This is a genomic window from Stenomitos frigidus ULC18, assembly GCF_003003795.1.
Classification (GTDB): domain Bacteria; phylum Cyanobacteriota; class Cyanobacteriia; order Leptolyngbyales; family Leptolyngbyaceae; genus Stenomitos; species Stenomitos frigidus_A.
On the sequence record NZ_PVWK01000124.1, the window covers coordinates 1 to 57,671 of the forward strand.

General features: G+C 50.8%; 46 protein-coding genes, 1 pseudogene and 1 riboswitch (1 of these 48 running past the window's edge). Of the genes and pseudogenes, 15 read left to right on the forward strand and 32 right to left on the reverse strand.

The window, feature by feature from the left end:
* Window positions 1-474: 474 nt before the first annotated feature.
* The 4 genes from C7B82_RS22865 to rpsF form a co-directional block, all read right to left on the reverse strand.
* Window positions 475-1,158, reverse strand: coding sequence for a hypothetical protein (locus C7B82_RS22865; RefSeq protein WP_106258885.1), 684 nt, complete (start codon window positions 1,156-1,158; stop codon window positions 475-477).
* A gap of 6 nt (window positions 1,159-1,164) precedes the next feature.
* Window positions 1,165-1,713: an Npun_F5560 family protein gene (locus C7B82_RS22870; protein ID WP_106258887.1), complete on the reverse strand. Its 549-nt coding sequence runs from the start codon at window positions 1,711-1,713 to the stop codon at window positions 1,165-1,167.
* On the reverse strand, window positions 1,710-2,732 hold the full coding sequence (locus C7B82_RS22875) for an NAD(P)/FAD-dependent oxidoreductase (RefSeq protein WP_106258889.1): 1,023 nt from the start codon (window positions 2,730-2,732) through the stop codon (window positions 1,710-1,712). The genes C7B82_RS22870 and C7B82_RS22875 overlap by 4 nt, the downstream gene beginning before the upstream one ends.
* A 99-nt stretch (window positions 2,733-2,831) precedes the next feature.
* The gene (rpsF, locus tag C7B82_RS22880) at window positions 2,832-3,152 is read right to left on the reverse strand and encodes a 30S ribosomal protein S6 (RefSeq protein WP_106258890.1); all 321 of its coding nucleotides are present in this window, start codon (window positions 3,150-3,152) and stop codon (window positions 2,832-2,834) included.
* A 326-nt stretch (window positions 3,153-3,478) separates the two neighbouring features.
* On the opposite strand from rpsF, the gene C7B82_RS22885 reads away from it, so the two are divergent.
* Window positions 3,479-4,267 (forward strand): fumarylacetoacetate hydrolase family protein, encoded by a 789-nt coding sequence (locus tag C7B82_RS22885; protein WP_106258892.1) that lies wholly within the window; start codon window positions 3,479-3,481, stop codon window positions 4,265-4,267.
* Window positions 4,268-4,329: 62 nt separating this feature from the next.
* Here C7B82_RS22885 and C7B82_RS22890 read toward each other — a convergent pair whose 3' ends face one another.
* The 3 genes from C7B82_RS22890 to C7B82_RS22900 form a co-directional block, all read right to left on the reverse strand.
* Complete coding sequence (locus tag C7B82_RS22890; RefSeq protein ID WP_106258894.1) at window positions 4,330-4,824, reverse strand: Tic20 family protein; 495 nt, start codon at window positions 4,822-4,824, stop codon at window positions 4,330-4,332.
* 116 nt (window positions 4,825-4,940) lie between these two features.
* Complete coding sequence (locus C7B82_RS22895) at window positions 4,941-5,294, reverse strand: hypothetical protein (protein WP_106258896.1); 354 nt, start codon at window positions 5,292-5,294, stop codon at window positions 4,941-4,943.
* Window positions 5,295-5,510: 216 nt separating this feature from the next.
* A complete protein-coding gene (locus C7B82_RS22900) occupies window positions 5,511-6,161 on the reverse strand; it encodes a chorismate lyase (RefSeq protein ID WP_219904652.1) in 651 nt (216 codons plus the stop codon).
* Window positions 6,162-6,560: 399 nt separating this feature from the next.
* On the opposite strand from C7B82_RS22900, the pseudogene C7B82_RS34795 reads away from it, so the two are divergent.
* Window positions 6,561-6,755 (forward strand): annotated as a pseudogene (locus C7B82_RS34795) (GNAT family N-acetyltransferase); the annotation flags it as partial.
* A gap of 113 nt (window positions 6,756-6,868) precedes the next feature.
* Here the strand turns inward: C7B82_RS34795 and C7B82_RS22910 are convergent.
* The 6 genes from C7B82_RS22910 to C7B82_RS22935 form a co-directional block, all read right to left on the reverse strand.
* The gene (locus C7B82_RS22910; RefSeq protein WP_106258897.1) at window positions 6,869-8,236 is read right to left on the reverse strand and encodes an FAD-binding oxidoreductase; all 1,368 of its coding nucleotides are present in this window, start codon (window positions 8,234-8,236) and stop codon (window positions 6,869-6,871) included.
* Between the two features lie 121 nt (window positions 8,237-8,357).
* Entirely contained in the window at window positions 8,358-9,746 is a 1,389-nt protein-coding gene (locus C7B82_RS22915; protein ID WP_106258899.1) for a DUF3370 domain-containing protein, read from the reverse strand.
* A gap of 271 nt (window positions 9,747-10,017) precedes the next feature.
* A complete protein-coding gene (locus C7B82_RS22920) occupies window positions 10,018-10,539 on the reverse strand; it encodes a pyroglutamyl-peptidase I family protein (RefSeq protein ID WP_106258901.1) in 522 nt (173 codons plus the stop codon).
* A 335-nt stretch (window positions 10,540-10,874) separates the two neighbouring features.
* A complete protein-coding gene (locus C7B82_RS22925; protein WP_106258902.1) occupies window positions 10,875-11,309 on the reverse strand; it encodes a ketosteroid isomerase family protein in 435 nt (144 codons plus the stop codon).
* A 189-nt stretch (window positions 11,310-11,498) separates the two neighbouring features.
* Window positions 11,499-12,929 carry a DUF3747 domain-containing protein gene (locus C7B82_RS22930; RefSeq protein WP_219904653.1) on the reverse strand — a complete coding sequence of 477 codons (1,431 nt, stop codon included), beginning with the start codon at window positions 12,927-12,929 and terminating at the stop codon, window positions 11,499-11,501.
* A gap of 158 nt (window positions 12,930-13,087) precedes the next feature.
* Window positions 13,088-14,452: a hemolysin family protein gene (locus tag C7B82_RS22935; protein ID WP_106258904.1), complete on the reverse strand. Its 1,365-nt coding sequence runs from the start codon at window positions 14,450-14,452 to the stop codon at window positions 13,088-13,090.
* Between the two features lie 169 nt (window positions 14,453-14,621).
* Here C7B82_RS22935 and C7B82_RS32615 point away from each other — a divergent pair, with 169 nt between their 5' ends.
* From C7B82_RS32615 to C7B82_RS22950, 4 genes are all read left to right on the forward strand, one after another.
* Window positions 14,622-14,792 carry a hypothetical protein gene (locus tag C7B82_RS32615; protein WP_181357620.1) on the forward strand — a complete coding sequence of 57 codons (171 nt, stop codon included), beginning with the start codon at window positions 14,622-14,624 and terminating at the stop codon, window positions 14,790-14,792.
* 290 nt (window positions 14,793-15,082) lie between these two features.
* The gene (locus C7B82_RS22940) at window positions 15,083-16,234 is read left to right on the forward strand and encodes an EndoU domain-containing protein (RefSeq protein ID WP_106258905.1); all 1,152 of its coding nucleotides are present in this window, start codon (window positions 15,083-15,085) and stop codon (window positions 16,232-16,234) included.
* A gap of 6 nt (window positions 16,235-16,240) precedes the next feature.
* On the forward strand, window positions 16,241-17,875 hold the full coding sequence (locus C7B82_RS22945; RefSeq protein ID WP_106258907.1) for a phospholipase D-like domain-containing protein: 1,635 nt from the start codon (window positions 16,241-16,243) through the stop codon (window positions 17,873-17,875).
* A gap of 223 nt (window positions 17,876-18,098) precedes the next feature.
* Complete coding sequence (locus tag C7B82_RS22950; protein ID WP_106258909.1) at window positions 18,099-18,965, forward strand: SWIM zinc finger family protein; 867 nt, start codon at window positions 18,099-18,101, stop codon at window positions 18,963-18,965.
* A gap of 14 nt (window positions 18,966-18,979) precedes the next feature.
* Here the strand turns inward: C7B82_RS22950 and C7B82_RS22955 are convergent, their stop codons facing one another.
* Window positions 18,980-19,675, reverse strand: a complete 696-nt coding sequence (locus tag C7B82_RS22955; RefSeq protein WP_106258911.1) for a Crp/Fnr family transcriptional regulator — start codon at window positions 19,673-19,675, stop codon at window positions 18,980-18,982.
* Window positions 19,676-20,072: 397 nt separating this feature from the next.
* Here C7B82_RS22955 and C7B82_RS22960 point away from each other — a divergent pair, with 397 nt between their 5' ends.
* The gene (locus C7B82_RS22960; RefSeq protein WP_181357621.1) at window positions 20,073-20,966 is read left to right on the forward strand and encodes a DALR anticodon-binding domain-containing protein; all 894 of its coding nucleotides are present in this window, start codon (window positions 20,073-20,075) and stop codon (window positions 20,964-20,966) included.
* Between the two features lie 760 nt (window positions 20,967-21,726).
* On the forward strand, window positions 21,727-22,587 hold the full coding sequence (gene folP / locus C7B82_RS22965) for a dihydropteroate synthase (RefSeq protein WP_106258914.1): 861 nt from the start codon (window positions 21,727-21,729) through the stop codon (window positions 22,585-22,587).
* Here folP and C7B82_RS22970 read toward each other — a convergent pair.
* Both C7B82_RS22970 and C7B82_RS22975 read right to left on the reverse strand, forming a co-directional pair.
* On the reverse strand, window positions 22,584-23,318 hold the full coding sequence (locus tag C7B82_RS22970) for a hypothetical protein (protein WP_106258916.1): 735 nt from the start codon (window positions 23,316-23,318) through the stop codon (window positions 22,584-22,586). The two genes, folP and C7B82_RS22970, sit on opposite strands and share 4 nt — an antisense overlap.
* A 61-nt stretch (window positions 23,319-23,379) precedes the next feature.
* The gene (locus tag C7B82_RS22975) at window positions 23,380-24,054 is read right to left on the reverse strand and encodes a hypothetical protein (RefSeq protein WP_106258917.1); all 675 of its coding nucleotides are present in this window, start codon (window positions 24,052-24,054) and stop codon (window positions 23,380-23,382) included.
* Window positions 24,055-24,275: 221 nt separating this feature from the next.
* On the opposite strand from C7B82_RS22975, the gene obgE reads away from it, so the two are divergent.
* Window positions 24,276-25,382 (forward strand): GTPase ObgE, encoded by a 1,107-nt coding sequence (gene obgE / locus C7B82_RS22980; protein ID WP_106258919.1) that lies wholly within the window; start codon window positions 24,276-24,278, stop codon window positions 25,380-25,382.
* Here the strand turns inward: obgE and C7B82_RS33945 are convergent.
* Both C7B82_RS33945 and C7B82_RS22990 read right to left on the reverse strand, forming a co-directional pair.
* Window positions 25,379-27,340, reverse strand: coding sequence for a serine hydrolase (locus tag C7B82_RS33945; protein ID WP_106258921.1), 1,962 nt, complete (start codon window positions 27,338-27,340; stop codon window positions 25,379-25,381). The two genes, obgE and C7B82_RS33945, sit on opposite strands and share 4 nt — an antisense overlap.
* A 218-nt stretch (window positions 27,341-27,558) precedes the next feature.
* Window positions 27,559-28,443, reverse strand: a complete 885-nt coding sequence (locus tag C7B82_RS22990; RefSeq protein ID WP_106258923.1) for an RNA methyltransferase — start codon at window positions 28,441-28,443, stop codon at window positions 27,559-27,561.
* 139 nt (window positions 28,444-28,582) lie between these two features.
* Between C7B82_RS22990 and C7B82_RS22995 the strand changes: the two genes are divergently transcribed.
* Together C7B82_RS22995 and C7B82_RS23000 are read left to right on the forward strand one after the other, a co-directional pair.
* Entirely contained in the window at window positions 28,583-28,735 is a 153-nt protein-coding gene (locus C7B82_RS22995; protein WP_106258924.1) for a DUF2256 domain-containing protein, read from the forward strand.
* Window positions 28,736-29,020: 285 nt separating this feature from the next.
* Complete coding sequence (locus C7B82_RS23000; RefSeq protein ID WP_106258925.1) at window positions 29,021-29,980, forward strand: isoaspartyl peptidase/L-asparaginase; 960 nt, start codon at window positions 29,021-29,023, stop codon at window positions 29,978-29,980.
* 200 nt (window positions 29,981-30,180) lie between these two features.
* Here C7B82_RS23000 and C7B82_RS23005 read toward each other — a convergent pair whose 3' ends face one another.
* The 6 genes from C7B82_RS23005 to C7B82_RS23035 all read right to left on the reverse strand — a co-directional run bounded on the left by C7B82_RS23005 (window position 30,181) and on the right by C7B82_RS23035 (window position 35,803).
* A complete protein-coding gene (locus tag C7B82_RS23005; protein WP_106258927.1) occupies window positions 30,181-31,101 on the reverse strand; it encodes an NAD(+) kinase in 921 nt (306 codons plus the stop codon).
* 205 nt (window positions 31,102-31,306) lie between these two features.
* The gene (gene nuoK, locus C7B82_RS23015; protein ID WP_106258930.1) at window positions 31,307-31,612 is read right to left on the reverse strand and encodes an NADH-quinone oxidoreductase subunit NuoK; all 306 of its coding nucleotides are present in this window, start codon (window positions 31,610-31,612) and stop codon (window positions 31,307-31,309) included.
* Between the two features lie 15 nt (window positions 31,613-31,627).
* Window positions 31,628-32,272 carry an NADH-quinone oxidoreductase subunit J gene (locus tag C7B82_RS23020; RefSeq protein ID WP_106258931.1) on the reverse strand — a complete coding sequence of 215 codons (645 nt, stop codon included), beginning with the start codon at window positions 32,270-32,272 and terminating at the stop codon, window positions 31,628-31,630.
* A 99-nt stretch (window positions 32,273-32,371) separates the two neighbouring features.
* A complete protein-coding gene (gene ndhI, locus C7B82_RS23025; protein ID WP_181357628.1) occupies window positions 32,372-32,950 on the reverse strand; it encodes an NAD(P)H-quinone oxidoreductase subunit I in 579 nt (192 codons plus the stop codon).
* A gap of 88 nt (window positions 32,951-33,038) precedes the next feature.
* Entirely contained in the window at window positions 33,039-34,157 is a 1,119-nt protein-coding gene (nuoH, locus tag C7B82_RS23030; RefSeq protein ID WP_106258935.1) for an NADH-quinone oxidoreductase subunit NuoH, read from the reverse strand.
* 509 nt (window positions 34,158-34,666) lie between these two features.
* Complete coding sequence (locus C7B82_RS23035; RefSeq protein ID WP_106258936.1) at window positions 34,667-35,803, reverse strand: citrate synthase; 1,137 nt, start codon at window positions 35,801-35,803, stop codon at window positions 34,667-34,669.
* A gap of 529 nt (window positions 35,804-36,332) precedes the next feature.
* Between C7B82_RS23035 and C7B82_RS23040 the strand changes: the two genes are divergently transcribed.
* Both C7B82_RS23040 and C7B82_RS23045 read left to right on the forward strand, forming a co-directional pair.
* Complete coding sequence (locus C7B82_RS23040) at window positions 36,333-36,749, forward strand: hypothetical protein (protein WP_106258938.1); 417 nt, start codon at window positions 36,333-36,335, stop codon at window positions 36,747-36,749.
* A gap of 415 nt (window positions 36,750-37,164) precedes the next feature.
* A complete protein-coding gene (locus tag C7B82_RS23045; protein WP_181357622.1) occupies window positions 37,165-39,747 on the forward strand; it encodes a serine/threonine-protein kinase in 2,583 nt (860 codons plus the stop codon).
* Between the two features lie 4 nt (window positions 39,748-39,751).
* Here the strand turns inward: C7B82_RS23045 and C7B82_RS23050 are convergent, their stop codons facing one another.
* On the reverse strand, window positions 39,752-41,062 hold the full coding sequence (locus C7B82_RS23050; RefSeq protein WP_106258939.1) for a DUF4231 domain-containing protein: 1,311 nt from the start codon (window positions 41,060-41,062) through the stop codon (window positions 39,752-39,754).
* A gap of 38 nt (window positions 41,063-41,100) precedes the next feature.
* On the reverse strand, window positions 41,101-41,841 hold the full coding sequence (locus C7B82_RS23055; protein ID WP_106258941.1) for a hypothetical protein: 741 nt from the start codon (window positions 41,839-41,841) through the stop codon (window positions 41,101-41,103).
* 521 nt (window positions 41,842-42,362) lie between these two features.
* Here C7B82_RS23055 and C7B82_RS23060 point away from each other — a divergent pair.
* Together C7B82_RS23060 and C7B82_RS23065 are read left to right on the forward strand one after the other, a co-directional pair.
* Window positions 42,363-42,956, forward strand: coding sequence for an NUDIX domain-containing protein (locus tag C7B82_RS23060; protein ID WP_106258942.1), 594 nt, complete (start codon window positions 42,363-42,365; stop codon window positions 42,954-42,956).
* 55 nt (window positions 42,957-43,011) lie between these two features.
* Complete coding sequence (locus C7B82_RS23065; RefSeq protein WP_106258944.1) at window positions 43,012-44,196, forward strand: macro domain-containing protein; 1,185 nt, start codon at window positions 43,012-43,014, stop codon at window positions 44,194-44,196.
* Between the two features lie 325 nt (window positions 44,197-44,521).
* On the opposite strand, the gene C7B82_RS23070 is transcribed toward C7B82_RS23065, so the two are convergent.
* The 6 genes from C7B82_RS23070 to C7B82_RS23090 form a co-directional block, all read right to left on the reverse strand.
* Entirely contained in the window at window positions 44,522-46,090 is a 1,569-nt protein-coding gene (locus C7B82_RS23070; protein ID WP_106258999.1) for an NAD(P)H-hydrate dehydratase, read from the reverse strand.
* A 116-nt stretch (window positions 46,091-46,206) separates the two neighbouring features.
* Window positions 46,207-46,362: a hypothetical protein gene (locus tag C7B82_RS32620; protein ID WP_181357623.1), complete on the reverse strand. Its 156-nt coding sequence runs from the start codon at window positions 46,360-46,362 to the stop codon at window positions 46,207-46,209.
* 13 nt (window positions 46,363-46,375) lie between these two features.
* The gene (locus C7B82_RS23075; RefSeq protein ID WP_146141241.1) at window positions 46,376-47,155 is read right to left on the reverse strand and encodes a hypothetical protein; all 780 of its coding nucleotides are present in this window, start codon (window positions 47,153-47,155) and stop codon (window positions 46,376-46,378) included.
* 234 nt (window positions 47,156-47,389) lie between these two features.
* Complete coding sequence (gene pirA, locus C7B82_RS23080) at window positions 47,390-47,818, reverse strand: arginine synthesis PII-interacting regulator PirA (protein ID WP_106258947.1); 429 nt, start codon at window positions 47,816-47,818, stop codon at window positions 47,390-47,392.
* A gap of 42 nt (window positions 47,819-47,860) precedes the next feature.
* Window positions 47,861-47,927, reverse strand: a riboswitch (Glutamine riboswitch).
* Window positions 47,928-48,079: 152 nt separating this feature from the next.
* Window positions 48,080-49,054 (reverse strand): cysteine synthase A, encoded by a 975-nt coding sequence (locus tag C7B82_RS23085; protein WP_106258948.1) that lies wholly within the window; start codon window positions 49,052-49,054, stop codon window positions 48,080-48,082.
* Window positions 49,055-49,257: 203 nt separating this feature from the next.
* A protein-coding gene (locus tag C7B82_RS23090; RefSeq protein WP_181357624.1) for a cadherin-like domain-containing protein crosses the window boundary here: on the reverse strand, window positions 49,258-57,671 show its 3' portion. The gene runs 481 nt beyond the window's last position; only the last 8,414 of its 8,895 coding nucleotides appear in the window; its start codon lies off the right edge, out of view; it ends in the stop codon at window positions 49,258-49,260.

Here is a 57,671-nt window from a genome sequence, read left to right on the forward strand (position 1 = left end):
GTCTTTGATGAGTTTCTACCGCAATGGAATTACACGGCTAAACCAGAATTACAGGTTATTTAATCCACGTTCCTAAGCGGCAAGTTATCAGTTAACTTGTCTGCGTAAGCCTTCCCAATATAACCTCGCAAACTCTATTCACAGAGTCGAGTAGTAGACGAAACTGCTAACTGATGGTCTTTTTAGACCTTTTCAAGAATTTGTCGCCCTTTGAGGTACAGCCACCCTATCGATCTTGGCTTGATAGTAGATTCTTTCGAGAGAACACGCTTAGACACCCTGAGGCAAGTAGCTCAACCGCAATTATGGAGTGTTTGCTGACTCCCTCTTCGTTAGTTGCGGTCTACTTTATCTAATATTTATAACTTTCCTCAGTAAAACGATGCAAATGAAAGAGTAAATAAAGTTTGCCTGATGGAATAACTGTATTCATTCCGGCTTTATACGGAACCATTCCGGTTTTATACAGAGTTATTAACTGAGACAACCGATCGCAAAGTCAAAAAGGGACTTACCTGTGAGACATGACCAGTGACAGGCAAACAAATCGGGTGCTTGTACGTTGAGACTAGCAACTGCAGGCGCTGCTGGAAAGGGGAACAGCCGATCAAAACAAAGCGCATCATCCTGCCAGCCAAACTGCATCAGGTAAACAGCTGGTGGTGCCTTGAGCGATCGCAGCAACCGTTGACCCAAAGCATACAGTGGTTGCCGTTGTACATCCGAAAGGTGAATTGGCTGCTCATAGCATGGCTCTGGCGAAGACGTTGTGAAGACTCTATCCGCCTTCATGCCAATCACTTCAGCGTAGAGTGGCCCTTTTACTGTAAGGACGATCGGCAACCAGAAATTACCAACACCCGTCGCATAGTCCCAATGCTGAAGCTGCTGACGTAGAGCATCCGTATGGCGGCAGGTTGTGTAAACCGCCTGTGCTGTAAGGGGCAAGGTCTCGGGCAGATCAAGCGTGAGAGGACAAAGCAAGCGATCACCCACGATACTGTTATCGGCTACCAACTCAGATGCGGTCATCACATCCACAGATACCGTTTGAGCCTCAGACTCTTGCTCACCAAGGATAGCGTTCTGAAGCGCAGACACCATCTGAGCTGTTGTAGCTGAGGCAAGCGAATCGACAACAATTAGTACATCAGGCATTGCATCTTAGGCGTTCCCAAAGCTGGGGAGAGCAGCACTCATGCCTTTGGGGAAGCTTGGTAAGTCGAGATGCGTTTGACGGCGAGTTCTCACTGCCAGACGGTAGCTGACGCTTTGAAGTTCAGCATGAAGCTGACGATTTTCACGCTGAATTTGAGTTACTTTTTCGCGAATGGGCACCATGCGTTCAGCGAATTTCTGACGATAAATTTTGGGCAGCTCTTGGACAACCTGCTCCAACATGCGAGAGCGATCGGTCAGCTCTTGCACCGATTGCCGTAATTGGTAAATTTCTGTATCGCGATCAGTGATCTGCTCCTGGTAAAACGTTACCTGCTGCTCTACACCTTGCAGTTGCTCGCGCAGGGCCCGAACCTCAGACAAATGACGCTCGGAGACTTCCGGGCTTGGCATAAAGTTAGCATTGCCCTTGACTAGGCGAAAGAGCTCCTGAGAGAGCTGCTGCACTAAATTGTCGCGCATCTGTAACTCTTCGCGCAGACGTACAGTCTCACTTTGCAAATCGGGCAGGGTTTGGCTCTCAGAATAAGTCACGTCTTTAGAACTCCATTTTCTATAGCATCAGGCTGGTTTAGGTGAGACTCCCAGCGACGAGGGGCAGAGGCGCGGCGAATCTCCCGCCAAATTGCGGTTGCAGCTAATGTACCATCTGCAACCGCAATTGATACCTGATTTAGTCCTTCTTTTAAATCACCAATGGCAAAAAGGCGTGGATGCGAGGTCCGGCACATCGAATCTGTCACCAAATTCTCACCGCTCCACTGCAAATCTAGCCCTTTCAGGTATTCGTTAAAGTATTGTGAACCCATTGCCACCAGTCCTGTCTCTAACTCCACCGTGGAGCCATCAGCTAGAGCTACACCCGTCATTTCGTGGTCGTGCCCAAGGAGGCGATCGATCGGTGCTTCGACCAACGGATAGCCATGATCCTTTAACTTCTGGCGCATGGCATCGCTCACGTCACAGAGGCCTTGTGTGAAGACCGTGATATATGGAGTGAACCAGTTCAACACAAACGCAGTGTTGATCGCTGCTTCAGTCTCTACAAACAGCCCGCACTGTTTATCGGCAATCTCATAGCCGTCACAGATCATGCAAACGTGCAGATTATACCCAGCGTAATCGTAAACATTTTGCATATCCTCAAGGTGGGGCAAGCGATCGATGATACCGCTTGCCGCTACCACATACTTGCTGCGAAAAACAGGATAGATGCTGTCCTGCTTGCCGACTTTGACCTTGACAGCAAAGGTTTCACCTTCGTCATGCACCGCTTCTACAAAGCCAGCCAGGTAATCGGCACCGAGTGAGAGCACGTGTTGTTGCCCCTGCTGCAGAAGTGTACGACCAGGTGTGTCGGACGGCAAACCCAGGTAGTTCCGCAAATCTTGCATCCAAAACGATCGTCCCCGCCCCTTCTCAATCACTAAGCAGGAGAGACGGTAGCGCTGCAGGTAAACTGCCGCTGCCAGCCCCCCTGCACCGCCGCCAACGATAACGACATCGTAGACGTGCTCTAACCGCTGATCCAGATTTTTCTTGGAGAGCTTCATGGGTTTGCTTTGACTGCACTCAAGACGAACGACAAAGGGTAGAAACTAACTTCTATTGCCTCTAGTGTAAGCAGTTTGCGACTCGCATAGGGCTCAGAGCTAGGCTTCTACAGCTTCTTTTTCGACTTCTGGAACTTCTTGCTTAATGGTTAGGAAACGAATCACTTCTTCGCTCAAGCGCATAGCACGCTCTACCAACGCCACTTGACTGCCATCGCTTTGATAGTTGATTTGGATATAAATGCCTTCGCGGTTTTTTTGAATTTCGTAAGCTAACCGACGCTTACCGCGATGCTGTGTCTCCAAAACATCGGCTCCGTTTTCGCGCAGAATGGTCTGATACTTTTCGATCGCCTGATCCACTGCTTCTTCGTTCAGGTCAGGCCGAAGAATGTACATCGTTTCGTAGAAATATTCCATGTCGAAAGTCTCCTTGTGGACTAATGGCTTCGTGATGCAGTATCGGAAGATCGGTGCGAAAGGTCGAAAACCACTCGCAGCGATCGCTTTAGAGCTCAAGAAGCAAGGATTTATAATTCTATCGTCTTTGGGTTGCAAGTAGCCAGATCGGCGACCGATTAAAATTAATCAGCTTTCGTAATGCGTTACCGATACCGCTATGCCCGAAACTGTAGTGATAGGTTTAAACACAACCGTTGCAGCGGCATTATGGCTCGACCACCCTGTCTATACAGTGTCAGGCTAGTTTCTACATTTTTCTTGGTCTGTGAGGAAGCAGTTGAGTTATGGCACAGCGCTATGTCCGGGTTCAAACAGCAGACGGACAGATCTATTACGGCTTACTTCAACTTAGCCGAGAGGTGCGTGTTTTAGATGCGCCTCCCTGGTTGAATGGACAATTAACGGATTTGGAACTGTTAGCGGAAAGCTACTCCATTCTGGCACCCTGTGCGCCATCAAAAGTGGTAGCGGTTGGCAAGAATTATGCGGATCACGCGGCAGAGATGGGTACACCTGTACCTGAAGAGCCACTCTTGTTCATGAAGCCATCAACCGCCGTCATTGCCACAGATGGCATCATCTTGTATCCTCCTCAGTCGCAGCGCGTGGACTATGAAGGTGAGTTGGCGTTGATTATCGGCGATCGCTGTGTGGACTGTACCCCTGAGCAGGCGCAAGGAAAAATTTGGGGTTATACGATCGCAAACGACGTGACCGCGCGCGATTTACAACGCAAAGATGGTCAGTGGACACGTGCTAAAGGCTTCGATACCTTCTGCCCATTGGGCCCCTGGATCGTGCGGGATGTTAGCCCAGGAGCGCGGTTGCAGACGTTCATCAATGATGCCCTCAAACCTGTACAGTCTGCCTTTATCGACCAAATGGTGTTTTCGCCAGATGTTTTGGTGTCTTACATCAGTCAAGCCATCACGTTGCTGCCTGGGGACGTGGTGCTCACTGGGACACCAGAGGGCGTGGGGCCGCTTCAGGTGGGCGATCGCGTGAGAGTAGAAATCGAGGGGATTGGCTACTTAAACAATACAGTGGCTATACGAGTGCCTGAAACAACGTGAAAGGCACCTCTGCCGAGATGCCTTTCGTTTCTTCCTGTCGATTCACCGTTTCAGATAGCGATCTAACGCACCTGAGTGTAAGCAGCATCCGAGATCGTGGGAATTTCAGCATAGCGCCCTAACGCTGATTGGACAACAGAGTAGCCAACTGCCACTATGACGCCCAGAAAGATGGTATTGAATAGCGTTTGTACGAGTAGGGGCTCCTGCAGGATTGGAGAAAGGACATAACGCCACAAAATTGAAACTAGGCTCAAGACGATACCAAACAGGATCGACTGCATGGCGTTGAACCGAATGAAATGAACGATCGACTCATTTCTGACCACCAGCAGAAAGAGTGCGAAAAAGATGATCAGAGACATGAAGCCGCCAAAGCCAAAGTAAATGCTTAAAAGTGGCGAAAGCGGAATGGCGATCGCACGTAAGATCGGACTCAAAAAAGAACCAGACCCGATGGCTCCATACACTAGCCCAATTACGTCCAGCAGTGGTAGCAGATAGACCAAACAAGCGAAGATCCGGTCTGTGGGAGAAGTCGACCCGCGCCAAGCCATGTTGCGTTCTCCAGAAATAATCAAGGTTCCTAATATTGCCCAGGATAACGCAGTTAGTGGGGGATGCCCAACTTTAGAGTTGCATGGAACTGACTGCTTCTTGCAAGAGCCATTGGTCAGGTTGCCTGGTTTTGCAGTAGGCGATCGACGATACCAACGAGACGATCGATATTGCGCTCTTGCCGTTCTGCTGTTTCTGCCTGACGTGCCGCTGCCACCGCCTGCCGATCTGCTGCTGCTGCTTGCTGCTCCGCTGCTGCTGCTTGCTGCTCCGCTGCTGCTGCTTGCTGCTCAATCCGTTCTTTAATCTCACTAAAGCCTTCGGTCAAATGACCAATCTGATCGGTAAGTGCGTCAATTTTGTCAGTAAGAGCATCCAGCTTATGGTTATGCTGGCCGGAAGAATGCATAAGGGCAGTAGTCGCCTGGACAAGTTGGTCTAGCTGCTGCTGCGTCGTTGGGTTAGGCATTTTGGCAGTGGTACACACTGTTATTTAAGAGAAAATTATAGCTTTATCCAGTGCAGTCAGCGGTTGGCAGTCCTAAGAGTTTTGAGTTGCAAGAGAAGAGCGAGGAGCATTTTGAGTTTTTGGGTCGCGACCTCCTCCTCTCCTGCTGCCCTCGCCCCCTCCACTGCCTTCTCTAGTCCCCGTTCCCTTCTAACCGCTTGCGATTGTCTCAGCCAGCTAACCGCGATCAAGTTGCGTTGAGCCTAAATACTTGGTGAGATACGGTGAAAAAACTTCGTAAATCAGTGTGAGCGGCTGTCCACGATGCCAGAATAAGTAGTGGCGACCCCAAAGTGGCCCTGATTGCCCAAACGCCTTTTCTAGAGCCGCTGAGTGACCGTAGTAGAGGCCCTGAACATCGCGATAAAGCTCTGTCCGCAAACGGGCGAGGCTAGCCCAAATGGGGAGCGATCGATTTTGCAGGTACTCATCCACATGGCTGGCTTCCCACCAGGATGTCGCATAGGCTAGACGCTGCCCCGAAGCCGTGCGCAACCAAACTTGCCGCCGAAGCCGAGGCCCTGGAACAACTTGCAGTTGACTCGGTGCGTGATCACTGTCCATGCCGATCGCTGACATATCAATGACATCCACTTCAGTAGGCTCTCCAGTCAGCAACTGTAGATGACGGGTTGGAGAACCATCGCCCAGCATCAGCATCTGCCAGGTCGGTGCCAGTTTGCTATGAGGTAATCCTTGCTGCACTACAGCCGCATCACCCTGCCAGAGGGGGTTAAGAGGATGCCAAGTGGTTGGCAGCGTCACGCGCTCTGGGGGAGTAGTGGTGATGGTCAACTTCTTTACACAACGTAACCTCTCTACAATCATAGCGCTCTCGTTGGCAAAGTTCTTGAGCCAGAAGGCGATCGGAACAGTGGGTTGTTATACTGCTGGCGTTGCGATGAGGACGGTTTTTGAAGCTTGTCCACTAGCGTGAGGAAACTTAAATCATGGAGCTAAAAATTGTTCCTTGCTCTCCTGAACGGATTAAAAACTTGCCTAACGGTGCCGATACGTTCCACACCGCTTACGGGTTCTAGGTGGTCGATGGCTACTTGCTTTTAAAGGGGTACTGCAATACAGCCTCAACGCAATACGAGCGTCACAAATTTGGCACCCGTGGCTACCCTATCTGTTTCTCTTTCAGCCCGATCGGGCGTTAGTTGGGCTGGGAGGCTTTAAATCAGTACCCTATGCTAACCGTACGGTTAGCATAGGGTACTCTGTTCCCCCAGCTATCACAGCAGGGGCTTTACAACATCGGCGGCGCACCAGCTGATTGAGATTGCACTCGCATCAAAGTTAGTTGACTGCGTGAGCGCTCATACTTTAGCAGAGCAGAATGCCTCGACTAGAGTGTTAGAAAAGTGCGGCATGACTAAGGTATCAGAGCGGCTCGATCCTGAAGATGGGCCATTGTAGCGATGGGAGATTAGCACAGTGAACTGTGTGTCGATTGTTAGAGCGGCCGATTGCTAGAGCGACAGTAGGCAATGCCCTCTTCGTCCCCCGTTCCGGTGCGCAAGTTACAACACCTAAAGGTTCTCTGCCCGCTCTTCCCAGCCCCGCATCTTGCCGGGATTCAGCAGTCCGTAGGGATCAACCATTTCTTTGAAGCGCAACTGCTCCAGATCAACTGTCTTCATACCGCCATCTTCCAGGACATAGGTGTGAGGGTTGGCAATGAAGGCACCGTTTGCTTCGTGGTAATGAATAATGTCTGCAAGACGCTCTGGAGTGGTGTAGCGGACGATTTGCAAAGCGGCAGGGACGGCTGCGCCACCGATGCGAATAAACTCCAGGTGCATCATCACTTCATCACCAAAGTGTTGATACATGTGCTCAACTAGCTTCATCTCTTTATCTAGCGGGAATATGGTTTGAAGGTAGGTAAGAGACGGATCAACACTACGGGCGTGCAGCGTGGTGTGGTTCCAGGAATATTCCACCAGCGTGGTACCTTTGCTGGCTTCTTGAGCGCTTTTCTGTAAACAAACCGTGCCGTTGTATGCCTTTACCAACTCGGCGAAGGGTTCTAAAGCTGATTCGGCCACCATAACCAGCGCACAGTGGCTACCTGCCGGAATGACATTGCGGAAAGCAGCAAAATAGGTGGGAATGGGATCAGCGCAGATGCAAACGAGCTTTTTGATGATGCCATCGCTATCGCTGAAGGCTTGCCCAAACCGAGCAGCTGTCATGAAGTCGGGGAAGGCCACGATCGCCTCTGCCCAGGCATAAGCAGGAGCCAGTGGAATTTCGAGTTCGGTAATGATGCCGTTGGTGCCATAGGCATGAGCCACTTTGTAAACGTCATCGCCGCGTAGCTCAATGACACGGGGCGTATCCTCCATCGTGACCACGCGAACCGCCAGCAAATTGCCACGATCGCGAATTTGGCCATAAGTAATGGAGCCAATACCGCCACTGCCACCCCCAATAAAGCCGCCGATCGTGGCTGTGCGATAAGTTGAGGGCAGCATCCGCACTTCCCAACCGCTGCTGCGAGTTTGCTTATCCAGCGCTGCAAGTTTGACACCTGGTTCAACACATGCCAACCCAGGCTTGACCCATTTGACCGCCTGCATCCGCGATAGATCAAGAATGACCCCACCTTGCAGCGGCACACACTGCCCGTAGTTACCCGTTCCAGCCCCACGCACGGTCAACGGCAACTTATATTTGACACAGGCCGCCGCAACCTGGATGACCTCCGCTTCACTCATCGGGCGCACTACCAGCGCGCCTCGCTTATCACTTAATAGTGGCTGCAGAATCGGGCTAAAAGTGTAGTAATCCTGAGAAAGCTTTGTAATCTGCGTGCTATCGGTGATGATTTCTAGCCCAGTTAGCTCAGCAATCAAGGGTTGAAGGTTAGCAGGCTGTGTAGTTGTAGACGTCATAGGCTGAAGGTGCGAACATAAATAATCTCGACGACTGCATGACAGTGTAGAAGAGTCGATCAGCGTTTAGCATGACATAAGTTATTTGAGACAGGCAGTAGTGATAGTAGCAAACGAGCATTCACTGTTGCTGTAAGGTTCTCACCGTAAGAATTTGCGGTGGCGTTGAGTCGGGTGGATAAAGAAAATCGACCTGCACCAACCGCCGATCGCCCTTCGCTAGTTTCAGTACAACTAACGGTTCGCCCTGCTGTCCGCGACGCTGCACTAAATGAAGATAACGAGTTTGCGGTAAGCCCTGATCGTCGTTGTAGCGGATACGCACCGTGCCTCGAAAGAAAACCTGCTTTGCGGGTGGTTGCAGGAAGCGGAGCCCCTTTTGAGGGTTGTCTTCCTTTAGCGGCGTTTCTAATGCGATCGCCACCGTCTGAGCGTGGTCAGTTGTATTCTGCAACGGCAGCGTCAGGTTGTACTCGATCGCATAGTTGCCATGTGCCTGGTAGGCCGTGTCGGGATAGCGGGCAACCATCTGGGCTGTTTGAATTTGACCAGTGCCCAGGGTGCCACGTAGCAAGGTACTGAGTCCGTAGGAAAACGCTTGACCCGGTTGGGGGAGGCTGAGAAACCAGTTGTCTAGAGTGGAATCACGTGTGTGCGCCGGATCGATGATTTGAGCCGTCCACTGTGATCCCTGTGAGACGCCTGCAACGCGACCGTAGATGATTTGCCCTTTGGTCTGCTCAGGCGGCGTTGGTACCCGATCGCGCGGCCCTGCAAGTGCTCCCGTCTTCAAGAGCGTTTGCCATGCGTCCAGCGTCGGAGGCGATTCGCTGCCATCAGCATTCTGGGTAGCAAACTTAGCCAGGCTCGCAGCATACAGAGGCGCGCTGCTACGCAGCCGAATGAGGGTCGATCGTCCATTAAGTGGCGGATTGAGAGTTCTTACTGGAATGGGCAAATTCAGCAGCAGTTGACTCTCCCCAGGGCTGATCACAATTTGAGCCGGAAAGTCTGTTTGTCGTCGTCCACGGAGCACTTCGTCGGTAGCACGGCTGCCTGGCCCAGCAAATACGGTTCCCAAAGGGTTCTCCACAGAGGTGGGTAGATCAACAAACGGGGCATCGGGTTGGCTGAGGTAGCTAGCGGCTTGCAGAATATCGACTGTCAATGTTTCGCTACCAGGGTTATGCAGCAAAATGCCCAGATAAAGAGTACGTAAATCGTTTGGTGTTTTTGCTTTAGCAATGTGGTGCGCAAAAACATCAAATCGCCCCTTTAATGGCGTATGCAAATGTGCTGTCGGGGATGCCTTGCCTTGTGGTGGAAAGGTTGACAGAAGAATGCCTTCCGCTTGCACCAATTCGGGGCTGTTGCTATTGAAAACTAAAACTGAATCAAGCTGTCCAGGCAGCGATCGCATGACTTGCGGCACAAGTATTTCCTGACTGGTACTTTTAGGTAGCTCTGGAGTTGCTTGCGCCAAGATTAAGCTTGAGATTAACGAAAACATATGCTGTAGCGTGATCGTCCTGGAACGGGATGAGAGACAGCGCCAGCTATCTCAAAAAAGCATACAGGACGATCGCAGCCAACCCCCAACCATACCTCAACCAATCATAGGGGCATGAGTGAAATCACTTTCATAACAGAGCTATAGCGTTAGCTGATCTGTCATCAACGATGTTGCTTTAGCATGCAAGTCCGCGATCGGCGTTCCAGAGTATCACCTTTTCAAGTGCAAAATGTTGGTTGAAAGCGCAACTTCACCTAGAAAGCTCGCTTTAAATCTGTTGAAGGAGCTGTAGAATCGTCAAGAAATCTTGCAGCACAGGCTCTAGATTTACCTCATGCAAAACCGGTACGTGAATGAAGAGGCATTGGCAACTTAAGCGATACGTTTGAATGTACTGCAAGACCGAGTAATACAGGTGATTACAAACAAAATCTCCGGCATCATCGCTGACTTGAGTGACCGTTAAATCCTCCACAAGTCGATCGACATCAATGCTTGTTTGAAGGATCTTTGACTGATGCTTACCATTGGACTCTACAGTTAATTTTGTTCGGCTTTCGGCCATGCCACAGCAGACAATGATTTCTGGTTGCCACGCATCGATCTGGGCAATTACTTGTTGAGGCGCTGCTTGAAAATCAACGGGTAACTTGCGTAACACCGTCACCTTTTCACGCCATTCAGCAAACCGCTGCGGCTGACTCATCGCTGCAATCAAATCATCCGATGCATTCGAACGGTGATGGGCTTCCCAAATATCAAAGGACGTGAGCAAGATTCTCTTGGTCATACTCAGCCATAGTTAGGACAGCATGCAAAAGCCATCACTGCATTACCCGCCATACTAGTGTCTGGTGAGTAGCATTGAAGGTTAACAACCATCGATCAAGAGAACAGACTTGCAGAGCAGTGAATTGGTTCGCAAAGATCAGAAATATCAGTCTTTAAAGCTCAGAAGCAGCCGCGAAAATCTGTCACTGACAAAACCGTTCGACATTCATCGTAACAGTCTAAGGATCGTGGATTAAAGAAAATCGACAAATTATCTGCAGGTAGGGGCGCACGGCCGTGCGCCCCTACAGGAAATGCCGGAGTTATTAAATTCTTGTTCCTAAGTTGTCCTTCTCAGCTACGCAAACTGAGTAACTCTTGAGGGGATGCTAAAAGTTTGATTTTTGCTAGCAGCAGCTTCTTTTCAGGATTCAGGACGAAGAGCCAGGAAACATTCACTGAAAAGAGAGTGGTTTGCACCTTGCCAACCACTTGTACTTCGGTGCAATCGCCGTCTAGCAGTTTCACCACGCCTTGACGAGGTAGTAGGTTAAACCCCTTTGCTTCGGCTTGCAAATAAGCTGCGATTGCGTCTACACCCACCACCGCTTGCTCAAACGGTGGCTGCATTTCACCATCAGCAGCAAACAGGTGCCCCGTTGCCTGAAACGCTCCTTCGTTGAGTGTTTCAAAGTAGCGCAAAATCACTAGCTCACTGACGCCCGCGATCGTCAACGTGGTAGACGCCGTAGCATCCGGTTGGGCAATGGGTGAAGTTAAAACTTTCATAGCTCTATGTCAATGATGGGGCTGCAATCATGGCATTAACGCACCTTTAGCATACGGAGAGTAGCCCCAAAGAACGTGCTCCTTCAGAGAGATTGCGGCGCGATCAACCATGCGAATCAGCCCTTCTAAAGTTGGGGTTTAGGGGGTGAATTCCGACAGCTTTTGCGTAAGTCCTATCTACTGCATATTTTAAGGATTTACTGGAGTCGTAGGAACAACGACTGATCCTGGATTTGACGACGGTAGTGGCGTCGGCGTCGGTGATGGTGATGGCAGTGGTGATGGTGTCGGCGTCGGTGTTGGTGCTGGTGTCGGTGATGGTGTCGGTGATGGCAGTGGTGATGGTGTCGGCGTCGGCGTCGGTGTCGGTGTCGGTGCTGGTGTCGGTGATGGCGATGGCAGTGGTGATGGTGTCGTTACTGTCGGTGGTGGTGGATTAGTAGGAGGTTGGGAGCCGACAGACACAACATAAGGAGACGGGATCACAGACAGTTGCCCAGCATCCGCCAACGCTTGGTAAACGAAGGCAGCAACTTCAGCTCTAGTGGCTGGACGGGCAGGATTTAACTCTTTGACCCGAGGATAATTGACGACCAGGCGTCGATCGGTTGCAGCCGCGATCGCGCCATTCGCCCAGCTCGGAATTTGTGCAGCATCCTGGTAAAAGGACAGTGCATCCGTACTGGGGCTGCTGAGCTTCAGACCACTGGCTAGTGAGACCAACGCCTCCACGCGAGGAATCTGCTGATTCGGTTTAAACGTGCTGTCTGGGTAGCCGGACATAAAGCCCTTTTGATAGGCTGTTTGAATTGCTCCAGCACCCCAGAAATTGGCTTGAATATCCTTAAAAGCAAGGCTGGCACGTTCCGGTGGCAACGAAGCAAAGGCTTTACTCACGATCGCGGCGAACTGAACCCGTGTGACTGCCTCATCCGGTCGGAAGGTGCCGTCTTCAAACCCACTAATGATTTTCTGAGCCGCCAATGCGTCGATGTAATTCTTTGCCCAATTCGATTGCGTATCAACAAATGCCGTTAACTTAATGCTGGAGGGATTGGTCTCGCTGGTCAGGTAAACAAAACCCAGCGGCTTGCCGTTTGCATCGATACGCTTTGTCAATCGCCATCCAGGGCTAAGGTTGATCTTGGCAAAGGCTCCAGCAGAAGGAAGCCCGTTGGTTCTACCCACTTCGATCGGCGGTGCGTCGCGATTGGTTAAGTCAACGGCAAGCAAGACTAAATCATTATCCCGTTTGAGCACGCTGAGCTGTAAGAGCAAGCCAAAATCTCGATCGGCTAGACGGACAGAATAGCCGTTGCTGTCAGTGCTACGACCACAAATGCGAGTGAAGTCGAATTTCAGCAGCAGTGGATCGATGATCGTTGGGTTCGAGCCACTTTCACTCCAGCAAGGACGTTGATCAGAAAGTTGTTCCAGAATCAAAAGCTGATAAGCATCGGCGCTGTAGGGAGACGCAACCACAACAAATTTGCTGGGATCAACTTCTGTTTTTCCAAAGACGGCCGCGATCGTCGTTTTAGCAGGATTTAAGAGGCTAAGCGACGTTATACTCAGAGCCGCTACTAGCGATGCAAGGCGAAATCGTCTTAAAGTTACCATATCAGTAAGCCTATTTTTGTAGAAGCATTGAAGTGACTGCTGTTTCAATCGCTTAACAGCATACCAACCGATCGTGACGGTATGAATATTACCTTTAATTGACGTAGACCCAGGTTAACAGTGCCATTTACACTTGCGTAAATAATCCTTGATACCTTTTATGTCATCGTCTCTGTGGTTGTATCCTCTATCGAATGGGGGATGATGGCAACCTGCTCAATGCGGTAACCATCCATTGCCACAATTTCAAAATCAAATTGATTCCACGTAAATGATTCAGCAACGGTAGGAATATGACCTAATTGCTGCAAGATAAAACCACCAATTGTTTGGTAGTCAACGCCTTCTCCTAACGGCAACTGTTTGAAATGAAAGAGTTCTTTAAATTCATCGATCGGCAACATACCATCGACCAACCATGAGCCATCGTCACGCCTAATTGCCTGTGGTTCAAATGGTTCATTGCCAGTGTGAATATCGCCCACGATCGCTTCTAAGAGATCATTCAACGTCACTAAGCCTTGCGTTGCGCCGTACTCATCAACCACTACAGCAATGTGACTACCAGAGGTTTTAAACAGTTCCAGGGCGTTGAAAGCTCGAATACTTTCTGGAATATAAAGCGATGGTGTTAGCAGTTCCCTCAGCGCCGTTAACGTCAACGAGTGATCGAGGCTAGCAGCCAGCAATTCTTTCGCTCTCAAGAAGCCAACTGGGTGATCGACACTTTCCTGACAAACCAGAAAGTTGGAATGCACGCTAGCAATTACCTGCTGCTGTAAGGTTGCGATCGGATCGTCAATATCCAACCACACCATATCGAGCCTGGGCGTCATCAGCGCGCTCACTCGTTGCGCGCCCAATCGAAACACGCGCTCGACCATATCTTCTTGCGCCTCTTCTAACAGCCCTGCTTCGCGAGTGGCTGAGACAAGCAGCTGCAGTTCTGCGGGTGAATGAATTAATTCTTCGCTATTGCCCGTTTCTAAGCCAAGCGCACTCAGTACCCAATTTCCCAAGCTGTTGAGTGCATAAACAGCCGGACGGAAAAGCCTCAGGTAAAGCTCTAGCAGTTGAATGACAAATAGTGCCGTCTCTTCGGGGCGTTGCAATGCCAAACTCTTAGGCGCTAACTCTCCCAGCACGATATGCAGCGCCGTAATGATGGTAAACGCAATGAGGACACCGAGCGTATGAGCACCTACCAGAGCAAGGTTGCCAGGTAGCACACGTTCCAGCGCTGGCTCAATGAGAGCGGCGATCGCGGGTTCTCCCAACCAACCTAGGCCCAGCGACGACATGGTGACCCCAAGCTGTGTTGCCGCCAAATAGGCATCCAAATGGTTGACCGCCCGTTGTAAAACCTTGGCACGCGCCCGACCTTCAACCACCAACTGCTCCACACGGCTGCGACGCACTGCTACCAACGCAAACTCTGCCGCCACAAAAAAGCCGTTGGCGAACACTAAGACGATGACTGCTAGTAATTTACCGACGATTAGCAAGCCAGAAGACCCTGCCATACTCCATCCACAAACGACTGATTACCTTATGACAGTAGTGACCGAGACGGTAAAAAGGCAAGAGGAATTGCCACACAGTGCTAACGAACTTGCTCAGAACGTTCTCATATGGGATGTGCAATCTAAAGACACGGGTTGTGCAATCTAAAGGCCTTACAGTCAATCCATTGTGAAGTTGAATGTTGTTCTTGAAGATGAGAGACGTTTGGCGATGAGAAAAACTTATGGCAGAAAGACTTCCTTTGAACTGGAAGCCAGAGCGGTGGACATCATGATGACTGAATGCCTCATTAATGCCCGTGCTATTTGTGTCGCACCTATTTGTGGTTCAAATGGTTAGACGGCATTTTGTCGGAGCGTTCCATGGAACGCTCCGACAAAAATAGAACAACATGTCTAGAGCATCCCCCCGATTGGAACAACGATTAAAGAGCGTTCAAGGGACGATTAGGGTTTGGTTAATGGATGATCGACCCAGAGTACTTGTTGTCACAGAAGCCGATTAAGGCATGGTTATGGCTTTTCAGAGGCAATATAAATTTTTCTACGCACGTTCCTAACTGATGCTATTACCTGGTGTAGTGTTCTGCTGTCCTGCTTGTATACCATCATTCGCCAGGAGTTGTCCTCATGCCTTCCGTCTCCAAACGAGTTGCGATCGGGTTCACGGGGCTAGCGATCGGATGCACGTCTTTTCTAGTGCTCCAAAACACGCGTGCTCAAGTCCCACCGACAGGAACGTTTACGGCGACGCAAGTCTGCCCTGCAACGCAAGCTATCAATGGCAGAAACCCTGGCAACGTAAAGCTGACAGTTGGAACCCTCTACGCGGCTCAAGGTTTCAATAGTCCACAACGTCAGTTTGTGTTGCTGGCAGTCCCAGGAGCGACACCCGATCGACGCTGGGTAAGTGCCACTTGCGGTGAGTTCCAGGCCAATGGTGGCAGTAATCCAACGCCCAGCCCAACACCTGATCCAACGCCTGACTCGTCGCCCACTCCAAGACCAACGAATTCGCCTATTGCCTCGCTCCTGCCATTCTTTGATACAGAAAATAACCCTGTTCCAGTCGATTTCCCAAGTGGCGCTCAGAAGGACATTTCGCCTCCACCACCAGAGCTAGAGGAGTTTGATCGGAAGATTCTGACACTCTGCGGAGCCGAGTTCGATGCCCCCGTCAGTAGCGCCAAGTTCCGTCAGTTGATGACGTTTTATCCCGACGTGGTTCGTAAGCTCAAGCAGGTAACAGCCGGTGAGCTGAAGCCTAACCGCCGCTCCGATAGTCAGTTTTTAGATGATTTGACTGCTATTTGGTTTGAGCAGAAGGGCTTTAAACACATTTTCTGCGGCGAAAAGGATGGTAAGAGCATCGGTGGACTGCATTTTGTTGGTCGTTACCTGGAGTTTCAGCAGAAGGGCATTGCAGGGCGCATTCTCCGCGCTGGAAACGGCAGAAAGGCAACGCAAGAAGTGGTGGATGGTGAAATTTACACCTTTGGGGTCGCGATCGTGCAAAACGGTCGGGTCATTGCAGACAATCCCATCAAAGGCTATCCTTACACGCTCAATGCACAGGAAACATTGCTAGAAGGCACGCGCGGCTTCAAGCTGTTTAAGTCTACTTCTAGCGAATCCAAAGGTTGTTTGTTGACAGTTACAGTTCCAGGTACTACACCGTATCAAGCCGTTTTTGTCAAAAAAGCGGGCGCTATTCGCACGTTTTACCCCGATGCTACGCCTGACACCAGTCGCAATGACTCGTGCGACCAACCTTCCCGGTAAGAAACCATGCGCAAAAAAGAGACGAACGGCGCGATCGCGGTGCAGGCGATCGCAGGCTCCTACGTTGTCCTGCTGGGCATCGATCTGGCAGAGTCAAATCGTGTCGGTGTGTTGGGGTTTGCGATCGAGCGCCTCGACCATACTGAAGACGAGCGCTACTGGCTCAAGGGCTTTCGTACTTTTGAGGAAACCAATCCCAACTTACCTCCTGGTAGTCTGGTATCGACACTAGAGCATCCCATTCAAGCGTTTCTCTGGGGCGATTTCACGGCCAAACCTGCTCATGACTACACGTATCGCGTCGTTGCACTGCGTGGCAAACCCAAAAAGCTGGAGCAAGGCGAAACGGTAGAGGTCTCTATTGCCACTGAGGATGAGGCCACAGGCACTCATGCCGTGTACTTTAACCGGGGAGTCGCTGGTTCTCAGGCGTATGCCCGCAAGTTCAAGAATCTGCCGCCTGATCAAGTGCCCAAAAGGCTTGCCTGGTCGTGGCTGTCTCGTGGGTTAGTCGAAGCGCTACTGGCGTTTATCAAGCAGGCGAAGGGTAGCCAATATGAGCTCCGGGCAGCACTTTACGAATTTCAGTATCAACCCGTGCTGGAAGCGTTTGGTGCAGCACAGAAAACGGGAACGGCTGTCAAAATCATCTTTGATGCCAAGCCGAATGGTCAGAACTACCCCAACCAGGCAAACCGGGACGCGATCGCCACTGCCCAAATTGCATCTCTGACGCGGCCTCGCCAAACGAACCCTAGCTACATCGCTCACAACAAATTCATCATTTTGCTGAAAGACGGTAAGCCAATGCAAGTGTGGACAGGTTCCACCAACATCACGGATGGCGGCATCTTTGGGCATTCCAATGTGGGACATATTGTGCGCGATCCGGCTGTGGCTGACAGCTATCTCGCCTATTGGGAGCAACTCAGTCACGATCCTGCTGCCGTCAAGCTGCGTCCCTGGAATGATGAGCAAACACCTGTCCCAACCGGATTACCACCAGCGACAACGACCACAATCTTCAGCCCTCGCCGCTCTTTAGCCGCATTGGAATGGTATGCCGATCGCATGGAAGCAACCCATACGGCTGTGTTTCTCACCGCTGCGTTTGGTGTGAATGATCTGCTGGCAACCGTGCTGGCGGCAGATAAAGATTACCTGCGCTATGTCTTGCTGGAGAAAGAAGGCGGCAACATTGAAACGCTACGGCGTGATCCTGACACGCGTATTGCTGTTGGGGCTGTAAAAAAAGGCGGAACCTTTGATCGCTTCCTGCAAGAAAAGACCACCAACTTAAATACGCATGTCCGCTACATCCACACAAAGTACATGCTGATTGATCCCCTCAGCGACGACCCGATCGTCATCACGGGTTCTGCTAACTTCAGCGATGCCTCGACCAAGAACAACGACGAAAATATGCTGGTGATTCGGGGCGATCGACGTGTTGCCGATCTTTACCTGGGCGAATTTATGCGGTTATTTAACCACTACTATGCCCGCTATGTCGCCACCATCCAAAGTACGGATGCTAACGAGGCGCGATCGGTTTACCTCAAACCCGATGATTCCTGGCTTAAAGGCTATTACGAAGCAGGCTCACCCAAGCAAAAGGAGCGGTTGTATTTTGCGGGTTAAGGTTAGTGTCGTGGGCAAGCATGATCCCGTCAGCTAGCATCTCGCAAGTTTGCTACGCTAAATAACGACTGGCACTAAAGAACAGATGCATTCAGTTATCCTGTCCGGCTCAGAAGTCAGGGATGGTAGCACTGGAGCGGGCATTCTGTAGACTAACTCCGATACCTTCCCAGCACTTGGCGATCGCCTGACTCCTTTTTCCTTTACCCTTTAGCCTTTCCCCATGTCCGACCCCTACTCCCAACCTAACCGCGAATGGTGGGCACAGCGCTGGATCGATGTGCTCGAGTCCTTTGGCTGGGTGCGCCGTCTGGCGCGAGCTCGCACCTATGCACGCGAAGGCAACGTCCTCAATATTGACTTTAAGGGATCAAAAGTAGCTGCGAGAGTTCAGGGTACAGCGCCAGAACCTTACAAAGTGTCTCTGTCGCTCGATCCCTTTGACGATGACCAGTGGAGCTATGTCATTGAATCGATGGCGGAACGGGCAATTTTTTCTGCCAAACTGCTGGCGGGAGAGATGCCCCAAAATATCGAAGAAGTCTTTACTGCCAATGGATTGAGCCTCTTTCCCTTTACCAAATTTGACATTCACAGCAAATGCTCCTGCCCCGATCCGGCAAACCCATGTAAACACATTGGGGCCGTTTATTATTTGCTAGGCGATCGCTTCAGTGAAGATCCGTTCGTCCTCTTTCAGCTACGCGGCCGCACCAAAGAGCAAATTATCGAAGCCTTACGCCAAATTCGGAGTGCAGGGAGCGAGGTCAACGGGACAACTGCTCAAGACGATTCCCTTGCTTCACAGTCTACTGCAGATCAGCCAAATGTCTCAGCACCACTAGCGGTCGATCGCTTCTGGCACTACACAGAGCAGCTAGAGTCATCACTCGTTGTCATTGCACCGCCGCCTAGCAGCGAGACAGTCCTGGATGTGCTTGGCTCCATACCGCTAAAAGTTGACTCCAACGCAGAAGCAGCGTTCACACAGACTGACTCGCAAGCGCTGACAGACCATCTTAAAACCATTTACCAGATAGTTAGCCAGCAAGCCATTTTGGCAGCAATGAAGGCCGGAGACGCAACATAAGTAACGCCCTTGCATCAGGTATGAGTGAGAGTGGCATCTGTGGGAATACAGAGCAAATTATCTCCCTGCGTACGGATCATGCCACGTTGACGAAGTTTACCCATGAGCCGAGTGACCGTCACACGGGTTGACCCAATCGCGCTACCAATCTGAGCGTGAGTCAACGGAAAGGGCAAACAGTAGCCCTGTTCAGTCGGTTCACCGTATTCTTCGATCAACAGCGTCAGGAAACCCAGCAAGCGGTCGATCGTCCGACGCTGACCCAAGGTGCTGAGCCACAGGAGCTTGCGTTGATGCTGATAGCGAAACGCATCCAAGACCTCTCGGCGAAAATGGGGCCAATTATCCAGGTCATGCCAGTACATCCAGAGCACTGACGTCTGATCGACATGAGCGTAGCTTTGCAGCGTAAATGGCGATTGAGCCACAATCTCAAAGGGTTGCCCTGCTCCAACGAACCCCAAAAACGCTTCTTCTGGACTGATGCGAGGAAGACGCGAAGTGCTAGTATTGCCAGTCGCGTTGACTTGTGCGCTACCGACTAAGCGCACAGCACCTCGTTGGACTAAGTAGACCAGCCCAGGCCGAGTGGGCAATTTCTCATCCTTAACAAACGTGCGAACACGGTAGTGCTCTTGAGACCAATCAATGATCCGCTGCCAGGTGAGAAACGGACGAGATGCCTCTGAATTAGATGTTACTGAGTACATAGGCTGCAGGCTGTAGGATTTACTAGGAATAGCAGGGAAGACGTAAAATCACTCACTGCGACTAGAACGCCAGACTCTACGCCTTAAGCCGAAGTCAGGGCACTGCGACAGAAAGGTACTATAAGTTTACCTTCACATCCATTTTGTGGTTTCCGCAAGTACATTAAATACATTAATTAAACTGATAACGTCGCCTTTGAAACGGTAGTGCAATGCGATCGCTGATGACGCTCAGGAGTTCTTGATCAAGCGGATGTATCCAATCCATTCAGTTTAAGGTGCGAAGGCGGACTGAAACAGTAACCTTCGGCATAGGCAATGGTGGCTTTGAGTCGCAGGGTTGGAGTGATAACTGGCAGATATTGAACTAGCTTTCGCAATGCTATCACTGTTACGAATGAGACTACATTTAGCACTGACCCTCTGGATCGTCTTGACGGATGTAATGGCTACCAGTGCTGGAAAGGGTGCTGAGCTAAAGCGATTAGACTCTGTACTGGGTGCTCAAGCAATACCGCTTAAGCGGACTGGCAAGGCAATGCCACTGATTTATACCAGTGCGATCGCACATCGTTTGGCTAATCAGATGACGAACCAGAATGATCCCGCTGCCACGATCGCGGCTCAATTGGTTGACATCCTACTAGAAGCGTTGCCTGATGACCTTGGAGCTTTACGGGGGGTGACCGTGCAAGCAACGGTCGCTGGATTGATTCACTTTGAGGTTGGTGATCGCGCGATCACGGTATGGCTAGATCAAATCCTTACCAATTCGCTACCCTCACAAAGGTGGCCGCCAGTACCAATGGCTGAAAGAGAGCGGCAGGCCATGCTGGAGTCAGCAGCAATCTTTGAGGCACAGTATGCGCACGCCCGCTGCTGTTCTCTTTTGCGGCTTGCCCACCGTGAAGCCTTCATCAATCTAGAGACGCTTGAGGCATTACCGTGTGACTGGCGTCTTAACAGTTTTACACCGCTCTCCTGGCTCACTACTTCTGCCCAGCTTTCGCTTAACCACCCCGCCGATCGCTACTTGCTGGTGCAGTTGGTTGATGCATTCGATCGCCTCTCTGATCCATCCCCGCAACGGACCCTGGCATCACTCGTGAGATCGGCACAAGCTGTGTCACAAGCCTTTCAGGTCTTCCATCGCACGCATCCGCTATGCGATCACACTGGGCAAGAGCCAGCGTTAGTAACGGCTCAATTAGGATTACTAATGGCAACCCAGCGCATTCTTTACTGGCTTCTGGCCGATGGACTGCATCTTTGCCCTGTGAGCGAGCTCTAAGACGCTAACCAGAAAGCGCTCTCCCGTGGTTCCAATGGATGCAACAATCTGGCATCGATCGAACATAGGCTTTCTAAGGCATAAGTTTTTCTGATTGGTAAACTAATGGACAACGCCCTCATAGTCGGCTATATTCTAGGTGTGTGAGGAGCGAACCAGCAAGAGCACCGAGACGAAACACGGTCAGTCGTCGGTGCTCTTTCTGATTTTAAAGGGGTATCGTTCAACAGCCCCTAGCCTTAACGCTATCAATCACCTAAGTTGCAGAGATATGCTGAAGTCTGAGGCGTTAGTAGAACGATGCAAATTCATCACTAAGTCTCATTTTTAGTCACGCAGCATAAAGCGTTTCAGCCTTGAGGTGGTTTGCTCATCTGATGCAGAATTTTTCAAGGTCGAATCTTTCGGTTCAAAATTACAGTTCCTCAACTGGTTGTGAGCTGGTTGACTGACAAATCTTTTAGCGATCGATTGTCCCGCCCTGCACTGAAAGTGCGGGCTCACAGAAGGAAGTCCTCTGTAGGCTTTGCCTTCCCGAAGGGTAGCAGACTGCAAGCGTCTTGCAACCCGTTTCAACGGGTTTTGCACCGTTAGCTCGGATTTTATCACGGGCGGGTGAGCAACGGAGCAATTAGCTTTTCAAGGCTTGTGTTGATCAGGGTGATGAGATGTCAACCTGTGACAACAAGATGATCAGAGCGAAATGATAGGCTTAAAATCTCTTCTTTGAGTCTGTTCGCGCTGCATCATGGCTTGCCCTATGTCAACGGTCGTTGCTCCACTTCCACCCTGGACGATTAGAACACATCCCTTTCATTGGGGCGATCGCACCTATTTGATGGGCGTGCTCAACGTGACGCCCGATAGCTTCAGTGATGGCGGGTTGTTCAATAGCCTGGAAACCGCGATCGCCCAGGCACGAACGTTAGTGGCTGCTGGTGCAGATATCCTTGATATTGGGGGACAATCCACTCGCCCTAATGCTGTTGAGATCTCGCTAGACGAAGAGCTTGGTCGTGTCCTGCCTATCATCCAGGCAATGCGGCAGGAAACAGACATCCCCATTTCGATCGACACGACACGAGCAGCCGTTGCACAGGCCTCGATCGCCGCTGGAGCCGATATCGTCAATGACATTTCTAGCGCCACCTACGATCCAGAAATGTTGCCAATCGTAGCCGCTTTAGGAGTGCCACTGGTCTTGATGCACATTCGCGGTACGCCCCAAACGATGCAGCAGCTAACAGATTACGACGATGTGGTCGACGATATTCTCAGCTTTTTGCAGTCACGCCTTGAGGCTGCGATCACCGCTGGCATTGATCGCAAGCGTCTTATGATTGATCCCGGCATTGGGTTCGCCAAAACCTACAACCAAAATTTAGAAATTCTCCGTCGCCTGCCTGAGTTACGTGCGCTGGGTTATCCTCTTTTGGTGGGAGCATCCCGCAAAAGCTTTATTGGGCATCTGCTGAATCAACCCGACCCGAAAGAACGGGTGTGGGGAACGGCTGCGGCTTGTTGTGCTGCGATCGTGGGCGGTGCCGATCTACTCCGAGTTCACGATGTGCGCGAATTGAACGACGTGTGTCGCGTTGCTGATGCTATTTTTAGGCACTAGACTAGGCGCGAGCTTTTGGAGCGAGAAAGTTGCTGCACTTCTTGTTGGACACTCATACCAATCTTCAACGCTTCATTGAGCAGTTCGACATACTCACTGGCCTGATTATTGACTTCCAGAGTTCTGAGGCTGACAAGATTGGCTTCAATGTTGTCAACGAGGTCAGCCCGACGAGCTAAAAGGCTGCGGTTCTGTCGCAGGATTTTTTCTGTCATGAGACCACAAACCAGGCTGCTGCGAGCGATCGCGATCGCGTCGATGGCTTGGTGGCGGTTGCTTGTTTGTGCCTGCAACGTACCGATTGCGTCTAAGCGATCCATCACATCAACGGCTCGTACAACGTCGTTGTATTGATCAACCTCGTCGAGTAATCGTGCCAGTGGCAGAAATGCCTTTTTTCTCAAACTCATGGTCAGATTCCAGCCAATAACAAGCGCGATCGTAACGCTCAGAGTGACTTGTAAAAACCTTGAGATGGTTGCTAAATCACTTACAGCATTGGCATTATTTCGTACAAAAACCAGCCCCACTGGTAAGGTCAAGATCATTGACAGTATGAGTGCGAAGACCTGCATCAAGCCAAATGAAAGTATTCGTTTTGGCGATTTGAAAATGCCTGGTCGAAAATTACCCCCAACAATACTGCCGATGAAAAGATCATTGACTTCAAAGCCAGTGAGACGTTCTAACTCTTTCGCTGTAATGGCTAATGCTTTCAGTTCGGGGTTCATTTCGTTCAGCGTTAAAAGCCTGAATTCAACTATTGATTCACGCAAGAAATGATTGGCCGTTTTAAGAGAAAAGACTTAGAAAAGCATTCCAAACACCTGAAAAGAAGCTCCCTTCTCTGGCGCGAAAAAGCTCAAACTTTCCTGGAGACCCGAAAAAGGGCCGTAAGGTCCAACCCAATTGGCTACCCACAAAGCCATAAAGCACTAACCAAAAACGCAAGATGTTTCTACGTACTTTAATGCTCTGACTGGCCCCATCCTCATCGATCGGTTTCATCACCTGATAGAGAAAGGAAACCCCCAGTACACCTGTTAGCCCAAAAATAGCGACATTCAGGAGTAAAAAGAACGAATAATCGTTAACAGTAATCAAGAAAAATAAGGTCACTGGGGCAAAGCCGCACAGCAATATAGCAATCACTGAAACAGCCGTTAGTAAATAGGTGAGATGTTGCCCGATCGTTTGTTTGGAGCCAAACAGTGCATTAAAGATATAGAGTGTTGGCAAGCAAATTAATAGCGTCAGCAGATATAACGCTGGGAGTTTGATCGCTGAAGATGCTACTTGAGGCGCACTATGAAACGCGCCGATAATAGCTCCATAAATGGCAAAAAAGCAGGAACTGGAAACGAGCAGCGCCGTTATTTTACTTTTTAGTCCGATACCCTCGTAGATTTCTGCCAAAAAATCTTTGCGATCGCGCAGTAATGCGATAACGGTGGAAAAGTAGTTCATCGGTGAATCTCCTATGTGCCGTAGAGTGATAGCAGAGTCGATCGGGGGCAACGTTACATACAAATTGGTTCCTGGCATTTCGGATGCTTCATAAAAACCTCACGATTGTGGTGAAAGTGGCAAGTAGGAGAGCTCGGCAGTAAGAAAGCTAGAAATAAGGATTACCGCTAGCATTCCCCACAATTGCCTATGATGAGGAGTGAAGGCGTTAGTTTCGTGCTATGCAATTTATTGATCAGGCGGACGTTCAGGTACAGGCAGGTAATGGAGGCGATGGGCTGGTTGCCTTTCGGCGTGAGAAGTACGTGCCTGCTGGTGGCCCGTCAGGTGGCAACGGTGGCCGAGGCGGTTCCGTCATTTTTCGGTCTGTAGAGAACCTGCAAACGTTGCTCGATTTTCGCTACAACCATCTGTTCAAAGCCGACGATGGGCAGCGAGGCGGGCCAAATAATCGGACAGGTGCATCCGGGCACGATCGCGTGATTGAGGTTCCCTGCGGCACGATGGTTTACGATGCCGAGAGCGGCGAATTGTTGTGCGATCTGGTGGAACCAAATCAAATTTTCTGCGTTGCGAAAGGTGGCAAGGGCGGTTTGGGCAACCAGCACTTTCTCAGCAACCGTAACCGCGCACCAGAACGGGCCCTACCAGGACTGCCCGGAGAATTTCGCTTGCTGCGGATGGAACTTAAACTGCTGGCAGAAGTGGGCATTATTGGTCTACCCAACGCTGGCAAATCGACATTGATTGCGGCGCTATCGTCCGCACGACCGAAAATTGCGGACTATCCCTTTACAACGCTAGTGCCTAACTTGGGCGTCGTTCGTAAACCAACTGGCGACGGTACCGTGTTTGCCGACATTCCAGGGCTCATTGAGGGCGCGCATATGGGAACGGGTCTCGGCCATGACTTTTTGCGCCACGTCGAACGGACTCGTCTACTCTTACACCTCATTGATGTCACCAGCCCTGATCCGATTGCCGACTACCACACTATTCAACAAGAGCTTGAGGCCTATGGACGGGGACTGACCGATCGACCACAGTTTCTGGCGCTCAGCAAGCTCGATGCCGTCAGTCAAGATGTTGACGCGGTTAACGACCTTGCGGCTCAGTTGCGTGAAGTGAGCCAGGTGCCCGTCTTTCAAATTTCTGCCGTTGCCGGTATTGGGTTAGAGCCACTGCTGAACCAGGTCTGGCAATCACTAGACGCATTACAAACAGAGGCGTTAGCCACTGACGCCTCTCTACAAACGGATGCAAATGAGAACATCAGCTTACCGATTATTGATATCGACTTGATGAATCCGCTTCCTCTCAATCGCTAGCGTGTTGCTGTATCCAACGATGGAGACTGAGTGATGGCAGTTTCTGTCGGCATGATCAGAGCGCCTGAATGAGCAGGATCAGTACCAGCTTGAGGGGAGGACTGCCCAGGCGCTAGAGGTCTTGAGGTCGTCGGACGATTCTGATCGGCAGGGGCACGGTTCAAGTATTGGTAGACTGTGCGCGAAGCCTTCTGTACCAGGTCGTAGGCGCTATCGTCGTTAAACGATCGCTTAACCAGCACAGTCAAGGCATAGCGCTTACCGCTCGGCATATCAATCAAGCCCACATCACCGATCATGCCGCCAATGTCACCTGTTTTATGAGCGATCGTGGCGCCTTTGCCCAAGCCCTGAGGCAGTTGGCTCCGGTTTACAGTTCGCTGCATGATGTCTAACACACGATCGCGCGATCGTATCGAGACAAGCTCCCCCTGGCTGATGCGCGTCATCAAGAGCGCCATATCCCTGGGACTGGTCGTATTCGTGCCGCTTAAGTCAGGCAACAGACTGTTAATCGCTGTTGATACGAGCCCCCAGGAGCGGAACCGTTGATCCAAAGCCGACATACCTCCCAAACGAGCAATCACCATATTGGTCGCTGTGTTGTCGCTAATGGTAATCATTTTAGTAACGGTTTCTAGCGCCGTGAATTGCGTTCCTACTGGCAATCCCTGCATCTCGCCCGAACCGCCCGCCACCAGCTCTTTTCGCATCGTTAACAGTTCATCCAGGCGAATTTTGCCTGCATCAACATCCTGAAAAAAGGCAATCAGGATGGGCACTTTGATCGTACTGGCAGCCGCAAAGGAGGCACCACCATTAAGATCCAAATAGGCACTGGAATCCAGCTCATACAAAAAGATGCCGGGTGTTAGCTGAGGCATTTTCAAGGCAAGGGCTTGCAAGTCTGCCTTGAGGATCGCCAATTCCTGCCCCGTCTTGGGCAACTGCACGGCTGAAGCGTCTAGCGAGGTGCTTTCTATAGAGGGTGTGCCTTGTGCTGTTGCCGCGCCTGGATTGGCCTGTGCCATTTCAACCGCTGCCGTTTTTTTAGTCGCTTGTTGGGATGCGCCTGCCGATAAGCGAGAACCAGGATCTACCATCGACAACATTGTGCCAGCCAAAACGCCAATACCAACGCTCAAAATCAGCATTCGAGCGGCATACAGCCCTGCTGAAAAACTGCGCGATCGCGGACGGGTAGGCTCCTGCTTGTGTGCTTGTGCACCGGAGAACTTGAAATCAGTTGCTGACGTTCTATCAACACCTGGGCCGTAGCTACGCTTGCTGGTGCCACCTGGACGTGTACGCTGCCGTGCTTCGCGCTTGAGCGTGAGAGCATTTGCCTGCTCTCGCCCATCCAACTGTGAGCGAGACTGAAACGCTGGGATTGTAGAGGCGCCAGAACTCAAGGGAAACGATTGCGAACTCCCAGAGCGATATGACGTCTCCTGTCGAGGGGACACTTTCCCCTTCCGCTTAACCGCATTGGTATTGGCTGCAGAGGTGCTTCCAGAAAACTGACGCGATCGTCCTAAAACTGCCTGCCGCACCTGCTTGTCAGCCAGCTTTGAGGCTGTTTGCTCACTTGACGATCGCTGAGAACCCTGGTTTAACCGCTGCAACAGAGCATGGGGTGGGTGAACACTCGTCGCATTCAAGTCTTTTCGTTTTGCCTGCGCAGCTGAGCGGCGAGAGGTTTTCTGACTACCCCGCCCAAACAATACCTGCCAGAAGGAAAGGCGCTGCCGCCTTGTCTGACGAGAAGCGCTGCCGTTTGGTGCTGCACTAGCATCTCTCATACCAGACGACCGAAAATCCGACTGCTGCGAAGCTCGTGGTGATTGCCGATGAGCACTGGAGTCGTCACGTACCATCCGCCCCGAACCAGAGATTCGAGTGGGGTCTAACGAATCATTACTGCGTGACCTGCGCGGCAGACCGCCTGATTCTGGCATAGCACACTCCGACAAACGCTGAGGATAAAAGAGCAAGACTGACACAACTGTATTCGCACATGCCTCAGTAACGGATGACAGGTTGAATCTTCAGTCATCAACGACCAACCGCTTGTGTAAGCCCTTAAAAGATATCAGAATTGTAGACTAACCTTTCACAAAAAACCGAGCGTTTTCAGCTGTCAGTATAAACCTCCAAACAGTTTCTCAGGTGTGATTCAGCGATCATCCACCAGATCTTGAGTACTTTTAGCCTCAGTTTTTTTCTGATTGGCTTTTTGGGTTGCCCACGCTACCTGGCTTAAAATGCCACGCAGCATGGCCACTTCCTCGTTGGATGGGAAAGCCCGATTAAACAAACGCCGAAACTTTTGCATCCGGCTAGCGGCTGTATGTGCTTGCAGATAGCCGATCGCGAGCAATACTTCTTCCAGTTGCTGGTAGTAGCCTTCTAAAATATCGAGAGTGGCGGGGGGGGAGAGTGGCGGGGGGAGAGGAGAGGCGGCCTTAGAAGGATGGTTTAAGTGTTGAGAATGGGCTTCTGAGCTAGCAAGCGCTTGTTCTTCCCTGGCTTCTGACTCTTGACTTCTGACCTCTGATTCCTGCTCCCTTTCCCACTGGTAAAGCTCATAGCAGCAAATCGCCACCGCTTGCGCCAGGTTCAAGGCTGGATAAGTAGGGTGAGATGGAATCGCCACAAACCGCTGAGCATAATTCAGCTCTTCATTACTTAACCCTCGATCTTCAGGGCCAAAGATTAGCGCTCCACGTTCCTGAGGGGCTGCTTCGAGTAGCCAGGGCAGCGCTGTTCGAGGAGGCTCCAACACTGTAGCGACTCTGGGCCGAGCGGTAGTCGCGATCGCCCGCTGACAGCCTTGCAATGCCTCTGGTAGTGTCTTAACGACCGTAGCCCCTTCCAGAACATCTGCAGCATGAACGGCCATGAGTCGTGCTTCTTCCCCTATCTGATCGCAGTGGGGATTAACCAGTACCAGATGATGCAAGCCCATGTTTTTCATGACGCGGGCGATCGCGCCCACATTGAGGGCACCTGCTGGTTCCACTAGAACAATACGGAGCGTTGCTAATACCGACTCAGTCATGTGTTAGAAGGTAAGAAGTGGGAAAGGAAGAAAGAGACAAGGCGATGTTGCGCTCTCACCCATTGCGCTTACACGCTGAACCTGAATTCTACCTCCTGCCTTCTGCCTTCTGACTTCTCTCCCCTCACCTCTTACCAAAATGGGACGCGCCCGCGCCAAAGCCGACTTGCCAACGAAAATCTGTCCTGTTTGCGATCGCCCCTTCACTTGGCGTAAGAAATGGGAAGCCTGCTGGGATGACGTGAAATACTGTTCAGAGCGCTGCCGTCGCCGTCGTACTCAGAGTCATTAGGGTTCGTTGTAAAACTTTATCGGTAGATCAGAAAAGCGATTAGTTGTTAGTCATTAGCAGTTTGACTTTCGCTACTGTTGCTTAATGGTAGGAACCGGATGGGGGGAAAGCGTGTTCCAGTGAGACTGTGTTCAGTTCATCACAGAGCGCAGTCGCCGTTATAGGATCTGAATCTGCTGCCTTCAACCATCGTCGGAAGCAAAGGGGCGATCGCTGTGTGATTCAGCTTCCTTTTTCGAACCATCAATCACTAGCAACAACGTCCACAGTACAGAGGTTTCAGTCATGTCAGCAGAACGGGTGCAACCCAAACTGATTATTCACGGTGGAGCCGGAAGTTCCTTGAAAGGAAAGGGCGGCGTTGAGTCAGTACGCAAATCGCTTTATCGCGTCATTGATGAGGTTTACGCCTTGCTGCGATCGGGGGCTACAGCTCAAGCAGCGGTGATTCATGGCTGCCAGATGCTTGAGGATGATCCCCGCTTTAATGCTGGCACTGGTTCCGTGCTGCAGTCGGATGGGCAGATTCGCATGAGCGCTGCTTTGATGGATGGGGCAAGTCAACGCTTCAGTGGTGTCATCAACGTTTCGCGAGTACAGAATCCCATTACCCTGGCGAGGGCGCTGCAAACCTCCCACGATCGCGTTCTGTCTGATCATGGAGCTGCCGAACTGCTGCGCGAACTAGAATTACCCGCCTATGATCCTCTAACAGAAATTCGCCTACAGGAGTGGATACAAGAACGTCAGGGCAACTTCTCCAGAGAAATGGCAGGAGTTGTAGCCGAGCGCGAACTGGTTGAGGACACAGCGGGACGCGGCACGATCGGCGTGGTTGTTTTGGACGATCAAGGCTGCATTGCAGTTGGCACCTCAACAGGTGGCAAAGGTTTTGAACGCATTGGGCGGGTAAGTGACTCTGCCATGCCCGCCGGGAACTACGCCACCGCCCGCGCAGCCGTAAGCTGCACGGGCATTGGCGAAGACATTATCGATGAATGTTTGGCCGCTCGCATTGTGGTGCGCGTTGACGACGGGCAGCCCCTTGTCAGTGCCTTTGAGCGCTCGTTTAGAGAAGCCCACCAGCACCAGCGTGATTTGGGCGCGATCGGATTAGATGCGACTGGCGCGATCGCCTGGGGCAAAACCAGCGAAGTCCTTCTCGCTGCTTATCACGATGGCGAAAAAGTCGGCGATACATTGGAATGGGACGATGGTCTGCTGGTAGGTTGCCTGCCAGGGTAGAGTTTTGAGTTGGAAGAGAGGCATGAGGGATGAAAGCTAAAGGCTAAAGGCTAAAGGCTAAAGGGTTTGAGTTTTGAATTGCCTCCCTATTCCTTTCTGCCCTCTGTCTCCTTCTAACCACTAACCACTAACCACTAACCACCCTCCTGCCTCTTGCCTCCTCTCCTACAACTCAAAACTCAAAACTCAAAACTTCTGCTCTAGTTCCGATGGTTGTTGCTGTAATGAACCCTCGCCCCTGCCCACTGCAGCTTTTCTCGTAGCGTTTGGTAGTACGAATAGTTCTCTCTCAGGATAATAAACTTTGCCTGACAGTCCGCAGTGCGAATGTCAACCCGTTGCCCTGGCCAGATTGAAGTTGCCAGCACTCCATCCATCCAGAGTTTAGTGTTCAGCTCATGGTCAGCTAGCGGCCAGATGCTAACTACAGAACCAGGCGGGAGGATAATCGGTCGGCTGGAAAGACTGAGAGGGCAAATGGGCGTGACTGTAATCGCATCCATACCGGGATGAATGATGGGGCCGTTTGCCGCGACTGTGTAACAGGTTGATCCAGTTGGCGTTGCCACAATCAACCCATCACCCTGGTACTGATCCACAACCTCACCGTCGATTTCCATTTCCAGGATCGACGTGATCATGCGATCGGCAGACGCAGGCTTAATGCACATCTCATTCAGGGCGAGATAGCGATCGCTCACCAACTCTAGATTGGTGCGATGACCCTCAAACACACCTGCTTGCAGCATCATGCGCTGTTGTACTGCGAACCGATCTTCCAGCAGACGATCCCACACCTGCTCAGACTGTTCAAAGTCGTCCAGAGATTCGGTGAGAAAGCCTAGATGACCACCCACATTCACTGCAAGAATCGGAATCTGATCGGCAGCCAGATTACGGGCAGCCGTCAGCGCAGTACCATCCCCACCCAATACGATCGCCAGATCGATTGGTTTTGTCACAGAAGCAAGAAAGACAGGATAGGGATTATCCTTCGGACCGCTCGGCCCCATTAAGACGTGGCATTGACGACTCTCTAGCTGCTTGGCGCACTTTGCAGCCCAGCGTTGGCTCATGATATCGCCAGCTTTATGAGCAATGATGACCTGCTTCAGTTGCACGTTGAATCGTTTTTGGTTGATCGTTATTGGCTTTCAGTCTACTAACAACCAAGGAGATTTCTTGCAAATAAAATACCCATAGGGGCGGTTTGACACCAAAGCGATCGGCTAGAGGCAAAGACACTGGCAAAACCTGCCCTTTACCAAGCGGCACTTTTTTCTCGGAAATCACTCAAAAACTAGCCACTATCGGCCTTGATCAGGGTTACCACTTCAGCAGATTGAACTGTTCCATATCCACTGTGTCGCGGTTACGGTAAATTGCAAGCACGATCGCCAAACCAACTGCCGCTTCGGCAGCCGCGATCGCAATTACAAAGGTCGTAAAGACCTGACCTTTAATATCCTGAGCATCCAAGTAGTTGGAGAATGCCATCAGATTGAGGTTGACTGCATTCAGCATCAATTCGATCGACATCAATACACGCACCGCATTACGACTCGTGATCAAACCAAAAATGCCGATACAGAACAGTGCGGCTGCCAGAACAAGAAAGTATTGAAGCTGCATCAATGATTACCTCACCTAATTATTCTGATCGGAGGGTGAACGCGCGATCGTCCCTGCTGCCGTACCGGGTCCGACCGCAATCAACTCACGCGGACGCTCTGGCAAGGTCAGTGCTGGCTGATGGAGTGGTGCTACCGCATCATCTGGCAATAACTCGCGTCGCGCCAGGATGATCGCCCCAATCAGCGCCATGAGCAGCAGTACCGATGCTAATTCAAACGGCAGTAGAAAATCAGTAAAGAAATGCTTGCCGATGGTCACGATCGAGCTATTGCCTGCCGCAACCCCTGTAGAAAACGACCAGGGCGTCGAAATGACCATCACACTCAAAAGCGCAAAGAGCCCCGAGCAGACTAAAGCTGTTGCGCCGCGTCGAATCCAGGCGCGCGGAACGGCCACAAAGTCTTGTCGCTTGTTCACCAACATGATGGCAAACAGAATCAGTACGTTGACTGCTCCCACATAAATCAGCACTTGCGCTGTTGCTACAAAATCAGCATTCAGTAGCAAGTACAGCCCCGCAATGCTGATGAACACTCCACCGAGCAGAAACGCAGAGTACACAATATTGGAAAGCAAAACAACGCCTAATGCAGCCCCGATCGCCATCAGAGACAGTAGACCAAACGAAACAATCTGAACGCCTTCGGCTAAATTCACAGTGATCAGTCTCCTTATTTAAAAGCCCATCAGCTTTCACCCGTCAGCTCTTAGCCAGGATCATACCAGGGCTAATCACCGACGGTTGATCACTAACTGCTATTTCTCCGTCTCGACAATTTCTTCGGGGCGCAAACCGGCTCGCTGCGAACCTGCTGGCAAGTCATGCGGTTCAAACACGCCTTTTGGCAGATAAGCAAACTCTCTCAACGGCGTCACCATCGGATCTTCAGTCACCTTGTAGGGCAGGCGACCAAGCGCTACGCTGTCGTAGTTTAGCTCGTGGCGATCGTAGGTCGAAAGCTCGTATTCTTCAGTCATTGACAAGCAGTTTGTTGGACAATATTCCACGCAGTTGCCGCAGAAAATGCACACTCCAAAATCAATACTGTAGTGATTGAGCTTCTTCTTCTTCGTTTCAGCATTAAACTCCCAATCCACAACAGGTAGGTTGATCGGGCAAACCCGGACACAGACTTCGCACGAGATACACTTATCAAACTCAAAGTGAATACGACCCCGAAACCGTTCCGAAGGAATCAACTTTTCATAGGGATACTGCACGGTGACCGGGCGACGTTGCATATGGTCAAACGTGACTGCAAGCCCCTGACCAATGTACTTTGCTGCCTGTACTGTCTCTTTGGTGTAGTCACTGACTTGCTTGAGAAACTTCAGCATAAGACTCTTCGGGGAAGGATAAAGGATGAACGATAAAGGAGCAAATAAGGCATGACTGCAAGCCGTAGCCTTAAGCCTTTCGGCTTTAGCCACCAAAGGCAAACGGGAAAGCCAGTTTGAGGGCGGCGGTCAGCAACAAATTCACCAACGAAATGGGCAAGAGAAACTTCCAGCCTAGGTCCAACAGCTGGTCAATGCGAACGCGAGGCACTGTCCATCGGAGCAGAATAGCTAGAAAGACGAGGAAGTAAGCCTTGAGCACGGTCATCGTAATGCCTAGCGAAGCCGTGACAATTTGGAAAATTGGATTGAACTCATCAATTCCCAACAAATCTGCTACCAGCGTCAACGGTATCGGAAAATCCCAACCGCCCAAATAAAGTACCGCTACTAACAGCGCAGACAGCACTAAGTTCACATACGAGCCGAGATAGAAAAGTGCAAACTTCATCCCGGAATATTCTGTTTGATAACCCGCTACCAACTCTTCCTCGGCTTCTGGTAGGTCAAAGGGCATTCGTTCGCATTCTGCCAGTGCGGCTATCCAGAAAATGACAAATCCGACTGGCTGACGCCAAATATTCCAACCCAGAATGCCGTAGCCAGACTGCTGCTGCACAATGTCGATCGTGCTGAGCGAATTTGACATCATCGCGATCGCCAATACCGATAGCGCCAAGGGAATTTCGTAGCTAATGGATTGCGCAGCGGCTCGCAAACCACCCAACAAAGAGTACTTATTGTTTGAGGCATACCCTGACATCAACAAACCGATCGGCGCCACACTCGATAGAGCAATCCACAGGAACACGCCCATACCGACATCGGTTACAACCAGGTTCTGCCCAAACGGCACAATAAGGTAAGACAGAAAGACTGGAATCACGACAATCACAGGACCGAGCGTAAACAGCAACGCATCTGAATTCGCCGGCACCACGTCTTCTTTGAAAACCAGCTTCAAGCCATCGGCTACAGGTGCCAGCACACCCAAAGGCCCAATATATTCAGGGCCAATCCGTTGCTGCGCCGCCGCCGAAATCTTGCGCTCCAGCCACACCACCACTAGCACACCCACCGTTGCACCAACTAGCATCAGTAGCATCGGCAGAGGCATCCAAATCGCTTTCGCAGCGCCCGTAGGGAGTCCCAAATCGGTGAGGGACTGGACAAAAACGCCCTGCAAATCTATTCCTGAGTTCATCGCTTACCTGTTTTGAGTCATCACTCAGTAAATCGTTGTTGACAATCAACCAAAGCGTGTAGGCGGCTTCGTATATGAAGCTACAGCGCTCCTACTAGCTAAAGCTCGAAGACACTACTCTCTGCATATCTCTCAGTAACAGGACTGTTACATGGCTTTGCGTCCTTAGTATATCGCTGGATCGCTGCTATACGATCGGAAATCGCTATAGATAAATGCGGTATGAGGCTATAGAAACGAGTCACGGAGATCAGCCAGAGAACGCGCCTGTACATTTCTTGCTGGTGCGGAGCGATGCCGAGACCACTCGTCGGTTAGGCGGCTTACCACATCGCGACAGAACCCAAATAAAAAGCCCTCAAAACCAAGAGTCTGAGGGCTGGAGTTCCTGAAAATCGTCACTTGCAACATAGTGCCAAGAGCATCGGTAGAAGGCAAGAGGGGTGCCGCCCATCACGCGAACGCGCAGAAGATATGCTGTCTGCGAAGAAATAGGTCTGCTTGCCCCTCTAACGCTTTTCGATCGGCACATACGTTGCTTCGTGCAGCCCGGTATAAATCTGGGTTGGGCGAAAGATCCGATTCTCATTGAGCTGCTCTTTCCAATGAGCGAGCCAACCAGCCGTACGAGAAATTGCAAAAACAGGAGTAAAGAGATCAGACGGGATGCCTAACTTGCGATAGACCAAACCAGAATAAAAGTCCACATTGGGATAAATTCCCTTATGGCCGAGATTCTCCTCCACTGCTTTTTCAAGCTCAACGGCTACATCGTAGTATTCGTCGCGACCGTACTTTTCAAACAGTTGTTCTGCCAGATACTGCAAAATAGTCGCACGCGGATCTTTCACTTTATAGACTCGATGACCAAAGCCCATAATCTTGCCTTTTTGCGCAAGTTGCTTCTCAAGCCACGGGCGCACATTCTCAACCGTACCGATCTCCTCCAGCATGAGAATCACTTCCTCATTTGCGCCACCGTGCAGTGGGCCAGCCAGCGTGCCAACGGCTGAAGCAACCACTGCATAGGGGTCAGTCAGCGTGGAAGCAGTAACTAAGGCGGAAAAGGTAGACGCGTTAATTGTGTGCTCTGCATGGAGCATCAAACACACATCAAAAATATGAGCTTGAAACGGATCTGGTTCCCGCTCATTGAGCATATAGAGAAAATTTGCCGCATAACCCAAATCGTCACGGGGTTGAACGGGATCATTTCCCTTCCGCATGAGTTGAAAAGCCGCGACCATCGTTGGAATCTTTGCCAACAATCTGACGACAGCCGCGCGAATGTACGTTGGATCATCAAGGGCACGACGAGAATAGAACAACCCCAATGCTGCTGCACAAGCCTGTAGGGCATCCATGGGATGACCGCTTTCAGGAAAGCACTTCATCATGTCGCGAATACGGTACTTGAGCCGTCGATGATATCTAATTTCATGCTCAAACAACTCTAATTCTTCTTCAGTTGGCAATTCACCCCAGATGAGGAGGTATGCGGTTTCTAAAAAATGACCTTTAGCAGCTAACTCTTCAATAGCAATGCCGCGATACTCTAAAACTCCTCGCTGCCCATCAACAAAACTAATGCTGGACTGGGTGGCGGGAATGCCTTCTAGACCTGCCCTGTATTCGCAGACAGTCATAGCTCTACCGTTTACTTACAAAAATGGGCTTACTCAAGCTAACTTATCAGAAACTAGAAAACTGTATCGTTCTAAGCTGACTCAAAGTTGAGTCGACTGAAAAGCTAGTGCCAGTTTCTCGACCTTGCAGACTCTAGACTTTACAACAATTAACAAAGCTTGGTGATTCGTGCGTTGTGTGTATAAAAGCTGAGCACCGCTCAACACCAGTGAATGGTTGACCAATGCGGGAGTCGTTAAGCAATCGCTTTCTTCTCCATAGGACTTGATAGACCATTCCCTCACGCAAAACGTTTATTTTCTACACGGTCTGCGCGTTTAATTGTCATCAGACTTACCACAAGTAACGCTTTTTGGGTACAGAAAATTGCCGCTTTTGTAAAAAGTAGTTACTATCTAAGTAGGCAGGTTGCTCACATAGCAAATAGCCTCGTTAATCTTGATCAGCCACCGACTCCTCCTAGTAACTCTGCAACTCGACAAGGAGGGATCGATCGGCTGCTTTAGCCCATTGAAAATTAGGAGTTTTATGACCCAGAGACGATCTCGTCGCCCATCTGACGCTGACACTGACCCAAATCAAGAATATAGTGCGTCCACGGCACAACGCGAAATGACGAAAACGCTACGAGCGCGCGTTAGCCGAGAAGACACCGAAGTGAGAATGGCAAGTCAGTCCCGTTCAGCGCATCCGAGTTTAACTAGCCTCATTGAACGCGATGCCCCTCTTCAAGCGCATAGCATGTTGGTCTTGATGTATGGCCCGTTTCAAGCCGAAATGATTCCTGAAGAAGGTCAAGGGGTTGCCTCCTGGCTTAAGGAATGCGTTCGCAAGCATGGTATCCCCAGTCTGCTGCGGTTTGATTACCGTCGCCGGGCTCAAGTGTTCCGTCGTGACCAGTTTCAACCCTGGCTAGAGCCGTTGCTCACTCAGATACCTGGTTAAAGACGGCTGTCGTTAAGTTAAGCCCTTGTTCTGCGATCGTATCTCACAAGCAGAACAAGGGCTTTTGACATGCGATCGTGTCCTCTTCATGGCAATGTATTTAGGCAAACTCAGGCGTAAGGTTTGTTAAGTGTCGCTGTAACGCACCACGAAAGCTATTTGGGTGCGTTACGCGTATTGCTAACACCCTATACCTTGACAGTCCTCATTCAAGGCATCGGCTAGCATCACGTCAGGCTATGTGAAGGCAGCTTACGTGAAATTCCGTATCTTATAGGGCTGCCTCACTATAAATCTAAGAACAAGCTGGAACGGCTACGGATGATGACCTGTCATTGAACCTGTTAATAATGGTGCAGGATTTCCCTCGGGGCATCATTAAGCGGTTTTTTGCACTTTGAAGCTTTCGTAACCTATGTTGGGCAAAATCCTTGGGGGACGCTACCAGATTATTCGCCACTTGGGTGGTGGTGGGTTTGGGCAAACATATTTGGCAAGTGATTTACATCTTCCTGGCAACCCTTACTGTGTTGTAAAGCAGCTCAAACCCAGAATGAGCGACCCGGAAGCTTTGCAGGCAGCAAGGCGATTGTTTGATACGGAAGCAGAGGTGCTGTACGTTCTGGGTAGTCACGAGCAAATTCCCAGGCTGTTCGCCCACTTTGAAGACGCGCAAGACTTCTATCTAGTACAAGAGTTTATTGAAGGGCAAGTGCTGAGCCAGGCACTCAAGCTGGAACCTCAGTTTACTGAGCTAGAAGTGATCCATCTACTGCAGGATCTGCTGATCGTCCTGGAGTTTGTGCATCAGCAACAGGTGGTGCACCGAGATATTAAGCCCTCTAACTTGATTCGACAGCAGAGTAATGGTCGTCTGATTTTGATTGATTTTGGGGCGGTTAAACAAATTGGAGCCCAGATCGTTGATGCGCACGAAGTGAGTATCACGATCGCGGTCGGCTCTTCTGGCTACATGCCCAACGAACAGCTAGCAGGCAAACCTCGTTTTAGCAGCGACATCTATGCAGTAGGCATGATGGCTATTCAGTGCCTGACGGGCATCTATCCCAAAAAGTTCAGGGAAGATCCGAAAACCAGCGAAATCATCTGGCGCGATCAGGTACAAGTCAGTCCCGAATTTGCCAACGTGCTGGACACGATGGTGCGCTATGATTTTCGTCAGCGTTATGAATCTGCCACAGAAGCGTTAGAGGCACTGCGATTGTTAACACAAACGGCTCCCATTGCCTCTGTGTTGGCAGCGCCAACCGTGGTCAGTTTTGATGGGCATCTTGCCTGGCTAGAGCGTGGCGACGATCTCTTTCAACGCCAGCGCTATCGGGAAGCAGTGATTGCCTATGACCGAGTGCTGCAAGCAAAACCCGATGATGAGGTCGCCTGGTTTAAGCGGGGGATGGCGCTTGAAAACCTGAAGCATTTCGACGAGGCGGCAGCGTCCTACGATCGCGTCTTACAGCTCCACCCAGCCGATTATCTCGCGTGGTACAAGCAGGGTGCCGTTTTCATTCAGCTTCAGCGTTATGAGGAAGCGCTTGCAGCCTTTGAGCAAGTTGTGCAACTGCAGCCTGATAACTACTGGGCATGGCTTGATCGAGGGAAGACGCTCGAAAAACTACAGCAATCCGATGCGGCGATCGCCTCCTACGATCGTGCAGTACAGCTCAAACCCGATTTTCAACTGGCGATCGAAAGCCGAAAGCAGGTTTTAATCCAGCTACGACGGGTTGATACTCTTTACCATCTGCAACATTACGACGAAGCGTTAACCGCCTGCGAACGTGCGATTGCACTGAATCCAGATGACTCTCTGGCGTGGTTTATGCGGGGGATGGCGCTCGAAAACCTGCAGCGCTATGAAGAAGCCGTCATCGCCTACGATCGTGTCGTTGAGATTCAGCCCGATGATCATGTGGTGTGGTTCAAACGAGGCAACGTGATGGAAAATCTGCTCCGCCATGAAGAAGCCGTTGCCTCTTACTACAAAGTCGTGCAGCTACAGCCAGAGAACTACTGGGCGTGGTACGACCGGGGGCGCCTGCTAGAAGGCCTCCAGCAGCAAGAAGCCGCGATCGCCTCCTACGATCGTGCGATGCAGTTGAAGCCTGATTTCCAGGAAGCGGTGGAGGGTCGCAGGCGTGTACTGCAACAACTCAAATCAGGCGACTCAGCTTTACCAGAGGACGATGCAACCATTGCGTCTATAGATGACTCACTGATGGGCTCTGGCCACCCCATGATCGCTCTAAACATTCACCAACGTCATGGCGTGTTGCAAGCTGAGCGGCAGCACCTTGACCCAGGATTGTCTGCCTCGCTATCCCTACCAAACCCAGAAGAAACGTTTGTCAGCCAGCCTAAGCGAGGGCAAATCCCTGCAGTGCGGAGCGCCGACAGACCAAAGGACACAATTGTCAGCCTTCCGAGAACAGAAAAAGTTGATGCAACAAGTATTACTGCTCCACTCGCTGCATTTGCTGAGACGGTCGCTATAGTCAGCGCTGATTACGATCGCTTGCTGCAAGAGGGACGTCTATTAGAAAAGCAACAGCGTCATACAGACGCCTTCAGCCTGTATGAGCAGGCGCGCTTACTGCGATCGGATGATGCTAGCCTTTGGCGCTGGCGAGGCAATGTCTTATATGGCTTAGACCGTCATGAAGAGGCCATTTCGTCTTATCAGCATGCGGTACAACTGAAGCCAAACGACGTGGATCTTTGCTGTTGTTTGGGTGATGCCTTTGTACGCCTGAAGCGGTATCGCGAGGCGCTTGCTTGCTTTGATCGCGCCATCCAGATCCAACCCAAGAGCCATACTGCATGGTATTGGCGGGGGCGTGTGCTGTGTGAATTGAGGCAATATGCAGATGCCATCCAGGCCTTAGAGCAGGCACTAGCGATCAAGCCCGATTTTCAACCAGCAAGGAACGATCGCGATCGCATCCAGCACGAGCTTAGAGCACTTGAGCTGCAAACATGACTCACTAGCGTATTGCTTCAGCAGCGGTCGGATCAGAGACATCCACTGCAATCTCTGGTTCTGCTGCTTTTACGGGGTCAGCAACAGCGTCAGTGGGTAGGAGGGTATCTTGTGGCGGCAACGGGTCTACAGGCGCTTGGGGAACCACAGGTTCGGCCTCAGGTGTTGGCTCTACTGTTGTCTGGGAAGGATTCACTGTGCTCTTGCTCTGCTCAGACAGTCCCGCGATCGGGCTAGGCTGAAGTGCAGGGCTCACCTCATCCAAAAGTTTGCTAGCGTCGTGATCTTTATCCTTCTTGTCGCCATAGATTTCAGCCAGGGCTTCACGCATTTCTTGCAGCCAGCCCGCGTTTTCTGTCTGCAACACAGCTTCGGTACTGGCAACTAAGGTTTCGATATTCACTCGTTGCGCTCTGGCTTCAAGAGAGAGAGCATGCCACCAAACTCGAATGTCGTAGAGGTCGGCCGCTGAGATATTGCACGACACAACATTCGTTTCAACTCGCCTAAACTCTAGATATGCCGTAACAGCGGCAGCCAGAGCACTACTGACTGCAATCCAAACATCAAATCCCAAACCAGCGAGCAAGGTTCCCACAGCACTGAGAAAGAAAATCACCAGTTGAAAACGTCTCAACCCTTTGCCTAACCGAGCTGCTTTCTTCTGGTAATAGTCAAACTGGTCGTCAACCCGCCATGCTAAGTACTGTTCAGCGGTCATGTCACCAAACCCATCATCACCTTTAGGCGTGCCGTCTTTGGGTGGAAGGGGATTTTTTTCGGTGTCATAGGCTAGCAGATCGGTTTGGTTGACTGGGGTTTGCATCAGCCGCTTGCTAACCAGCTTGAGGGCGCGTGCCAGACGGATATCGCGTGATTCGGCGGGAGTGAGTTTTGTGGGGTTATACTCGCCAACCTGCATCCGGTAACGATAGATCTCCTTTTTAAGGGCTTCAGCACTGCTTCGCAACATCACCCAACTGATGCCCATGTTAAATTTGACTGAAATTGCCACCAGCACGCCAAGAATAATCGGCACAGCGAGAACTGGAAAGTGCAAAATGCCCAGCATTTTTTCCTGTTGGCTATTTTCTGGTGACAGCCAATGACGAAAATCCGAATTCTTTTCAACAACCGAATAAGTAACACCTAATGTCGTGGCTGCAACACCTAAGATGAGGATCCAGCGCCGTTGCTGCGTGAAGCGCTTTTGTGCAATGGACGCATTCTGGTTGTACTTGGCGAAGCGGAGCCATGCATCTTCGAGAATTTGGTTACGGCTGGAAGGAGCTGAGCTTGGTGCGGTATCCGGCATATCAAATCTCTGCTAGCGATCGCGGGTCTGGGAGCATATTAGCTTTTAGCCGCAAAAATGTCGTCAATCATGGCGGCAAGGGTCTCAGTTCCAGTGTCTAGATCGATCGCGCGCACCAAGCCAGATGCCGCCAGTGACGCTGCTCGTTCATCCTCAGAATTGCCATGGAGCGCGGCTGCGAGTATATCAGCAGTACGCCCAGTCCCAGCGATAACAATAATTGGACGGTCTGCCTCTACACTTTGGGACGCTTCCTTCCAGGTAATCTCGCCGCCATTCACCAAAATGGTGACCGATGCCGAACCAGCCACAGCGCTGGCAAGGTCGTCCATCAAGACAGTTTCATCACCCCAATTTGAGCCTGGAACTAGAAGGAAATGGGTATGGTGAGGCTCTAGCGGTGCGGCATCTGACGAAGTAGCAATCTGGTCAGGCAATGCAGCGAGCCCACATGGAACAATGCCAACCAGTGGAAAATTAGCGTGAGTCGCATGGCGCGCCTGCCCTATAAGGCGCATGACGCCAGCATCGGTACCGCCATCAATGACAACAGCTTGCCACTTTTGCGCTATTGGTGCCAGAACTTCAACAAAAAGCTTCTCCAACCGCTTAAGGTTCACCGCACTCATCTTACTGGCACCACCAATCAGCACAAGCGCCGGATGTTGTCCTTCAAGCCCCAAACGTTGTAGCACAAAAGCCATACTCGTCGATGTTTCAAGCTGAATTGCCTCTGCAAACAAACCATTTGAAAAACTAATCTTAGAGAGTTGTGCCATAAGGGGTCTTGACTAGGATGTAGACCGATATGCAATTATAGCCAACTTTACCGATTGTCTCATCTAGATTTTACTCTTAGCCATTGGTTCTACACTGAAGAAGCGCACTCCTGAGAAAAATATGTCAATTTTGAGAGATATCGCAAGCAGCGGGGCAAACACTCAATCTATTGCCGCATCAATATCCGTTGAACATATTTTAAGCGCTTGAAAAAATAAACTCATGGTTTTTCGATTTGGCAATGTAGGGTCGGAAGCATCCAACCTACATTGCCAGAGGCGATATAGATTCTCCAAAGAGAAATATTTCGCCTCAAGCCTTTCCACATTAAAGATCAGGAGTTAAAATTGCACTAGAGCATTTGGCTTACCTCGCGCTTCTATTCCTAAGGAGCGCGAAACGAGCACTTGGACATCAAAATTTACCCTTCTTCCAGTAATTAACTGTCGAGCATAGCTGGCTAGGTGCCTCAGAGACTTTTCACTCACTAAACAGCAGCCATAAGAGCAACGAGAGAACTATGAAAGTTAGCATTGGAAGCCAAAAACTGGTCTTTGATAAATTTTTCAAAATTGAGCAGGCAGAGCTTAGCTATGAACGTTTTAACGGCAAGATGAGCGATACTGTCACTCGATTAAGCTTTGAACGAGGTGATGCAGTTGCTGCGATTATATTCAACAAAGACTCTAGAAAAGTTATCTTAGTCAATCAATTTAAGTATCCAACCTATAAAAAGACAGGTGGTTGGATCACTGAGGTCATGGCTGGCATTCTGAATCAGGGAGAGAATGCTGAAGAGGCAATTCATCGAGAGCTTTTGGAAGAAACGGGGTACACGACCAGCCGCCTTAGATCAATCGGCACTTTTTACGTATCGCCAGGTGGTTCATCAGAACGAATTATCCTCTACTATGCTGAAGTTAGCGACACAGAGAAAGTTGCCGATGGTGGTGGATTGGAGGACGAACAAGAAGACATTAAGTTAGTAGCTTATTCTCTACCAGAGCTTTGGCAAGCCTATGCATCCGGCGAGATCGTGGACGCTAAAACTATCATTGGCATACTCTGGCTTCAAAGTAACTTAGATCAATTAGGCATTACTGAGGAAGAGTAATTTGTAACGTGCTTAAGCATCCAAAATTTCGACTTAGTGTTAAGGGATACTCACTATGGATGATAGCCAGAAAAAGTGTTTTGTAATTATGCCTTACGGCATCAAAAAAGATCAAAGCACTGGGAAGGACGTCGATTTTGAGATTGTTTATGAATCCATCATTAAGCAAGCTGTCGAAGATATGGGGATTGCTATCTATCGATCAGACAAAATCAAAGAAGGTGGAGTGATCGTAGAAGACATGTTCCATCATATTCTTTATGATGATGTCGCGGTCGTGGATATCACCACATCGAATGCAAATGTTTTTTACGAACTCGGTGTTCGCCATGCTCTCAGAGCTTCAGTGACTATTATCATACGACAAAAAAGCTCTCTTCCTATCCCTTATAATATCCAGTCTCTTAAGGTTTTTGAGTATGATTTAGAGAATCGCGAGACATCAAGAAAAACGCTTTCAGAATTCATCCTCAACGGCTTGAAAAATCAAAATCAGAAACCAGATAGCCTTGTACAGAAACATATTGGAAAATATTTCAAAGTTCAGATGCTTGGAGCTGAAAACGAGCCACTGCCTCATAAAGTTCACGATTTTGAACTTAAAGATGTACCAGGTAAACATGTCGGGATTATCACAGGTGATCTTCAAAAAGTCGTAGAAGTTGACATCTGGGTTAATTCGGAAAATACAAACATGCAAATGGCTCGATACTACGATCGCAACATTTCTGGTGTGATCCGCTATCTTGGGGCAGAAAAAAGTTCCTCTACTAAGCGAGTAAAGCGAGATACGATTGCCGACGAACTATTGGAAAATATGGATGGTGAGACTTATGTTGATGGAGGAACAATTATTTCAACAAGTTCTGGTCAATTAGAAAAGTCGCATAACGTCAAAAAAGTTTTTCACGCTGCTTCAGTTAACGGGCAAATAGGGAAAGGGTATATACCCATTCAAGAGGTAAATGCATGTGTCACTAATGCGCTTAGAAAAGTAGACGATGATTTTGGCGATGAAGGCTACAAGTCAATTTTGTTCCCAATCATGGGTGCAGGTGCAGGTGGTGCTGATCTTAGAGCAAGTGCGAAGCAGCTAATTGATGCAGCAATCTCTTATCTAGAAATCTTTACGAGAAGTACCATCAAATATGTTTACTTTTTAGCTTGGAGTGAACGTGAACGAGCTGCGTGCGAAGAGATTCTTGCTTCGAACAGCAGACTCAAACGACTTACTAAATGAGCATGAGGGAATTCTGCATTACTAACCATTGCATTATATGCAAGTAAAGTTGTCTTCATCTTCAGTAAGTACAGGCATTCACTAACAAATGAGAAAAGCCCATGATTTCATCATTTTAGGCTTTTACTACATGTAAATCCTAACTTGTTATGAAGTCTTTGCACCTCAATCACTGATTAGTGAGTTAGGAAGTCTTGCAATGTGAAAACTAGAATTTTCAATCTTTTTTCTCCTTGCCATTTCGTGCTTATCGGATTCTGCGTGGCACCATGCCTCCCAGAGTGTGTCGTGTAGCTGAAGTTTACTCACTGCTTTCTAAGTGGGACTATATTTCCCTAATCAGCGCTGGAAGTAAGTATTGCGATAGCGTAAAGGCATCAACACCTAAAAGTGTGCGTTCCTGCATCGCTAAAATGCCTGCTTGGGCATGCCACCAAGCACCCGCCAAGACACTATCAAGAATAGAATGTGATGGAGAAGGAGCTGCGATCGTCTGTGCCAGTAGTCCACCTAGCAGCCCAGTCAGCACATCGCCACTACCCCCGCGAGCCAGTGCAGCCGTACTTTGAGGATTAATCCAGACGGTGCCTTCAGGGTCAGCGATCGCAACTCGTGCCCCCTTCAGCAGCACAACAGCACCCGATGCCGCCGCCGCCGCTTGAGCAGCCATAATCCGGCAGGGCATTGGATCGGCAAGATCCGGGAAAAGTCGCTTAAATTCACCCAAATGTGGCGTGATGACCGTTGGTGCTTGCCGTGTTTGGAGTGTTGGAATGGTGCCCTGTTGGGCGAGAAAATTTAAACCATCAGCATCCAGGACAAGCGCCTGCTTTTGGCTCAAGACCTGCTGTATAACAGCGTGAGCATCCATCGTTAAGCCAGGACCACAGGCGATCGCGTGATACACACTGAGATCAAGTCCATCTGGCAATTGAGCGATCGCGCCCGTTTCTGATTCGTCACAGCCCCACACCAGCGCTTCGGGTAACTGTGCTGTTAACGTTGCTTTCAACGCCTTTGGAGCCGCGATCGAGAGCATACCAACACCACTGGCGCGGGCACCAAGGGCTGTCAGCAACGCACCACCGGCGTACCGGCGAGAACCACAGATCAAGAGGACGTGTCCCATTTTGTATTTGTGTGTGGCGGCAGGACGCGCTAAGGGCAAATGAGCGATCGCCTGCTCTGGTGTAATGCGTCGTACCGATGGTGGCTTGCCCAACACAGCCCACACATCCGTCAGAGGTACACCGAAATCAATCAATTCAATGCTGCCTGCATAGTCAAGCGCCTGGTCTTGCAGCAAACCTTGCTTCCATAAGCCGAGACATAGAGTGTGGGTTGCGCAGACGGCCGTTCCCAGTGCTGCACCTGTATCGGTGTGTAAGCCTGATGGAAGATCAATACTGACGACTGGTTGAGACCATTGGTTGATTTGGTTAACCACCGTTTCAATGTCGCCACTTAGCGATCGCTGTAGCCCAAACCCAAACAACCCATCGATCAACACATCACAGTCCTTTAACGCGTCTACCTGTTCCACGAAGGGAATGCCGAGACTTTGACAGTAGCGATACTGCTGCGCTGTTAAATCTTTGAGATTTGAAAAAGGGCAATACAGTGAAACAGTGTAGCCGTCGAGGTGCAATTCACGGGCGACAACCAGTGCGTCACCCCCGTTGTGCCCAGGTCCGACTAAGACACCTAGATGCTGGTGCCGATCAGCATAGAGCGCTTTAACTCGACGAGCAATGAGTCCTGCAGCCTTTTCCATTAAGGCTTCCACCGGCAGACCCGCAGCAAAAATACGCTCTTCAATCTGCCTCATCTGAGCGGCAGTGACCACAATTTGCTGAAGCGACTGGATTCTCGTCAGCACTGTTGAAGCTGTCATCCTCGAAGGGTGCAACACTGTAAGTGGTGCATCGTGTGCAGTGAACCAAGACTGTACAACATCCCCCTCGGTCAAAAACAACTGACCGAGGAGAGAGATGGCCGCAGTCAACGCCATTAAGTTGATTGACCACAGGCGATGCAGAACGACCTTGGCACCCACTCGTAGTCGATAGCGATCGCCGTATCACTCAATAAGTGGACGTCATGAAACTGAAGATGCTTGATGCTGAATGCTGATGGCTGACAGCTTTGAGAGCTGATCAGTTGCATGAGGCGCTTCTACTTAGCGGTTGTAGTAAACTCGTGCATCGAGACCACCACCATTAAGGAACTGACTAATCTTCTTAGCGTCGCTATGCTGTGCGAAAGGGCCAATTTCCAGGTGTGGTCCTAGCGGTGCGCCTTTCTCTTGAATGGCTTCCTGGCGGATACCCATGCGAATCGCTCGATCAGCCAGACTGGCAAGCTCATCTCGACCGCCTGGAATGACAACGACATAGCGGCTTGTTGTTGCTACGTTTGGTGAGAGCACATTGCTTGCTGCATTGATGGTCCCCAGCTCAGCCATAATGCCTTGCGAGTTTAGCGCCGCAATTTGCCGCCGAGCACTTGCCTCGTTGTCAAAGGTTCCAGCTTGAATGACTGTCTGCCCCTGATACTGCTGTACAACTGCATTCGGCTCAATCGATCGCACTTGCTGCAATAAATAGGGACTGTCTCCATTCACATAGACAACATACTGAGCGGCTACACCTTGGCGATTGATCGGTGCTACAAAGACAGTTTCGCCACCCGGTAACGGGGTCGAGTTGCTAGAGTACCCATTCGTCAGACCCGGCACTGAAACGGTCGGTGGTGGTGGCAATGGCACAATCTGCTGCGCTTGGCTCGGGGACAGTCCCATAAAGGAGACGATCGCGCAACCACCCAGCGCCCAACAGCCTACAAGCAGCGATCTCATAGGCAGACATTGGCCTGAATGGATGTCGAACGATCGTAGACAGGCGCTATCAGAAGCCTGTCCAGAAAGGTTTGTGCCTCTATACAGTGCACCAGTTGCCATCGTGCATCCCTCACAGCATGGTTTGATGTCAGCCATGTTATACGCAGAATGACTGAATGGCACAAAAAACGGTACAGATGACCTGTACCGTCGTTTGGTAACGAGAACTCCACTGAGAGTTTTAAGGCTAAGACTAGGCTCAATCAAGCCGTCCTCGACTTTTTAGCAACTGACCGAGTTGAGGCTTTAAGTCCAACCGTTGATGCTAGTAAGAACCAGCATTCTCGGGCAGATCTACACAATTTGCTGTAGTTCCTGCTCAAGCAAATCGATCAGGTTTTGGTCGCCTCTATCGCGTGCCACTTGAAGGCGACGCTGCAGGTTGTTGTAAAGATTGCTGCGATGAACAGTTGCGAACTCTGCTTTGCCAGACGCTTTCTTGCTAAAGCGAGCTGTGTTTGATAAGACGCTGGATGTGGCTTGCACAGCTGCAACGGGCTTTGTCCAACCGTTTAAGGAGTAGGCAGTACCACGGTACACTAACTGTGCAGGTGGCTGTGACACTGGCAGGCTCGGCTCTGCATTAGGGTCGACGGCGTAAACGGAACCACGGTAGCGTAGGTTAAAGGTGGGTCGGAGAGCGCGAAAAACATTTGACTCACGGGCGGCTTTAGTGCCACCGGGAGTATACTCGTAATGAGCGCCACGGTAAGTAAGTTGCATGGTCTTCGCCTCTTGGTTAAATGCGTTGTTATTGTGGTTTGAGGCGCGTTCCTTCGGGACTTCTCCCTACTTCCGTCCGCCGAATCCAATTTTCGGCTAGATGAACGATTGATTTATATCTGTATTATAAGCTACAGAAATAGGCAATTATGGGGGCTTTAGTGAAACTTTATACTCCATGTCTGAGATCTCTGTCTTTGGGATGACTCTAGGTGCAGTTGGGCGATCGCTGACTCTCACTCGTCAAGAACCATTAGCTAACTACGCTGGTAGCAGCCCTTTTGCGGTCAGCCAGTCGCTGTTAAAGAGTTTGGACTGGTAGCGGCTACCACCATCGCATAGAACGGTGACGATCGTGTGTCCGGGTCCTATTCGCTTTGCCAGGGCGATCGCGGCTCCAACGTTAATGCCGACTGAGCCACCCATGAACAGCCCGTCTTTTTCCAGAAGTTGATAGACCATCCGCACCGCTTCGGTGTCATCAATTTGAATCGCATCATCGGCGGGTGCTCCTTGCATATTGGCCGTCACACGGCTGTTGCCAATGCCTTCGGTAATGGAACTTCCCTCAGCTTTCGGTTCACCCGTTTTGACGTAGCTATAAAGTCCGCTACCCATTGGGTCAGCGAGGACGCATTGAATCTCAGCCTTCTTTTCTTTTAAAAATAGGGCCACTCCGGCGTAGGTGCCACCCGTACCCGTTGCAGCGACCCAGGCATCGACGTTGCCATCGGTCTGCGTCCAAATCTCAGGTCCCGTTGTTTCATAATGGGCCTGGCGATTTGCCAAGTTGTCGAACTGGTTTGCCCAAATCGCGTTTTCCATTTCTGAGGCGATTCTGCCGGAAAGCTTGACGTAATTATTGGGATCTTTGTAAGGCACAGCAGGAACGGTACGCACTTCGGCTCCCAACGTCCGCAAGAGATCAATTTTTTCCTGCGACTGCGTTTCGGGAATGACAATCAGGCATTTATAGCCTTTGGCGTTGCAGATGTGCGTCAGCCCGATACCTGTGTTACCAGCAGTGCCTTCTACAACGGTGCCTCCAGGCTTGAGCAGACCTTTTGCTTCGGCATCTTGAATAATGTAGAGTGCAGCCCGATCTTTGACCGAGCCACCAGGATTCAAAAATTCTGCTTTGCCCAGAATTTCGCAGCCTGTTTCGTCGCTGAAGCTGTTCAGCCGAATTAAAGGGGTGTTGCCGATCGCGCCGATGAAGCCACTCTTGATATCCATGCTAAAAACTACCTGGTGATTCTCTATTCCCTATAAAGATTCTGGCGTATGGCGGCTAAATTGGTGCTCTCTTTTTAGCAGCAGACGGCATTTGGTTCGATCTATACGTTCATCTCATTGCCAGCCAGATTGCAGTTGTCAAAAAAAAGGATGCGGTGTCGATCGCACAGCATCCGTTGAGTGGTAAGCGCAGTCAGTTTAGTTTACGAGTAGCTGAAGTTGATGTAGAAGAATGCATTGGAGAGCGTGCCTCCGACGCCACCATCCGATACCGTGAACTGGAAGGTCTCGCCGCTGCCGTTACCGAGGTAGTCGAAGCTGACGTTGCCTGAATCGATGTCGGCCTGGGTAAAGGATTGACCTGCGCTGATCTGCCTGCCATTCAGCCGCAGCGCACCAACCGTTGGGTTTGGCACCGACGTAAGAGTGTAAGTCAATTGAGCGGTTGTGTTATCCACATCGGTCACCTGAAGCAAGTCGCTGCCGATGACGGTCAACGAAGGTGTATTACCAGCCAGGAGCAAGCCAGTATTGCTGGCCAGGACAGGTGCATCGTTGACAGGATTGATGTTGATGTTGAAGACGCGACTACTGATGGTCGTTGTGCCATCCGACACCTGGAAGACAAAGACATCGTTGCCGCTGGGCTCACTACCATTGTGCACATAGGTCAGCCCGCCCTGATCGATTTGCTGTTGCGTGACGATCGCGTTTGCAGCCAGAGCCACACCGTTCAGGAACAATGTCCCGTAGATTGGCACTGTTGGCAGCGTGTACCTCAACTCTGACGTTAAGTTATCGGCATCAGAGGTCTTCAGCAGCGTGTTCGTGATGTTCAGCGTTGCGCCTTCGTTCACGGTGGCAGGCCCCGAAGCGACGATCGTGGGCGCGTCGTTGACGTTGGCGATGCCGATATTGAATGTCTTGCTGCCTGTGGTTCCCCCTGCGCCATCGTTCACTGTAAAGATGAAGCTGTCGCTGGTGGTTTCGCTACCGTTGTGACGATAAGAGATTCGGTTGCTGTTGATGTCGTCTTGGGTAAAGGTCTGGCTGAGGCTCAGGGCAGCGCCATTCAACCGCAGGTTGCCGTTGTTAGGAGCACTGCTCAAGGTGTATTTCAACTGCACCGTCGTATTGTCGGCATCACTGACACTCAGCAACGTATTGGAAATTGTACTGGTTGCCCCTTCGCTTAAGTTCAATTTCGCATTGTTGACGATCGCGGGTGCATCATTCACCGGGTTAATCACGATGTTGAAGGTGGCGTTGCCGCTACCAGGAATAGTGATGCTACCGGGCGTGTTGTCGAACACCTTAAAGGTAAAGCTATCGCTCGTCGTCTCGCTGCCATTCTGGAGATAAGAGAGGTAGCCGCTGTTGACATCGGCCTGAGTGAATGTGCCGCCAGCCGCCAGGGTTGCAGTCGTGCCACCACCATTTGAAAGCCGCAGGCTGCCACTAGTAAGCGGATTTGGCGCACTGAACAGCGTATAGACAAGTAGATCAGGCGTATTGTCTACATCCGTGGTGCGGAGTTGCGAGTTGGTAATAACGCTAGAAGTGCCTTCGCTTAAGGTCAGTGTACGGTTCGTCACTAAGACTGGGGAGTCGTTTACAGCGCTAACGGTAAGCGCAACAGAGCCAGTGACGATGCCAGGAGAGCCGGAACCGGTATTGCCCTGGTCGTTAACGGTGATATTCAGCGTGTCGGCACCGGAGTAGTCTTGCTTGCCGCGATAGGTCAGGGTATTGAGCACAGGTGTCAGGGCTGCCAGTGTGCCGATGTAGTTGACAGTACCCGTGCCGTTACCCGTTAGTGCGCCGCCACTGCCAACCGCACCGAGCGTCAGAGTGCCATTGCTAACGGCAAAGTTCACCTGAATGGGATTTGGCCCCGAGTCGACATCGTTCAGGATGATGGCTTTACCAGCGTTGAACACCAGATTGGTGTCTTCACTAACGGTTTGAGCGCCAGGTACGGTCAGGGTTGGCGCATCGTTGACCGCGTTGACGTTGACACTAATCGTCTTGATGTCAAAGAGAGAACCACCAAAGCCTGTATTGCCTTGATCGTTCGCCTGAATCGTGATGGTATCGGCTCCGTTGTAATTGAGGTTCCCTTTATAGGTCAGGTTAGCGATCGCCGTATTAATGTTATTCAGCGTGTCGGTAATGGTCAGCGTTGCACTGCCCGCTACGAGTGGATCAAGCGTCAGTGTTCCGTTGGTTGCCGATAGCGTGACGGTGATTGGGTTTGGATTAGAGTCAGCATCGGTGACATTGATACCGGAGAGCAGCAAGTTGGTGTCTTCGTCTACTGTTTGACTACCTGGTACGGTGATCACTGGTGCATCATTCACAGCCGTCACTGTGATTGCCAGTGCTTTGCTGTCGAGGCCGATCGCGCCGGAGCCTGTTGCACCCTGATCATTCGCAGTGAGCGTGAGGGTATCAGCCCCATTGAAATTCGGGTTGCCACGGTAGCTGAGCCCAGACAGTGCTGCATTGATGTCGCTGAGATTGCCTCTGAAGGCAACGCTGCTGGTGTTGTCAGCACCAGCCGTGATGGTCAGTCCAGCGGTGTTACCCAGCTTAAGCGTTCCGTTACTCACAGCCAGAGTGACAACTAGCGAACTGCTGCCTGCATCAATGTCGGCAAGGCTAAGGCCGGTGATTGGCAACGTGGTATCTTCACTCACTGTTGGCGGGCTTGGGAGTGTGAAGACGGGCGCATCGTTGACCGCAGTGACGTTAATGGTGAAGGTCTGGAGTGCAGAACTATCAACCCCACCGAGAGCGGTGCCACCATTATCTTTAAGCTGTACGGTCACGATCGCGGTGCCGTTGACATTGGGAGCCGCTGTGTAGGTGAGCGTGCCTGTCGTTGGGTCGATCGTTGGAGCAACTGAGAACAGAGACGGATTATCGGTATTGACCAGCACACTGAGTGTTTGAGCCGCTTCATCCGCCGGTCCTGCTGTAATTGCGGTTGCCCAACCTGCGACCGTTTGCGCACCTGCATCTTCGGTGATGGTTTGGTTCGCACCCTTTGTAAAGGATGGCGTATCGTTCACCGGATTAGCGGTGATGGTAAAGGTGCTGGCGGGTGACGTATCGTTCCCACTGTTCGCTGTCCCACCGTTGTCCTTCAGGTTGACCGTCACAGTCGCAACACCATTTGCATTTGGTGCCAGCGTGTAGGTTAGTTTGCCTGTGGGGTCGATCGTGGGTGCGGTTGTAAACAGGCTGGCGTTGTTGTTTGCGGTAATAAAGTTCAGCGTTTGGCTGGCTTCATTGGCTGGCCCAGTCGCAATGCCCGTTGCCCAATTAACCGTCTGTGGTGCAGCATCCTCATTCACAACAAGGTTGGTGCCAGCTGTAAAGGAGGGCGCATCGTTAACCGGGGTGACATTGACCGCGATCGTTTTCTGGATGCTTAACGCACCGGACGCGCCGACGGCACCTTGATCATCCACCTTGATCGTGATGGTGTCGGTACCGAAGTAGTCAGCAAGGCCTTGATAGCTAAGGGTTGCCAGTGCTGCACGAACGTTGCCGATCGCGCCTGTGAAGCTTAACGAGCCGTCACCATTGGTGGTGTTGTCCGCAAAGGTCAGGCCGCCCGTTGTCCCTAACGTGAGCTTCCCATTCAGCGTGCCCAGATTCACCTTGACCGGGTTGGTACCCGAATCAACATCAGTCGTGTCAATCAGACCTGCGAGCGACAGCGCCGTATCTTCTAGAACCGTTTGAGCACCCGGAACGGTCAAGGTCGGTGCGTCATTGATGGGGTTGACAATCAAGTCGATCGTCTTTGTGTCGGTCTTCGCACCGCCCGCCCCTGTGCTGCCCTGGTCAGTGACAGCAATACTAATTGTATCGGGACCGTTGAAATTCGACAGTCCTTTATAAACCAGGCTACTGAGCGCATTGTTAACGGCAGTTAGCTGTCCGGTTAGTGTCACCAGGCTGGTGGCATTGTTATTCACCGTCAAGCTGCCAGGATTGAGGCTGAGCGTACCGCCCGATGCCGACAGAGTGACCACCAGCGGATTACCGCCAATATCGGCATCGCTGACACTAACGAGCTTCGTGCCTGTAAAGGCTAGAGGCAGATCTTCATCAATCGCCTGGAAGCCTGGTACGGTTAGCACTGGGGCATCATTCACTGGCGTCACGTTGATGCTGAAGGTGGTCAGAGCGATCGTGCCTGTCGAGCTATCGGACGCAGTAAAGCTAAAGCTATCGGCGGTTGTTTCCGAACCATCGTGGGTATAGGAGAGCCTGCTGCTGGCGATGTCTGCCTGCGTAAAGGTTTGTCCAGCTACAAGGGTGGCCGTACCGAGCTTCAGCGTACCTTTCGTTGTGCCAGATCCCAAGGTGTAGGTCAGCGGACCCGGTCCATCGTTATCAGTGATGGCAAGAGCCGTGCTGGCGATCGTGCTCGTCGCGCCTTCTGCCAGTGTCAAGCCCAAGTTATTCGAAAGACCAGGTGCATCGTTAACGGGTGTAACGGCGATATTAAAGACGCTTGGACCAACGGGTGTTGTGACTACCCCATCCGTCACAGTGAAGGCAAAGCTATCAGACAGTGATTCATTGCCATTGTGCTGATAGACCAGTTGTCCACTATTCAGATTGGCCTGAGTAAAGCTGGTGACAGGGTTGCCAGCCAGCAGTAACGCACCGTTGGTGGGATCAGTGGTCACGCTGTAAACCAGATTTGTCAGCGGTGGACTGTCGCCATCGCTCACTTGCAACACACTACTGTTAATGGTGGTGAGCGCCCCTTCAAGGAGTGTAATGCCACTATTAGAGATTAGAACAGGTGCATCATTAACGGGGGTTACGGCAATATTGAAGGTTGTTAGAGGCAGTGTACCCGTAGAACCATCAGAGGCGGTGAAGGTAAAGCTATCGGCTGTTGTCTCTGATCCGTCATGGACATACGAGAGGCGATTGCTCGTAATGTCTGTCTGGGTAAAAGTTTGTCCGGCTGCAAGTGTTGCGGTGCCGAGCTTCAGCGTACCTTTTGTCGTGCCAGTACCCAAGGTGTAGGTCAACGGACCCGGGCCGTCATTGTCGGTGATGGCAAGGGCAGGGCTGGCGATCGTGCTCGTCGCACCCTCTGCTACTGTCAGACCCAGGTTATTTGAAAGACCCGGCGCATCGTTAACGGGCGTGACCGCGATACTAAAGACGTTTGGCCCAACGGGCGTTGTCACCACACCATCCGTCACAGTGAAGGCAAAGCTGTCAGTCAGCGATTCATTACCATTGTGCTGATAGACCAGTTGCCCGCTGTTCAGGTTTGCCTGCGTAAAGCTGATGACAGCATTGCCAGACAGCAATAAGGTGCCGTTGGTTGGTCCACTGGTCACGTTGTAAACCAGGCTTGTGAGCGGTGGACTGTCGCCATCGCTGACTTGTAGGACGCTACTGCTAATCGTGGTCAGCGCCCCTTCAAGGAGGGTAATGGCACTATTAGAAACCAGAACCGGGACATCATTAACGGGTGTTACCGCAATACTGAAGGTCGTTAGAGGCACTGTGCCCGTGGAGCCATCAGAGGCGGTGAACGTAAAGCTATCGGCTGTTGTCTCTGACCCATCGTGAGTGTACGAGAGGCGATTGCTTGTAATATCTGTTTGCGTAAAGGTTTGTCCGGCTGCAAGAGTGGCGGTACCGAGCTTCAGCGTACCTTTCGTTGTGCCAGATCCCAAGGTGTAGGTCAGCGGACCCGGTCCATCGTTATCAGTGATGGCAAGAGCCGTGCTGGCGATCGTGCTCGTCGCACCTTCCGCTACCGTCAAGCCTGTGTTATTTGAAAGCCCAGGCAAATCATTCACCGGTAGCACAGAGACGTTGAAGGTTCTCGCCGCGATCGTCGCTGTCCCATCGCTTAGTGTGAATGTAAAGCTGTCAGCAGTTGATTCACTGCCGTCGTGCACATACTTGAGTTGACCACCTGCCAGATCAGCCTGTGTCAAGCTAGTAACGGTGGTTGCCCCCAATAGCAAGCTGCCGTGGGCGGGTGTCGAGACGGTATAGGTAATTTGTGCATCTAAATTATCGACATCAGTAGCACTCAGTAGGGTGGTCGTGATACTGCCAGTCGCCCCCTCTGAGAGTGTTAATCCAACATTGGAGAGCAGGGTGGGTGCATCATTGATAGGCGTGACACCAATGCTAAAAGTCGTGGTTGGGATGACTGCCCCAAAGGGATCAGAGGCCGTAAAGGTAAAGCTGTCACTGGTAGTTTCGCTGCCACTATGCTGATACGTCAGGCGACTATTCGGAAGATTGTTAATATCCTGCTGGCTAAAGGTCTGACCTGCTGTCAGCGCTGTGCCATTTAGCTTCAAGGTACCGTTAACGGGCTTTTGACCCAATGTATAGATGATTTGAGGCGGTGGGTTATCTGGATCAGTGACTTGAAGCAGCGTGTTGCCAATATTTGCGGTTGCCCCTTCGTTCACCAGTAAGCCTGCGTTCGAACTTAGTACAGGTGGCGAATTAACCGACGAAACAATGATGTTAAAAGTCGAGTCGGTGGTGACGGTAGTACCATCGGAAACCCGGAAGACGAAGCTATCGCTATTGGTTTTACTACCGTTGTGGTTGTAAAGAATCCGGTTGTTGTTGATGTCTGCTTGCGTGAACGTGCCGTTAGCGGTGAGTCCATTGGTGCCCACAAAGAGCGCCCCGTTGATGGGTAACGTACCCACCGTGTAAATAATTTTGTCTGGAAGCTGTGGCGAGATGGCTGTGCCCGTAAATTCAGCGTCGCTGGTTTGCAGTAGCGCCGAGGTGATGATGGGAGCTGAACCCTCGGTGACAGTTAGCCCTTTATTGGAAATGAGTACGGGTGCGTCGTTGAAGGGCGTGACGACAATACTGAAAGTTTGTGGCGATAGAGCAACCGTGCCACCGGCTCCGTCGGTCACGGTGAAGCTGAAGCTGTCATTGGTGCTTTCAGTGCCGTTATGGCTGTAGCTTAACTTTGTGCCGCTACTCACGTCGGCTTGGGTAAAGGTGCTGCCTGCCGCGATCGCTGTATTGTTCAACAGCAAGCTACCGCTGGTGGGCAAGCTATTGAGGCTATAGATCAATTGTGCTGCCGTTTGCTCAACATCAGTTGCCAGCAGATTCAAGCTCGAAAGGCTGGCGGCAGCTCCCTCCCTCAACGTCAGTGCCGTATTAATCGACAACGTCGGTGGATCGTTGACGGGAATTGTGTTGATGGTAAAGGTTGTGTTGCCAACCGTGCCGCCTACGCCATCAGAAACGTTGAAGACAAAGCTGTCAGTGAGCGTTTCGCCACCGTTCTGGCTGTAGCTGAGCTTGCCGGCATCAATATCAGCCTGGGTAAAGATGCTGTTTTGGGCGATCGCTGCCCCATTCAAACTTAAAGCGCCTTTAGCAATATTTGGCGGTGTGATAAGCGTATAGGTCAGTTGAGTCGTTGGGTTGTTCTCATCCGTTACCTGCAAGAGGGTATTGCTAATCGTTGACGCTGATCCTTCACTCACAGTCAGCACGTTATTGCTGAGCAGTACCGGTAGGTTATTAGCGTTAATATTCAGCTCATAGGCGCTGTTGCCAGCGGTCGCAGCCACCTGAATGTAATAGGTTCCTGCTACCAGCCCGTTGACTGTGAACGATTCTGCAGCATTCCCACCATTGGCCGAGCTTGCTACCAGTCCACCAAAGGCATTGTAGAGCTGTAGATCTAAGTTGCCATTCAGGGCACCACCACCTAAGCCTGTGAGCGCCAAGCTGAGTTGAGTGCTACTGCCAAGAGAGAACTGATAGTAATCATTTAAGTCGATCGTATCACTGACTGTATCGCGGTAAACGCCGCTACCGTTGATTGGGCCGATCGAAAAGGCGGTAGCTGTGGTGTTGCCAGCCGCATCTGCACGGACAGCAGGGAGTGGTCGATTAAAGGGCGTTGTCGCTCGCCAATTTGTATCAGCCGTGATCGGCAAATCCGACGATGAGCTAAAGGTTGTGCCTTTGAGAAACCAAACAATATTTTGACCCGTGGACAGGTTTCGCCAGAGTAGGTCGGAGTTCCCGTCATAGTTTAAGTCAACTGCTCCCTGTACCCGCCAGTTCAGGTCATTAACAGTTGGCAGCACGGCTACACCAGCTTTGGTTGTACCGTTCATCAACCAGATAAAGTTGTTGTTTGTGGTTGATGAATAGTCACGCCAAAGGATATCAGGATTGCCATCTAGATTAAAATCGGCGACCGTCTCAATGCGAGCGCTGAGAGATGGGTATGACTCTATATATGCGCTAGAAGCAAGCGTGAGGTTTTTGATAAACCAGACCGCATTTTGTCCTGTGGCATAGTTGCGCCAAACAAGATCGGTACTACCATCGCTGTTGAAGTCGCCGGCCCCTTGAATCTGCCAATTTGAATCGGGAATGGTAGTCAAAAACGAAGACGATACAAGTGTCGTCCCATTCATCAACCAGAAGGCATTTTGTCCCGTCGCATAGTTGCGCCAAACAATGTCGGTATTCCCGTCACCATTAAAGTCTCCGGTTGCCTGAATTTTCCAGTTAAGGTCTCTAATTGGTTGAAGATAGACACCGGAGACAAGCG

Bases quoted from the DNA above. Each gene is read 5' to 3' on its own strand.
- C7B82_RS22865 (WP_106258885.1), bottom strand. From the start codon at position 1,158: ATGCCTGATGTACTAATTGTTGTCGATTCGCTTGCCTCAGCTACAACA.
- C7B82_RS22875 (WP_106258889.1), bottom strand. From the start codon at position 2,732: ATGAAGCTCTCCAAGAAAAATCTGGATCAGCGGTTAGAGCACGTCTAC.
- rpsF (WP_106258890.1), bottom strand. From the start codon at position 3,152: ATGGAATATTTCTACGAAACGATGTACATTCTTCGGCCTGACCTGAAC.
- C7B82_RS22885 (WP_106258892.1), top strand. From the start codon at position 3,479: ATGGCACAGCGCTATGTCCGGGTTCAAACAGCAGACGGACAGATCTAT.
- C7B82_RS22890 (WP_106258894.1), bottom strand. From the start codon at position 4,824: ATGGCTTGGCGCGGGTCGACTTCTCCCACAGACCGGATCTTCGCTTGT.
- C7B82_RS22895 (WP_106258896.1), bottom strand. From the start codon at position 5,294: ATGCCTAACCCAACGACGCAGCAGCAGCTAGACCAACTTGTCCAGGCG.
- C7B82_RS22900 (WP_219904652.1), bottom strand. From the start codon at position 6,161: ATGATTGTAGAGAGGTTACGTTGTGTAAAGAAGTTGACCATCACCACT.
- C7B82_RS22910 (WP_106258897.1), bottom strand. From the start codon at position 8,236: ATGACGTCTACAACTACACAGCCTGCTAACCTTCAACCCTTGATTGCT.
- C7B82_RS22915 (WP_106258899.1), bottom strand. From the start codon at position 9,746: ATGTTTTCGTTAATCTCAAGCTTAATCTTGGCGCAAGCAACTCCAGAG.
- C7B82_RS22920 (WP_106258901.1), bottom strand. From the start codon at position 10,539: ATGACCAAGAGAATCTTGCTCACGTCCTTTGATATTTGGGAAGCCCAT.
- C7B82_RS22925 (WP_106258902.1), bottom strand. From the start codon at position 11,309: ATGAAAGTTTTAACTTCACCCATTGCCCAACCGGATGCTACGGCGTCT.
- C7B82_RS22930 (WP_219904653.1), bottom strand. From the start codon at position 12,929: ATGGTAACTTTAAGACGATTTCGCCTTGCATCGCTAGTAGCGGCTCTG.
- C7B82_RS22935 (WP_106258904.1), bottom strand. From the start codon at position 14,452: ATGGCAGGGTCTTCTGGCTTGCTAATCGTCGGTAAATTACTAGCAGTC.
- C7B82_RS22940 (WP_106258905.1), top strand. From the start codon at position 15,083: ATGCCTTCCGTCTCCAAACGAGTTGCGATCGGGTTCACGGGGCTAGCG.
- C7B82_RS22945 (WP_106258907.1), top strand. From the start codon at position 16,241: ATGCGCAAAAAAGAGACGAACGGCGCGATCGCGGTGCAGGCGATCGCA.
- C7B82_RS22950 (WP_106258909.1), top strand. From the start codon at position 18,099: ATGTCCGACCCCTACTCCCAACCTAACCGCGAATGGTGGGCACAGCGC.
- C7B82_RS22955 (WP_106258911.1), bottom strand. From the start codon at position 19,675: ATGTACTCAGTAACATCTAATTCAGAGGCATCTCGTCCGTTTCTCACC.
- C7B82_RS22960 (WP_181357621.1), top strand. From the start codon at position 20,073: ATGAGACTACATTTAGCACTGACCCTCTGGATCGTCTTGACGGATGTA.
- folP (WP_106258914.1), top strand. From the start codon at position 21,727: ATGTCAACGGTCGTTGCTCCACTTCCACCCTGGACGATTAGAACACAT.
- C7B82_RS22970 (WP_106258916.1), bottom strand. From the start codon at position 23,318: ATGAACCCCGAACTGAAAGCATTAGCCATTACAGCGAAAGAGTTAGAA.
- C7B82_RS22975 (WP_106258917.1), bottom strand. From the start codon at position 24,054: ATGAACTACTTTTCCACCGTTATCGCATTACTGCGCGATCGCAAAGAT.
- obgE (WP_106258919.1), top strand. From the start codon at position 24,276: ATGCAATTTATTGATCAGGCGGACGTTCAGGTACAGGCAGGTAATGGA.
- C7B82_RS33945 (WP_106258921.1), bottom strand. From the start codon at position 27,340: ATGCCAGAATCAGGCGGTCTGCCGCGCAGGTCACGCAGTAATGATTCG.
- C7B82_RS22990 (WP_106258923.1), bottom strand. From the start codon at position 28,443: ATGACTGAGTCGGTATTAGCAACGCTCCGTATTGTTCTAGTGGAACCA.
- C7B82_RS22995 (WP_106258924.1), top strand. From the start codon at position 28,583: ATGGGACGCGCCCGCGCCAAAGCCGACTTGCCAACGAAAATCTGTCCT.
- C7B82_RS23000 (WP_106258925.1), top strand. From the start codon at position 29,021: ATGTCAGCAGAACGGGTGCAACCCAAACTGATTATTCACGGTGGAGCC.
- nuoK (WP_106258930.1), bottom strand. From the start codon at position 31,612: ATGCAGCTTCAATACTTTCTTGTTCTGGCAGCCGCACTGTTCTGTATC.
- nuoH (WP_106258935.1), bottom strand. From the start codon at position 34,157: ATGAACTCAGGAATAGATTTGCAGGGCGTTTTTGTCCAGTCCCTCACC.
- C7B82_RS23035 (WP_106258936.1), bottom strand. From the start codon at position 35,803: ATGACTGTCTGCGAATACAGGGCAGGTCTAGAAGGCATTCCCGCCACC.
- C7B82_RS23040 (WP_106258938.1), top strand. From the start codon at position 36,333: ATGACCCAGAGACGATCTCGTCGCCCATCTGACGCTGACACTGACCCA.
- C7B82_RS23045 (WP_181357622.1), top strand. From the start codon at position 37,165: ATGTTGGGCAAAATCCTTGGGGGACGCTACCAGATTATTCGCCACTTG.
- C7B82_RS23050 (WP_106258939.1), bottom strand. From the start codon at position 41,062: ATGCCGGATACCGCACCAAGCTCAGCTCCTTCCAGCCGTAACCAAATT.
- C7B82_RS23055 (WP_106258941.1), bottom strand. From the start codon at position 41,841: ATGGCACAACTCTCTAAGATTAGTTTTTCAAATGGTTTGTTTGCAGAG.
- C7B82_RS23060 (WP_106258942.1), top strand. From the start codon at position 42,363: ATGAAAGTTAGCATTGGAAGCCAAAAACTGGTCTTTGATAAATTTTTC.
- C7B82_RS23065 (WP_106258944.1), top strand. From the start codon at position 43,012: ATGGATGATAGCCAGAAAAAGTGTTTTGTAATTATGCCTTACGGCATC.
- C7B82_RS23070 (WP_106258999.1), bottom strand. From the start codon at position 46,090: ATGACAGCTTCAACAGTGCTGACGAGAATCCAGTCGCTTCAGCAAATT.
- C7B82_RS32620 (WP_181357623.1), bottom strand. From the start codon at position 46,362: ATGCAACTGATCAGCTCTCAAAGCTGTCAGCCATCAGCATTCAGCATC.
- C7B82_RS23075 (WP_146141241.1), bottom strand. From the start codon at position 47,155: ATGGCAACTGGTGCACTGTATAGAGGCACAAACCTTTCTGGACAGGCT.
- pirA (WP_106258947.1), bottom strand. From the start codon at position 47,818: ATGCAACTTACTTACCGTGGCGCTCATTACGAGTATACTCCCGGTGGC.
- C7B82_RS23085 (WP_106258948.1), bottom strand. From the start codon at position 49,054: ATGGATATCAAGAGTGGCTTCATCGGCGCGATCGGCAACACCCCTTTA.